This window comes from Micromonospora sp. NPDC023956 (genome assembly GCF_040639195.1).
Classification (GTDB): domain Bacteria; phylum Actinomycetota; class Actinomycetes; order Mycobacteriales; family Micromonosporaceae; genus Micromonospora.
This window is the reverse complement of sequence record NZ_JBEZZN010000006.1, coordinates 204,807-262,477: the sequence shown is the minus strand read 5'-3', so window position 1 is coordinate 262,477 and position 57,671 is coordinate 204,807. Positions and strand designations below refer to the sequence as shown.

The 57,671-nt window shown below is 72.3% G+C and carries 43 protein-coding genes and 1 riboswitch (1 of these 44 only partly in view); of the genes, 16 read left to right on the top strand and 27 right to left on the bottom strand.

All coding sequences use genetic code 11. The features are described 5' to 3' along the window. The 6 genes from AB0F58_RS15050 to AB0F58_RS15025 form a co-directional block, all read right to left on the bottom strand. On the bottom strand, window positions 1-3,565 hold the 5' portion of the coding sequence (locus AB0F58_RS15050; RefSeq protein ID WP_357142664.1) for a discoidin domain-containing protein. 716 nt of this gene lie to the left of the window's left edge; only the first 3,565 of its 4,281 coding nucleotides appear in the window; the start codon lies at window positions 3,563-3,565; its stop codon lies beyond the left edge, outside the window. A 91-nt stretch (window positions 3,566-3,656) separates the two neighbouring features. Next, complete coding sequence (locus tag AB0F58_RS15045) at window positions 3,657-6,521, bottom strand: discoidin domain-containing protein (RefSeq protein WP_357142663.1); 2,865 nt, start codon at window positions 6,519-6,521, stop codon at window positions 3,657-3,659. A 151-nt stretch (window positions 6,522-6,672) separates the two neighbouring features. Beyond that, window positions 6,673-8,283: a glycoside hydrolase family 13 protein gene (locus AB0F58_RS15040; protein WP_357142662.1), complete on the bottom strand. Its 1,611-nt coding sequence runs from the start codon at window positions 8,281-8,283 to the stop codon at window positions 6,673-6,675. 195 nt (window positions 8,284-8,478) lie between these two features. Further along, window positions 8,479-9,366: a carbohydrate ABC transporter permease gene (locus tag AB0F58_RS15035; protein ID WP_357142661.1), complete on the bottom strand. Its 888-nt coding sequence runs from the start codon at window positions 9,364-9,366 to the stop codon at window positions 8,479-8,481. A 13-nt stretch (window positions 9,367-9,379) separates the two neighbouring features. Then, window positions 9,380-10,336, bottom strand: a complete 957-nt coding sequence (locus AB0F58_RS15030) for a sugar ABC transporter permease (RefSeq protein WP_357142660.1) — start codon at window positions 10,334-10,336, stop codon at window positions 9,380-9,382. 84 nt (window positions 10,337-10,420) lie between these two features. After that, window positions 10,421-11,800, bottom strand: coding sequence for an extracellular solute-binding protein (locus tag AB0F58_RS15025; RefSeq protein ID WP_357142659.1), 1,380 nt, complete (start codon window positions 11,798-11,800; stop codon window positions 10,421-10,423). Window positions 11,801-12,116: 316 nt separating this feature from the next. On the opposite strand from AB0F58_RS15025, the gene AB0F58_RS15020 reads away from it, so the two are divergent. After that, window positions 12,117-13,061: an acyltransferase domain-containing protein gene (locus AB0F58_RS15020; protein ID WP_357142658.1), complete on the top strand. Its 945-nt coding sequence runs from the start codon at window positions 12,117-12,119 to the stop codon at window positions 13,059-13,061. Here AB0F58_RS15020 and AB0F58_RS15015 read toward each other — a convergent pair. Continuing rightward, a complete protein-coding gene (locus AB0F58_RS15015; protein WP_357142657.1) occupies window positions 13,058-14,071 on the bottom strand; it encodes a LacI family DNA-binding transcriptional regulator in 1,014 nt (337 codons plus the stop codon). The genes AB0F58_RS15020 and AB0F58_RS15015 overlap by 4 nt on opposite strands. A gap of 326 nt (window positions 14,072-14,397) precedes the next feature. Here AB0F58_RS15015 and AB0F58_RS15010 point away from each other — a divergent pair, with 326 nt between their 5' ends. The 3 genes from AB0F58_RS15010 to AB0F58_RS15000 all read left to right on the top strand — a co-directional run bounded on the left by AB0F58_RS15010 (window position 14,398) and on the right by AB0F58_RS15000 (window position 22,395). Beyond that, a complete protein-coding gene (locus AB0F58_RS15010; protein WP_357142656.1) occupies window positions 14,398-16,440 on the top strand; it encodes a glycosyl hydrolase family 28-related protein in 2,043 nt (680 codons plus the stop codon). Window positions 16,441-16,768: 328 nt separating this feature from the next. Beyond that, on the top strand, window positions 16,769-20,137 hold the full coding sequence (locus AB0F58_RS15005; RefSeq protein WP_357142655.1) for a CARDB domain-containing protein: 3,369 nt from the start codon (window positions 16,769-16,771) through the stop codon (window positions 20,135-20,137). Between the two features lie 143 nt (window positions 20,138-20,280). Next, the gene (locus tag AB0F58_RS15000; protein WP_357142654.1) at window positions 20,281-22,395 is read left to right on the top strand and encodes a discoidin domain-containing protein; all 2,115 of its coding nucleotides are present in this window, start codon (window positions 20,281-20,283) and stop codon (window positions 22,393-22,395) included. Window positions 22,396-22,486: 91 nt separating this feature from the next. Here AB0F58_RS15000 and AB0F58_RS14995 read toward each other — a convergent pair whose 3' ends face one another. The 11 genes from AB0F58_RS14995 to AB0F58_RS14945 all read right to left on the bottom strand — a co-directional run bounded on the left by AB0F58_RS14995 (window position 22,487) and on the right by AB0F58_RS14945 (window position 32,710). Then, window positions 22,487-23,404 (bottom strand): pentapeptide repeat-containing protein, encoded by a 918-nt coding sequence (locus tag AB0F58_RS14995; protein ID WP_357142653.1) that lies wholly within the window; start codon window positions 23,402-23,404, stop codon window positions 22,487-22,489. Between the two features lie 114 nt (window positions 23,405-23,518). Next, window positions 23,519-24,181 carry a DUF5701 family protein gene (locus tag AB0F58_RS14990; RefSeq protein WP_357142652.1) on the bottom strand — a complete coding sequence of 221 codons (663 nt, stop codon included), beginning with the start codon at window positions 24,179-24,181 and terminating at the stop codon, window positions 23,519-23,521. A gap of 59 nt (window positions 24,182-24,240) precedes the next feature. Further along, on the bottom strand, window positions 24,241-25,164 hold the full coding sequence (locus AB0F58_RS14985; protein ID WP_357142651.1) for a virginiamycin B lyase: 924 nt from the start codon (window positions 25,162-25,164) through the stop codon (window positions 24,241-24,243). A gap of 129 nt (window positions 25,165-25,293) precedes the next feature. Then, the gene (locus AB0F58_RS14980) at window positions 25,294-25,668 is read right to left on the bottom strand and encodes a hypothetical protein (RefSeq protein ID WP_357142650.1); all 375 of its coding nucleotides are present in this window, start codon (window positions 25,666-25,668) and stop codon (window positions 25,294-25,296) included. Then, the gene (locus AB0F58_RS14975; RefSeq protein ID WP_357142649.1) at window positions 25,665-26,375 is read right to left on the bottom strand and encodes a (2Fe-2S) ferredoxin domain-containing protein; all 711 of its coding nucleotides are present in this window, start codon (window positions 26,373-26,375) and stop codon (window positions 25,665-25,667) included. The genes AB0F58_RS14980 and AB0F58_RS14975 overlap by 4 nt, the downstream gene beginning before the upstream one ends. Continuing rightward, window positions 26,372-27,139 (bottom strand): ABC transporter ATP-binding protein, encoded by a 768-nt coding sequence (locus AB0F58_RS14970; RefSeq protein WP_357142648.1) that lies wholly within the window; start codon window positions 27,137-27,139, stop codon window positions 26,372-26,374. The genes AB0F58_RS14975 and AB0F58_RS14970 overlap by 4 nt, the downstream gene beginning before the upstream one ends. Then, a complete protein-coding gene (locus AB0F58_RS14965) occupies window positions 27,139-28,131 on the bottom strand; it encodes an iron chelate uptake ABC transporter family permease subunit (RefSeq protein WP_357142647.1) in 993 nt (330 codons plus the stop codon). Before AB0F58_RS14965 ends, AB0F58_RS14970 begins: the two co-directional genes overlap by 1 nt. Before the next feature lie 59 nt (window positions 28,132-28,190). Continuing rightward, a complete protein-coding gene (locus AB0F58_RS14960) occupies window positions 28,191-29,207 on the bottom strand; it encodes an ABC transporter substrate-binding protein (RefSeq protein ID WP_357142646.1) in 1,017 nt (338 codons plus the stop codon). Between the two features lie 28 nt (window positions 29,208-29,235). Next, window positions 29,236-29,416: riboswitch (cobalamin riboswitch) on the bottom strand. A gap of 155 nt (window positions 29,417-29,571) precedes the next feature. Beyond that, the gene (locus tag AB0F58_RS14955) at window positions 29,572-30,336 is read right to left on the bottom strand and encodes a sugar phosphate isomerase/epimerase family protein (protein ID WP_357142738.1); all 765 of its coding nucleotides are present in this window, start codon (window positions 30,334-30,336) and stop codon (window positions 29,572-29,574) included. Window positions 30,337-30,410: 74 nt separating this feature from the next. Continuing rightward, complete coding sequence (locus AB0F58_RS14950; RefSeq protein WP_357142645.1) at window positions 30,411-31,562, bottom strand: dihydrodipicolinate synthase family protein; 1,152 nt, start codon at window positions 31,560-31,562, stop codon at window positions 30,411-30,413. Next, window positions 31,559-32,710: a Gfo/Idh/MocA family oxidoreductase gene (locus AB0F58_RS14945; RefSeq protein ID WP_357142644.1), complete on the bottom strand. Its 1,152-nt coding sequence runs from the start codon at window positions 32,708-32,710 to the stop codon at window positions 31,559-31,561. The genes AB0F58_RS14950 and AB0F58_RS14945 overlap by 4 nt, the downstream gene beginning before the upstream one ends. Window positions 32,711-32,903: 193 nt before the next feature. Here AB0F58_RS14945 and AB0F58_RS14940 point away from each other — a divergent pair, with 193 nt between their 5' ends. Then, a complete protein-coding gene (locus AB0F58_RS14940; protein WP_357142643.1) occupies window positions 32,904-33,920 on the top strand; it encodes a LacI family DNA-binding transcriptional regulator in 1,017 nt (338 codons plus the stop codon). 121 nt (window positions 33,921-34,041) lie between these two features. Here AB0F58_RS14940 and AB0F58_RS14935 read toward each other — a convergent pair whose 3' ends face one another. The 8 genes from AB0F58_RS14935 to AB0F58_RS14900 all read right to left on the bottom strand — a co-directional run bounded on the left by AB0F58_RS14935 (window position 34,042) and on the right by AB0F58_RS14900 (window position 41,553). Further along, window positions 34,042-34,644: a bifunctional 4-hydroxy-2-oxoglutarate aldolase/2-dehydro-3-deoxy-phosphogluconate aldolase gene (locus tag AB0F58_RS14935; RefSeq protein ID WP_357142642.1), complete on the bottom strand. Its 603-nt coding sequence runs from the start codon at window positions 34,642-34,644 to the stop codon at window positions 34,042-34,044. Between the two features lie 2 nt (window positions 34,645-34,646). After that, window positions 34,647-35,642, bottom strand: a complete 996-nt coding sequence (locus AB0F58_RS14930) for a sugar kinase (RefSeq protein WP_357142641.1) — start codon at window positions 35,640-35,642, stop codon at window positions 34,647-34,649. Further along, window positions 35,639-36,574, bottom strand: a complete 936-nt coding sequence (locus tag AB0F58_RS14925; protein WP_357142640.1) for a PmoA family protein — start codon at window positions 36,572-36,574, stop codon at window positions 35,639-35,641. The genes AB0F58_RS14930 and AB0F58_RS14925 overlap by 4 nt, the downstream gene beginning before the upstream one ends. Further along, window positions 36,571-37,182, bottom strand: a complete 612-nt coding sequence (locus AB0F58_RS14920; RefSeq protein ID WP_357142639.1) for a hypothetical protein — start codon at window positions 37,180-37,182, stop codon at window positions 36,571-36,573. Before AB0F58_RS14920 ends, AB0F58_RS14925 begins: the two co-directional genes overlap by 4 nt. A 4-nt stretch (window positions 37,183-37,186) precedes the next feature. Beyond that, window positions 37,187-37,948 (bottom strand): carbohydrate ABC transporter permease, encoded by a 762-nt coding sequence (locus AB0F58_RS14915; protein WP_357142737.1) that lies wholly within the window; start codon window positions 37,946-37,948, stop codon window positions 37,187-37,189. Window positions 37,949-38,061: 113 nt separating this feature from the next. Further along, the gene (locus AB0F58_RS14910) at window positions 38,062-39,045 is read right to left on the bottom strand and encodes a sugar ABC transporter permease (RefSeq protein ID WP_357142638.1); all 984 of its coding nucleotides are present in this window, start codon (window positions 39,043-39,045) and stop codon (window positions 38,062-38,064) included. A 29-nt stretch (window positions 39,046-39,074) separates the two neighbouring features. Beyond that, window positions 39,075-40,415 (bottom strand): extracellular solute-binding protein, encoded by a 1,341-nt coding sequence (locus AB0F58_RS14905; RefSeq protein ID WP_357142637.1) that lies wholly within the window; start codon window positions 40,413-40,415, stop codon window positions 39,075-39,077. A 19-nt stretch (window positions 40,416-40,434) separates the two neighbouring features. Then, window positions 40,435-41,553, bottom strand: coding sequence for a LacI family DNA-binding transcriptional regulator (locus AB0F58_RS14900; RefSeq protein ID WP_357142636.1), 1,119 nt, complete (start codon window positions 41,551-41,553; stop codon window positions 40,435-40,437). A 239-nt stretch (window positions 41,554-41,792) separates the two neighbouring features. On the opposite strand from AB0F58_RS14900, the gene AB0F58_RS14895 reads away from it, so the two are divergent. The 10 genes from AB0F58_RS14895 to AB0F58_RS14850 all read left to right on the top strand — a co-directional run bounded on the left by AB0F58_RS14895 (window position 41,793) and on the right by AB0F58_RS14850 (window position 56,412). After that, on the top strand, window positions 41,793-43,121 hold the full coding sequence (locus AB0F58_RS14895; RefSeq protein WP_357142736.1) for a Gfo/Idh/MocA family oxidoreductase: 1,329 nt from the start codon (window positions 41,793-41,795) through the stop codon (window positions 43,119-43,121). A gap of 32 nt (window positions 43,122-43,153) precedes the next feature. Next, window positions 43,154-44,581 carry a glucuronate isomerase gene (gene uxaC, locus AB0F58_RS14890; protein WP_357142635.1) on the top strand — a complete coding sequence of 476 codons (1,428 nt, stop codon included), beginning with the start codon at window positions 43,154-43,156 and terminating at the stop codon, window positions 44,579-44,581. Further along, complete coding sequence (locus AB0F58_RS14885; protein ID WP_357142634.1) at window positions 44,578-45,882, top strand: enolase C-terminal domain-like protein; 1,305 nt, start codon at window positions 44,578-44,580, stop codon at window positions 45,880-45,882. Before uxaC ends, AB0F58_RS14885 begins: the two co-directional genes overlap by 4 nt. Next, window positions 45,873-47,363 carry a mannitol dehydrogenase family protein gene (locus AB0F58_RS14880; protein WP_357142633.1) on the top strand — a complete coding sequence of 497 codons (1,491 nt, stop codon included), beginning with the start codon at window positions 45,873-45,875 and terminating at the stop codon, window positions 47,361-47,363. The genes AB0F58_RS14885 and AB0F58_RS14880 overlap by 10 nt, the downstream gene beginning before the upstream one ends. Before the next feature lie 17 nt (window positions 47,364-47,380). After that, window positions 47,381-48,568 (top strand): Gfo/Idh/MocA family oxidoreductase, encoded by a 1,188-nt coding sequence (locus AB0F58_RS14875; protein ID WP_357142632.1) that lies wholly within the window; start codon window positions 47,381-47,383, stop codon window positions 48,566-48,568. A 253-nt stretch (window positions 48,569-48,821) separates the two neighbouring features. Then, a complete protein-coding gene (locus tag AB0F58_RS14870) occupies window positions 48,822-50,171 on the top strand; it encodes a pectate lyase (RefSeq protein WP_357142631.1) in 1,350 nt (449 codons plus the stop codon). A gap of 119 nt (window positions 50,172-50,290) precedes the next feature. Next, window positions 50,291-51,916 (top strand): family 16 glycoside hydrolase, encoded by a 1,626-nt coding sequence (locus AB0F58_RS14865; protein WP_357142630.1) that lies wholly within the window; start codon window positions 50,291-50,293, stop codon window positions 51,914-51,916. Between the two features lie 184 nt (window positions 51,917-52,100). Continuing rightward, on the top strand, window positions 52,101-54,629 hold the full coding sequence (locus AB0F58_RS14860) for a right-handed parallel beta-helix repeat-containing protein (protein WP_357142629.1): 2,529 nt from the start codon (window positions 52,101-52,103) through the stop codon (window positions 54,627-54,629). Window positions 54,630-54,850: 221 nt separating this feature from the next. Then, on the top strand, window positions 54,851-55,258 hold the full coding sequence (locus tag AB0F58_RS14855; protein WP_357142628.1) for a YciI family protein: 408 nt from the start codon (window positions 54,851-54,853) through the stop codon (window positions 55,256-55,258). An 8-nt stretch (window positions 55,259-55,266) separates the two neighbouring features. Continuing rightward, a complete protein-coding gene (locus AB0F58_RS14850; RefSeq protein ID WP_357142735.1) occupies window positions 55,267-56,412 on the top strand; it encodes a DUF6596 domain-containing protein in 1,146 nt (381 codons plus the stop codon). Window positions 56,413-56,549: 137 nt separating this feature from the next. Here AB0F58_RS14850 and AB0F58_RS14845 read toward each other — a convergent pair whose 3' ends face one another. Then, window positions 56,550-56,819 (bottom strand): hypothetical protein, encoded by a 270-nt coding sequence (locus AB0F58_RS14845; protein ID WP_357142627.1) that lies wholly within the window; start codon window positions 56,817-56,819, stop codon window positions 56,550-56,552. Window positions 56,820-56,908: 89 nt separating this feature from the next. Between AB0F58_RS14845 and AB0F58_RS14840 the strand changes: the two genes are divergently transcribed. Beyond that, complete coding sequence (locus AB0F58_RS14840) at window positions 56,909-57,640, top strand: HD domain-containing protein (protein WP_357142626.1); 732 nt, start codon at window positions 56,909-56,911, stop codon at window positions 57,638-57,640. Window positions 57,641-57,671: the final 31 nt, after the last annotated feature.

The following is a 57,671-nucleotide window of genomic DNA, read 5'->3' as shown; positions in this document are numbered from 1 at the left end:
CCGCGTCGGCGAAGGTGTTGCGGAACCGGCTGTTGGTGATGCTCAGGCCGCTGACGCTCACCCCCCAGTACGCGCAGACGGTGTGCTCGACCCAGACGTTGTCCAGGGTGAGGTTGTCGACGTCCTTCAGCTCACCCCACACCTTGCCCGGCCCGTCCTGCCGGACCGTGTAGTTGCCGAAGAACGACAGGTGGGCGAAGGTGGAGCCGCTGGCCGACGACTCGACCCGGAAGCCCGCGTCGGTGTTCTGCTGGTTGGTCGGGGTCTGGAAGCGGGTGTACCACATCCCCGCGCCGACCACCTGCACGGCCTTGCCGTACACCTGGAGCTTCTGCGCGGTGGTGTAGGTGCCGGCGGGCAGGTAGACGCCGACCAGGGTGCCGGTGGTGTCCATCCGGACCGCGTCCAGGGCGTTCTGCACGTCCGAGTGGCTGAACCCGGTGGGCACCCGGTACCGGGCCGGGTCCGGGTTGGCCCGCGGCGCCACCAGCTCGGTGTTGACGAAGTCGATGGCGTACGTGGTGGTGTTCGCCGGGTCCTTCTGGAGCCGGATCGTGCTGCCCGCCGGGATGGTGCCGTTGAGCATCACGTTCGCCTCGTCGTAGAGGTGCCGGGGCGGGCCGGCGCTCGGCGAGTCGCTCGGGCTGGCCTCGGCGCCGTAGAGCCAGATGTGCTTCGAGGTCAGGTTGATCGGCTTGTGCAGCGTCCCGTTGACGTAGACGTTCAACGTCGCGTCGATGCCGCCGCCGTTCGGGGCGTCCGGGATGGAGAAGCGGGTGACCAGGGTGTTGGTGGCCGCCCGGGTGGTCCACTCGACGTAGGCGCCGGTGCCGTTCAGGGTCACCGCCCGCCGTCCGGACGCCTCGCCGGCCAGGTCGCCGATGGTCCGGTTCGGCCCGACCAGCTGCGCGCCGCCGCCGATCCGGCCGTCCTCGGCCTCGTACATGTCGTACGGCAGGTTCGCGCCCCGGCCGACGAAGAGGGGCCGCTCGCTGGTGTTGTTCGGCTGCTTGACCGGCAGTTCGTTGGCGTCGGCGGCGAGCGCCACCCGCACCGTGTACCGGCCGTTGGCCGCCGTCCAGCTGCCCAGGTTCACCGCCGGGCTGGTCGCGCCGGCCGCGATGATGCCGCTGTACGAGCCGGTGAGGGTACGGACCACTCCCCCGGTGTCGTTGAGCAGGGTGAGCGTGATGCCGTGCGCCCCGCCGGCCGAGGCGACGCTGCCCTGGTTGCGGATGGACACCGAGAAGGTCACCGCCTGGCCGGCGGTGGGGGTGCCCGGCGACCAGGTGACCGCCCCGGCGACGAGGTCGGAGCTGGCCACCGGGGAGACGGTCAGCGCGGCGGTCCGGCTGTTGTTGGACTCGCTCTGCTCGATGACCGCGTTCGCGTCGTCGGCGACCGCGGTGACCTGGTAGCTGCCCGCGTTGCGGACCCCGATGTTCGCGGTCACCGTGGTCTGCGCTCCGGCGGCCAGCGCGCCGACCGCAGCGGTGCCGACCGTCGTGTCGCCCAGCTTGAAGGCGACCCGGGACGCGCCGGCGGCGGCCGGACCGGTGTTGCGCACGGTCGCCGACAGGGTGATCGGGTCGGTTTCCACCGGCGCGGACGGGCTGGCGGTCAGCGCGGTGACGGTGAGGTCCGGGTTCGGGGCCGGCGTGCCGATCACCTGGAACTCCGCGACCTGCCCGTTGGACGAGCCGGAGTTGGCGGTGAACTGCAACCGCACGTCGGCGGCGGTGGCGGTGACCGGGATGGTCACCGTGTTGCTGCTGCTCGGATTGAACGAGTAGGTCGCCGAGCCGGCCAGGGTGCCGAACGACGACGCGGACTGCTCCCGGCCAAGCACCTGGAAGGTCTGGGTGCGCGCGCCCCAGGCCGGGTCCGGGTTCAGCTTGACCACGATCGCGCTGACGCTGGCGTTCGCGCCGAGCGAGACGGTCAGCGTGCTCGGGTACGCCCCCGGCGCGCCCTCCCAGTAGGTGGCCACGTCGTTGTCGTTGGCGTTGGTGGCCTGGAAGACGTGCACGGTCGAGGAGGCGGTGATCGGCTTGCCGACCGCCAGGTTGCTGCCGCCCGGCGTGCTGCCGGTCCGGGTGACCGTGTTGCTGGTCGCGGAGGGGTTGCCGGCCGCGTCCCGGGCCCGGACGAAGTAGGAGACCGTGGCGCTGTCCGGCTGACTGTCGGTGTAGGTCAGGGTGGACCCGCCGACACTGGCCCGCAGCGCGTTGTTGGCGTAGACGTCGTAGCCGGTGACCCCGACGTTGTCGGTGGACGCGGTCCAGGTCAGCCGGATCTGCCCGGCGCCGGGCTGGGTGTACGCCAGGTTGCCCGGCGCGGTCGGCGCGGTGGTGTCACCGGTGCTGCCGGTCCGGGTGACCGTGTTGCTGTTCCCGGAGGCGTTGCCGGCCGCGTCCCGGGCCCGGACGTGGTAGGCGACGGTCGCGCTCGCCGGCTGGGTGTCGGTGTACGTCAGGGTGGACCCGCCGACACTGGTGCGCAGCACCCCGTTGGCGTAGACGTCGTAGCCGGTGACCCCGACGTTGTCGGTGGACGCGGTCCAGGTCAGCCGGATCTGGTCCGGGGCCGGCTGGGTGAAGGCGAGGTTGCCGGGAGCGCTGGGCGCCTGGGTGTCCCCGGTGGCCGGGCCGTACACCTCCAGCTCGGAGAGCTGCCCGGCCGGCCAGGCGGTGTTGGCGGTGACCAGCAGCCGCAGGTGACGGGTGCTGGCGGTCGGGAAGCTCAGGGTGACCGTGTTGCCGGTGGCCGGGTTGAAGGCGTGGCTGGCGGCGGCCAGGATGTCGGTGAAGGTCGACCCGGTGGTACTGCCCTGCACCGCCAGGGTCTGACTGCGGGCGCCCCAGCCGGGTGGCAGCTTGAGCACCACCCGGTTGACCCCGACCGTGGCGCCGAGGTCGACCCGGAGCCACTGCGGGAAGGCACTGTTGGCGCTCTCCCAGTAGCTGGCCGGGTTCCCGTCGTTGGCGTTGCCCGCGCCGTAGACGTCGGCGTGGCTGCTGGCGGTCATCGTCCGGCCGGCGGCCAGGTTGGTCGACGAGGCGGTCGCCCCGTGCACCGCCAGTTCGCCGAGCTGAGCGGCGGACCAGCCGGTGTTCGCGGTGACCACCACCCGCAGGTAGCGGACGGGGGTGGCCGGGAAGCCGACGGTCACCGTGTTGCCGCCACCGGGGCTGAAGGTCCGCCCGGCCGAGCCGGCCAGGGTGACGAAGCCGCTGCCGTCGGTGCCGCCCTGCACGGACAGGGTCTGGGTGCGGCTCTCCCAGCTCGTCGGCAGCCGCAGCACGACCTGGTCGATCGACTGGACGCTGCCCAGGTCGACCTGGGCCCACTGGGGCAGGGCCCCGCTGCTCTCCCAGTAGGTGTTCGGGTCGCCGTCGGTGAGGTTCGCGGCGGCGTAGGGGGCGTTGGTGCTGCTGGCCGTGGCGGTACGGCCGAGGGCGAGGTTGGGTCCGCCGGCCGCGACGGCCGGCGTCGGAGCCGGCCCGGTGAGGACCAGCCCGATCGCGGCGAACGCCGCGACCACTCTGGTACGGAGTCTGGACATGGGGGAACGACACCTTCTTCCGGGTGGAGAGGTGGATGGGGGTGGGGGGTGCGCGGTCGGCCCCCGCCGCGCGGGGCGGGGGCCGACCGGGTCAGGAGCGGTGCACCTCGAACTCGCCGATCTGGCCCGCCGGCCAGCCGGTGTTGCCGGTCACGGTCAGCCGCAGGTACCGCTGGCCGGTGGGGGCGAAGGTGATGGTCACCGCGTTGCCGGTGGCCGGGTCGAAGGTGTACCCGGCCGACGCCTTCACCGTCGTGTACGTCGACCCGTTCGTGGAGCCCGACACGCTCAGCGTCTGGGTCCGGCTCTGCCAGGTCCCCGACGGGGGCAGCCGCAGCACCACCCGGGAGACCTGCTGCGTGGCGCCCAGGTCGACGGTGAGCGACTGCGGGAAGGCGTTGTTCGCGCTCTCCCAGTAACTGCCGGCGTTGCCGTCCACCGCGTTCGGGGCCACGTACACGTCGGAGTGGCTGGTGGCGGTGGCCGGGCGACCGACGGCGAGGTTGCCCGACGGCGGTGCGGTGGTGGGCGGCGGGGTGGTCGGTGCCGGGGTGGTGGGCGGCGGGGTCGAGCCGCCGTACACCTCGAACTCGGCGAGCTGGGCGGCCGGCCAGCCGGTGTTGCCGGTGACGCTGAGCCGGACGAACCGGCGGTCCCCGGCGGGCAGCGGGATCGACACGGTGTTGCCCGACGCCGGGTCGAGGGTGTACCCGGCCGACGCCTTCAGCGTGGTGTACGTCGACCCGTCGGTGGAACCGAGCACCGCCACGGTCTGAGTGCGGCGCTCCCAGCCGGGGGGCAGGGTGAGCACCACCCGGTCGACCTGGCGCGCGGCCCCGAGGTCCACGGTGAGGGTCTGCGGGAAGGCGCTGTTCGCGCTCTCCCAGTAGCTGCCGGCGTTGCCGTCCACCGCGTTGCCCGCCGTGTAGGTCTGGTTGCTGCTGGACGCGGTCACCGGTCGGCCGCGGGCGAGGTTGCCGCCGGTGGGCGGCGGGTCGGTCGGCGACGCGGTCGGGGTCGGCGTCGGGCTGGTCGGGGGCGGGCTGGTCGGGCCGTTGCCCCACTGCGGCTGCGGCCACGGCCCGCAGTACGGGTTGGCCGTGTACCAGCCGGAGTTGCCGGCCCCCTGGGTGATCTGGAAACCGCTGCCCACGCAGTTGTGCATCGGGTTGGCCTGGGCGATCCGGGTGGCCCGTACGTTGGTGAACGAGACCCGGCTGGCGGCCTGCACCTGGAGGGCGTACGTCCCCGCCCCGTCGATGCGGACGTTGGTCAGGTTGATCCCGTTGGTCTGGCCCTCGATCCAGTGCAGCGCCGCGTAGGAGCTGTCCAGGATGTCGGTGTCGGTGATGTTGATGGTCGGGTTCTGGAACGCCTCGTTCAGCGCGGAGAACCAGATCGCGCCGACCCCGAACTGCCAGTTGTAGTCGGAGTTGCCGTTGCGGATCAGGGTGTTCCGGGCGACCGTCCAGGTGCCCAGGACGGCGGTCGGGCCCTGTACCCCGGGGTACCGGTTGGCGACGTGGATGCCACCACCGTTGGTGACCGAGTCCGCGGTCACGTTGTCGGTGATCTTGATGTCCCGGCCGCCGTAGCTGACCAGGTGGTTGGCGAGGATGGTCACGCCGATGGTGTTGAAGGTGAAGGAGTTGTTGACGTTCGGCACGTTCTGCGCCCACATGGCGAGGGCGTCGTCGCCGGTGTTGCGGACGAAGGTGTTGGTGACCGTGGAGTTGGTGACCCCGGTGTGGAAGTTCACCCCGTCGGCGGTCTGGTCGAGGATCCGGCTGTTGCGGATGGTGAAGTTGTCCATCGGGCCGTCCATCCAGGCCCCGACCTTGGTGTGCTGCATCCAGACGTTGTCGACCACGGAGTTCGACATCGCCCCGCCGATCGCGTTGACCTGGTCGTCGTCGATCCGCTCGCGGATGTCGCCGATGATGGCGAAGTCCCGCAGGGTGACGTTGCGGCTCGGCCCGCCGGCCTCGTGCGTCCGGACCTCACCGGTGTAGCCGCCACCCGGGACGTACTTGCCGTAGATGCCGGCGGCGCGCTTGCGGTCGGTGGGGTGCCGGCCGCCGAGCACCGAGTACCACGGTCCGGCACCGCGCAGGGTGACCCCGTCGACCACCACGTGGTCCCAGAGGGTGAAGGTGCCGGTGGGGATCCACACCGCCCGCCCCTGCGCCTTCCCGGCGTCGACCGCGGCCTGGAACTTCGCGGTCGAGTCCGTCGCGCCGGTCGGGTCGGCACCGAAGTCGGTCACCACGTCCAGGACCCCGGCGGGCTTGGCGATCGGCGCGCCGACCAGCTCGAAGTCGGCCAGGTCGATGGTGAAGGTCGGCGACTGCGCGGTCGAGGAGACCTGGAGACGGATCCTCGTGCCGGCCGGGTAGGTGGCACCGAGGAAGGTGCGGGTCTCGTCGTAGAAGTGGTGCGGGTTGGTGTCGCCGGGGTTGTTGTTGAACGGGTAGCCGCCGTAGTACCAGCCGTACCGGGAGGTCACCGGCACGGCCTTGACCAGGGTGCCGTTCGCCCGCAGGTCGATGCTGGCGTCCCGGCCGGTGCCGGCGGCGTTGTCCGGCAGGCTGTACCGGAAGGTCACGGCGTCGGCCGGCCGGGTCAGGGTGAACTCGACGTACTCGCCGACCGCGTCGAGGGTGACCGCCTCCCGACCGGACGCCTCCGAGGGAAGCGTGCCGTACCGCCGGTCCGGCCCGATCCGGGTGCCGGTGTGCGTCACCTCCTCCGCCTCGTGCTCGACGAACGGAACGGTCGCGCCCCGACCGGGGATGTCGAACGGCGACAGGCCGGCGGCGCGGGCCGGGGTCGCGGTGGAGGTCAGCGCGACGACGGTGATCGAGGTCGCGGCCAGCGCCGTCGCGGCGAGCGCCGCCAGGCCGGCGCGGAGGCGATGCCGGGGTGGACGGTGGTGCCCGGTGGTGTGGTCGGCCATGAGCGGTGCTCTCCCTTTCGTCAGGTGGCCAGGTCCCCCGTGTGTGGTGCGCGGTGTTCTCCTTCGTTCCTGTCCCCCGCCGACGGACGGTGCCGGCGGGGACGACGTGGTGCCGGCGGCAGGGACGGGAAAGCCGCCGGCAGCCGGGCGGTCAGGTCGGGTCGGACTCCTCCGGTACGGGCGCGGTGCGCAGCCAGACGGCGGTGTCCGGCGGCAGCACACCGTGCTCTAGCGGCCCGCTGGCCAGCAGCAGGTCCCCGTCGGCGGGGAGCGGGACCGGCGCCCCGGAGAGGTTGACCAGGCAACGGAAGCGCGCGCCGCGACGGAAGGCGAGCACCCCGTCCGGAGCGGGCAGCCAGCTCAACTCGCCGTCGCCGAGCGCCGGTTCGGCCCGCCGGGCCCGGATCGCCGCCCGGTACAGCTCCAGCATCGAGTTCGGGTCGCCGGTCTGCGCCTGGACCGTCCGGTCCTTCCAGTCGGCCGGTTGGGGCAGCCAGGGTGCCGCCGCGCCGTCGGGGCTGAACCCGAACGGCGGCTCGTCACCGGCCCACGGCAGCGGCACCCGACAACCGTCCCGACCGGGGTCGACCCGGCCGGACCGTTCCCACATCGGGTCCTGGCGCTGGGCGTACGGGATGTCCTCGACCTCGTAGAGGCCCAGTTCCTCGCCCTGGTAGACGTAGGCGGCGCCGGGCAGCGACAGCGAGAGCAGCGCGGCGGCCCGCGCCCGCCGGGTGCCCAGTTCCAGGTCGGTCGGGGTCCCCTCGCGCTTGGTGGCGAAGCTGAACCGGGTGTCCGCCCGGCCGTACCGGGTGACGTGCCGGGTGACGTCGTGGTTGGAGAGCACCCAGGTGGCCGGCGCGCCGACCGGCGCGTGCGCGCTCAGCGTGCCGTCGATGCTGTCCCGCAGCGCGGAGGCGTCCCAGGCGCAGCCGAGGAAGTCGAAGTTGAACGCCGCGTGCAGCTCGTCCGGGCGCAGGTAGTTGGCGAACCGCTGCCGGTCCGGCAGCCACACCTCGCCGATCAGGGCCCGGTCGCCGGGGTACTCGTCGGCGATCCGCCGCCAGGCGCGGTAGATGTCGTGCACCCCGTCGAGGTGCTGGAACGGGTGCGGCCGGTCCGGCAGGGCCTCCGGCAGCGTCGGGTCCTTGACCAGCAGCCCGGCCGAGTCGATCCGGATGCCGTCCACGCCCCGGTCGAACCAGAACCGGAGGATGTCCTCGAACTCCGCCCGCACCCGGGGGTGGTCCCAGTTGAAGTCCGGCTGCTGGGCGGTGAACAGGTGCAGGTACCAGTCACCGGGGGTGCCGTCCGGGTTGGTGGTCCGGGTCCAGGTCTCGCCGCCGAACTCGCCGACCCAGTCGGTGGGCCGCTGGTCGCCGTTGGGGCCCCGGCCGGGGCGGAACCAGAAGAGGTCCCGCTCGGGTGCGCCCGGTCCACCGGCGAGGGCCGCCTGGAACCAGGGGTGCGCGTCGGAGCAGTGGTTCGGCACCACGTCGACGATGACCCGGACGCCGAGCGCGTGTGCCTCCGCGATCAGCGCCTCCACCTCGGCGAGGGTACCGAACACCGGGTCGATGTCGCGGTAGTCGACCACGTCGTAGCCGGCGTCCGCCATCGGGGAGGGGTACCAGGGGCTGAACCAGATCGCGTCGACGCCGAGCGCGGACAGGTGGTCCAGCCGGGAGCGGATACCGGCGACGTCACCGATGCCGTCGCCGTCGCCGTCGGCGAAGCTCCGGGGGTACACCTGGTAGATCACCGCTCCACGCCACCACGGACTAGCGTCTGCTGTGGTCACGAGCACCCTGCTTTCTGCGTCGGTGTGTCGGCGTGATCGCCGGACCTTGGATGTGTCGGGCGAACGGTCGTTCGCCGAGCGTGGGTTGCGCCGGTGCGGCGGCGGGGTGGCCGGCCCACCCGACCGCGCCGCCGCTGCGCGGCCGGCGACCTCGGGCTACCCCTTCAGGCTGCCCGTGGTCAGGCCGGACATGATGTTCCGCTGGAAGATCAGGAAGACCACGACGGTCGGGATCGCGGCGATCACCGAGGCGGCGATCACCACGTTCATGGGCGTGCCGCCGGAGAAGGCGTAGATGCCGACACTGACCGTGCGGGTCTCCGGCGACGGCATGACCAGTTTCGGCCACAGGAAGTCCTTCCAGACCGCCGTCACGGCGAAGATCGACACCACCCCGAGGATGGGACGCGACATCGGCAGGATGATCGACCAGAGCGTGCGCAGTGGCGACGCGCCGTCCACCAGGGCCGCGGCCATCAGCTCCTCCGGGATGGAGTCGAAGAACCGTTTCAGCAGGAAGATGTTGAACGCGTTCGCGACCGCGGGCAGCCAGATGGCGAACGGCGAGTCGAGCAGGTTGACGTGCAGGACCGGCAGGTCGATCACGGTCACGTACTGCGGGACGATGAGGACCATCGCCGGGATCATCAGCGTGGCCAGCATCAGGCCGAGGATCAGGTTGCCGAAGACCGGGCGGAGCTTCGACAGCGCGTACGCCGCGGCGGTGTCCAGGACGACCTGGAAGACCAACGCGCCGGTCGCGTAGTAGAACGTGTTGAAGAGCAGCTTGGCGAGGTCCAGGTTGTGCCAGGCGTCGGCGTAGTTCTGGAGCTGGGGGTCCTTCGGGAACAGCGAGGGCGGGGTCTGCGCGATCTCCTGGCCGGACTTGAGCGCGCCGGTGACCATCCAGTAGAGCGGCCCGAGGAAGACCAGCGTGAATCCCACCACCACGACGGTGAGCAGCGTCCAGTAGATGATCCTGCCGCGCCCCCGCGTGAGCTGGGCGTGGGAGACGAGGGTCCGGGTTCCGGTGTCGTGTGCCATCGCGCGTCCCGTCCTAGTCCTGCTTCGCGTTCAGCCGCACGTAGGCGGCCGAGAAGCCGGCCAGCACCACGAGCATGATCACGCCGAGTGCGGCGGCACCGTTGAGGTCGTTCTGGAAGAACCCGTGCTGGTAGATGAGGTACGCCACCGAGGTCGCGGAGTCCTGGGTGCCGGTACCGTTGGCGAGGATCAGCGGCTCGACGAAGAACTGCATCGTCGCGACGATCTGCAGCATCGCCAGGAGCGCGAGGATCAGCCGGGTCTGCGGGATCGTCACGTGGCGGATCCGCCGCCAGATCCCGGCGCCGTCGAGTTCGGCCGCCTCGTAGAGCTCACCGGGAATGTTCTGGAGCGCGGCCAGGTAGATGAGCACCGCGCCGCCCATGTTCATCCAGGTCGACGCGATCACCATCGCCGGCATCGTCGTCTCGGCACTCTGCATCCACTGCGACGTGGGCAGGTTCAGCGCCTTGAGGATCGAGTTGAACAGCCCCGCGTCACCGGGGTCGTAGGCGTAGAACTTGAAGAGGAACAGCGCCGAGGCCGGCGGCAGCATCACCGGCAGGTAGACCAGGATCCGCAGGTACCCCTTGGCGTGGCGGAACTCGTTGAGCAGGATCGCCACGAAGAACGGCACCGCGTACCCGAGGACGAGCGCGAGGAAGGTGAAGTAGAAGGTGTTCTTCCAGGCCGTCCAGAAGCTGGGGTCGGCGAGGACGCGTTCGTAGTTCTCCCAGCCGACCCAGGTGGTGACGCCGCGCCGGGTGCGCTGGAAGCTCATCACGACGCCGCGGATCATCGGGTACCAGGAGAAGAACGCGAAGCAGATCACCGCGCCGATCAGGAACGCGTGGCCGGTGAGGTGGTCCCGTACCCTGCGGCCGAGGCTGGCCCGCCGTGGGCCGGGCGGGTACGACGACGCGGAGCGACCCGGTGATCCGACGGTCCGCGGGGCGGTGGTGATCGCCAAGGCAACTCCTGCCTGAGTCAGTGACGGCGACGAGGTGGTGCGGCGGGGTGTGGGAGCCGGTTCCCCGGCCCCCACACCGTCGGATCAGCCCTGGGCGGCGAGGAGCTTGTTGACCTTGTCTTCGGCGGTCTTGAGCAGCTCGTCGATGTTCGCCTTCGGGTTCGTCAGCACCCCGGACATCGCGGAGTCGAGGACCGCGTAGATCGCCTGCGCGTTGCGCGGCTCACCCTTGATCGGGACCGGGTTCGCCTCGAAGACCGCGAAGTTCGCGGTGTCCACGTTGGCGTTCGCCTTGCGCAGTTCGAGTTCCTGCTTCTGCGCCTCGCTGCCGTTGGCGAACAGCAGCGGCTGGGGCAGGCCCACCGGGTAGTTCTGCGGCTTGGCCCGGACGTAGTCGAACTGGCCCTTGCCCGGCGTCAGCTTCTGGTACGCGATCCACTTCAGACCGGCCCGCACCTGCTCGGGGGTCAGACCCTTCTTGAAGAAGTAGCCCTCGCCACCACCGAGCGTCCCCTTCGCCGCGCCGTCCTGGCCGGGCAGCGGACCCATCGCCCAGTCCTGGAACTTGCCCTGGAACTGGCTCACGATCGCCTGGGTGGCGTCCGGCGCGCCGACGAACATGCCGACCTTGCCCGCGCCGGCGTTGGTCAACAGGTCACCCCACTGCAACAACTGGCGGGCCCCCATGCTGTTGTCGCCGTACCGCATGTCCTTGAGGTTCTGCAGGACCTGCTTGCCCATCGCGTTGTTGAAGTCGGCCTTCTTGCCGTCCTCGGTCAGCACCCGGCCGCCCTGGGAGTAGAGCAGCGAGGTGAAGTGCCAGCCGCCGGTGTTGCCGGCGCTGTACTCGGCGTAGCCGGCGATGCCGTTGCCGAGGGCGGAGATCTTCTTGGCCGCGTCGCGGACCTCGCGCCAGGTCTTCGGCGGGTTGTTCACGTCCAGCCCGGCCTGCTGGAACAGGGCCTTGTTGTAGACCAGACCCATCGAGTAGTTCTTCACCGGTACGGCGTAGAGCTTGCCGCCGTCGGTGAACGCCTCCTTCAGCGCCGGGTCGACGCTGTCCCAGGTCGGGATGGTGTCCTTGGTGGCGTACTCGGTGATGTCCATCGCCTGACCGGAGTCGAGCACCTGCTGGAGGTCGGTCATGTACCCGTAGAACACGTCGGTCACGGTGCCGCCGGCGAGGCGGGCGGTGAAGTCCGGCGGGTTGTTGCACTGCTCGCCGACGCTGACGCTCTTGACGACGATGTCCGGATTCTGGCGCTGGAACTCGACGACGTCGTCGTTCCAGTTCTGCAACAGCTCCTTCTGCGAGCCGACCGGCTGGCAGTCGACCGTGATGGTGACCTTGCCGCCGGCGGCGCTGTCCGCGTCGTCGCTCTTGGTGGAGCACGCCGTGAGGCCGAGCCCCAGGCCGGCCACGAGCGTCAACGCCGCGACCTTCCGGTACTGCGGTACGGACATCTGTCCATCCCTTCGGGGAACGTGAGGCTCCGTGACCGTCGCCGGTTCGCCGGATCGCCGTCGGGGCGGGGGATCTGCTGCCTCCCCGTCCGCGATGACGGGCCCTGGAGCTGTGTGGTGTCAGGTGTGAGTGGGGCCACTGTAACGAAGCGGACTGATCTCGGCAAGGTACCGACTGAGATGTGAAAAGACACGACTTCACAGCAACAGATGCGGACATGATCGTGTTCGGCACCCGGCGGCGGGGCCGTGGGCGCGCGGGGCCGCGAGGGGTACGGGCCATGGCGGACGCCGGCCGGCCGGTAGGGTCCTCCGGGTGGACCTGGACGTCACCGCCGCCCGGCTCGGGGTACCCGTCGAGGACGTCGACCGCGTGCACCGGCTCGCCGGCGACCTGCCGTCGGCTCCGCTGCCCGCCAGGGCCGACGCGCCCGCGATCCTCGACCGGCTCGCGGTACGCCCGGACGACGCCGCCGAGATCATGGCGGGCTGGCCCGACCCCGACTCCCCCCGGTGGACGCCGGAGCTGCGCTGGCTGCTCGACCGCTCGACCGCCCTGGTCCGCGCCGATCTCGGCGGCCACGGCTGGCTGCCGCCCGGTCCGGCGCTACCGCGCGAGCGGGGCCCCGCCTGGCGGCACCTCTACGTGTACGCGTACCTGGCCCTGGTCGACGTCGTCCGGGCGTACCACCGTGATCACGGCATCGCCGACGCCGTCTCGTGGACGACCCTCGCGGACCTGGGCCGCAACCTCGCGATCGACCGGCGGATGCGCCGCCAGGGCTGGCCGGTCATGCAGAGCTGGCTGACCCTGCACACGCGCGGCGGCCTCTACGAACTGGGCCGGCTCCAGTACCAGCGCGGCGACAGCGCCATCGCCCTGCACATCCCCGAGTCGGGGCCGCTGACCCCGGACACGGTCACCGCGTCGCTCGACCAGGCCCGCGCGTTCTTCCCGCGCCACTTCCCCGACGAACGCCACACCACGTTCACCTGCGGCTCGTGGCTGCTCGACCCGCAACTGCGGGAGTACCTACCCGCCGACTCCAACATCGTCCGGTTCCAGCGCAGGTTCGAACTGGAGCCCTACGAGGCGCCGGAAGGGATCGACGCCGACGTCGAGGTGCTGCGGTTCGCCTTCCGCGACCTGACCACCCCGCTCGACCAGCTGCCGCGCCGTACCGTGCTCCAGCGCGCGATCGTCGACCACCTGACGGCCGGCCGCCACTGGCACTGGCGACGCGGCCGCTTCCCGAGCTAGCCGCGCTCCCGGCGGCCCGGGGCCGGCGCGGTGGAGCCCCGCACCACCAGCTCGGGCTCGAACAGCAACTCGTCGTGCAGCACACCGGCCCCCTCGATCTGGGTGACCAGCAGGTCCACCGCAGCCTGCCCCATCGTCTCGATCGGCTGCCGGACGGTGGTCAACGGCGGATCGGTGCAGGTCATGAAGGCGGAGTCGTCGAAGCCCACCACCGACACCTCGGCCGGTACCGCCCGACCCAACCGGCGGGCGGCCCGGATGGCCCCCAGGGCCAGCACGTCGCTGGCGCAGATGATGCCGGTCACGCCCCGCTCGATCAGGCGGGCCGCGGCGACCCGCGCCCCCTCCAGGGAGAAGCTGGACCGCTCGACGCACTCCCGGTCGTCGGCCCAGTTCGCGACCTGGACCATCGCGTCCAGCTTGCGGCGTGACGGGACGTGCCCCTCCGGTCCCAGCACCATGCCGATCCGGCTGTGGCCGAGGGACCGCAGGTGCCCGTACGCCTGCTCCACGGCGACCGCGTCGTCGGTGGAGACCCGGGGGAAGCTCAACTCGTCCACCCCCGCGTTGACCAGCACCACCGGCAGGCCCCGGTCGGTCAGCCGCCGGTAGTGCTCGTGCGGGGCGTCGGCCAGCGCGTACGACCCACCGGCGAAGATGACGCCGGAGACCTGGTGGTCCAGCAACATCTCGACGTAGTCGGCCTCGGAGACGCCACCGATCGTCCGGGCGCAGAGCGCCGGGGTGTAGCCGCGCTGGGCCAGCGACCCGGTCACCACCTCGGCCAGGGCCGGGAAGATCGGGTTCTGCAGCTCCGGGAGCACCAGGCCGACCAGCCGGGCCCGCTCCCCCCGCAGCTTGGTCGGCCGCTCGTAGCCCAGCACGTCCAGGGCGGTCAGCACGGCGGTGCGGGTCGCCTCGGAGACGCCACCACGACCGTTCAGCACCCGGCTGACGGTGGCCTCGCTGACGCCGGCCTTCCTCGCCACCTCGGTGAGTCGCTTCGTCACGCCGCGATGGTACTGCACCGGTTCTGCAAGAAATGAGCTGCCTGTTGACGTGTCACGTCATCGTCGGCGCAGCGGGAACCGCCGCCACCCTGCGGGCGGTTCCCCGGCCCCTCGGCTCGGCCGAACCGGCGTGCCCCCACCGGCGACCTGCGGTCCGGCGACCTGCCCTGCAATTGCCGCACAAGTTCATGCTTGAAGACTGACAGGACATAGAAATAACATCGCCGCAACCATCCCGCCTCGCTTCTGACATCCACCGCGGCACGACGGGGACCGCCTGCGGCGTCGATGACGGTCGCCGGGTCCTCAGCAGAACGGATAACGCGATGTCTCGAACCACCACAGGACGGCCGGGCGGACCGGCACGCTGGCGACCGGTCGGGGCGGTGGCCCTGGCGGCGATCATGGCCGCCACGGTGACCGGCGGAGCCGGAACCGCCCAGGCAGCGGAGCGGTCCACCGCGCGTCCCGCCCCGGTGATCACCCGGGCCGCTCTCGACCCGGCACTCGTCGCGGGCCGGGGCGCCGACGTCCGCTTCGTCGAACAGGAGGCGGAGCACGCCCGGACGAACGGCACGCCGATCGGCCCGGACCGCACGGCGTACACCCTGGCCTCGGAGGCCTCCGGCCGCCGGGCGGTCAGCCTGGCGCCCGGCCAGTTCGTCGAGTTCACCCTGCCGGCCGCCGCCAACGCGATCACCGTGCGGTACAGCATCCCGGACGCGCCCACCGGCGGCGGCATCACCGCGCCGCTGGACGTCTCGGTCGGCAAGCGGCCGGTCCGGACCATGACGCTGACCTCGGAGTACGCCTGGCTGTACAACCAGTACCCGTTCTCCAACGACCCCACCGCCGACCTGCTGCACCCCGACTGGTGGATCACCGAGTGCTCCTGTGTCCCGGCGGTCACCACCCCCGCCCCGACGATCACCAAACCGTTCCGCCCGCACCACTTCTACGACGAGCAGCGGCTACGGCTGGACCGGACCTACCCGGCGGGCAGCGTGCTGCGGCTCTCGGTGCCGGCGCGCAGCGTCGCGGCCTGGACGGTCATCGACCTGCTCGACTCGGAGCTGGTCGGCCCGCCCCGCATCCTGCCGATCGCGGCGAACGTCCTGCTCTTCGGGGCCGACCCCACCGGCCGACGGGACTCCGCCGACGCCATCGACCGGGCGATCGCCGTCGCCCGGCGGACGAAGCTCCCGGTCTACCTGCCGCCGGGGACCTACCAGGTGAACCGGCACATCATCGTCGACGACGTCACCATCGCCGGCGCCGGCAACTGGCACACGATCGTCCGCGGACGCCAGGTCACCCTGGACACCCCGGCCCCGGACGGCTCGGTGCACACCGGGGTCGGCTTCTACGGCCGGCCCGCGTCGGCGGGCGGCAGCCGCAACGTCCACCTCTCCGGCTTCGCGATCGAGGGCGACGTCCGCGAGCGGATCGACACCGACCAGGTCAACGGCGTCGGTGGCGCGATGAGCCACTCCAGCATCGACGGCCTCCACCTGCGCCACACGAAGGTGGGGCTGTGGTTCGACGGACCGATGACGAACCTGCGGGTCACCAACAACGTCATCGTCGACCAGATCGCCGACGGCCTGAACTTCCACACCGGCGTCACCGACTCCGTGGTACGGAACAACGTCGTCCGCAACACCGGTGACGACGCGATCGCCATGTGGTCCGAGAAGGTCGGCAACGCCAACAACACGATCGCCCGCAACACCGTCCAGTCTCCGGTGCTGGCCAACGGCATCGCCCTCTACGGCGGCACGGACAACACCGTCTCGGGCAACCTGATCGCCGACCCGGTCCGGGAGGGCAGCGCCATCCAGGTCGGTGCCCGCTTCGGCGCCGAGCCCTTCACCGGTCACCTCTGGATCAGGGACAACACCACCGTCCGGGCCGGCACCTACGAGCTGAACTGGAAGATCGGCCTCGGCGCGATCTGGCTCTACGCCCTGGACCGGAGCATCGACGCCGACATCCAGGTGACCGGCGACCACTACCTGGACAGCACCTACAACGCCGTGATGCTGGTCAGCGAGTGGGCGGTGAAGGACCGGTACGCCATCACGAACGTGCACTTCTCGGACATCCGGGTGGACGGCACCGGGACCTCGGTGGTGAGCGCCCGGACGGCGGGCTCGGCGTCGTTCCGCAACGTCGACGCCCGGAACGTGGGAGCGGTCGGCGTCAACAACTGCGGTTCCTTCCACTTCGGTCCCGGCGGGTCGGAGTTCGGCCTGACCGACCTCGGCGGCAACGACGGCGGCTGGCTCGCCCCGTGGCAGCTGCCCAACACCATCACCTGCGACGACCGGCCGCCGGTCGTGGCGCCGCCGCCGCCCGCGGCCTGGTGACCCACTGACGGCCCCCGGTGCCGGACGGTCGACCGTCCGGCACCGGGGGCCGTCGCCTGCGGTCGCCGCCCGCCGGACCCGTTGACGAACCGGTAGTACATCTGAAACATTGAGGGCCATCACGCTGCAAGAAGTCGACAGGGTGATGTAAATCTTCGTGTCGACCAGCGAAATAAGCGTGGGTCACGCCGTCCCGGTCCGTACTGGCAGCCACCGCGACTCCTCCCCCGGATCCGCACCCCATCGCACCGCACCCGTACCGCCCCGGCTCCGCCGGGCCACGGCCTCGGCACCACGCTCCCTGTCGTACCCCCTCAGGAAGGGCGTCATGAAACGGAAGAAGCACAGCCGACGGCTGGTCGGCGGGCTCCTCGCCGCCGGTCTGGTCGGCCTGATGGCGATCTCGCCCACCCCGGCGCTGGCCGCCGGCGGTCCCAACCTCTCCGCCGGCAAGGCGACCTCGGCGAGCGGCGCCAACGGTCCCTACGGCGCGTCCAACGTCACCGACGGCAACCCGCACACGTACTGGGAGAGCCCGTCCCACGCGTTCCCGCAGTGGGTGCAGGTCGACCTCGGCGGCGCCGTCGCCGTCGACCAGGTGAAGCTGAAGCTGCCACCGGTGGCCGACTGGGGCACCCGAACACAGACCCTCGCCGTGCAGGGCAGCACCAACGGCAGCACCTTCAGCACGCTCTCCGGGTCGGCCGGGCGGGTGTTCGACCCGGCCTCGGGCAACACCGTCACCATCGACTTCACCGCGGCGACCGTCCGGTACGTACGGCTGCACGTCACCGCCAACACGGGCTGGCCCGCCGCCCAGATCTCCGAGTTGGAGGTCTACGGCGTGGACGGCGGGGGCGGCGGTCCCGTCGATCCGCCGGTGGGCACGAACCTGGCCGGCGGCAAGCCGATCGAGGCGTCCTCGTCGACCTTCACCTTCGTCCCGACCAACGCCAACGACACCAGCCCCACCTCGTACTGGGAGTCCGCCGGGTTCCCGGCCACCCTGACGGTGAAGCTGGGTGCCGACGCCGACGTCACGGCGGTCGTGGTCAAACTCAACCCGGACCCGGTCTGGGGACCCCGGACCCAGAACGTCCAGGTGCTCGGCCGGGCCACGGCGGGCAGCGGCTTCACCTCGCTCAAGGCCGCAGCCGACTACGCCTTCAGCCCGTCGGGCAACCAGAACTCGGTGACCATCCCGGTCACCGGCCGGGTGGCCGACGTGCAGCTGAGGTTCCTCGGCAACACCGGCGCACCCGGTGGGCAGGTCGCCGACTTCCAGGTGCTGGGCGGGTGGGCGCCGAATCCGGACCTGGTGGTCACCTCGACGACCTGGAGCCCGACCTCGGTGACCGAGGCCACCCCGATCACCCTGTCGGCCACCGTCCGGAACGCGGGAACCGCCGTCGCCGGCGCGACCCGGGTGGACTTCCGGCTCGGCGGCACGGTGGTGGGCAGCGCCTCGGTCGGCGCGCTCGCCGCCGGTGCCTCGACCACCGTCTCGGCGAACGTCGGGACGCAGCCGATGGGCAGTCACCGCGTCTCGTCGGTGGTCGACCCGGCCAACACGGTCCCCGAGCAGAACAACGACAACAACACCTTCACCGCGGCGTCGTCCCTGGTGATCACCCAGGCACCCGGCCCCGACCTCCAGGTCGTCGACATCGCCACCAACCCGTCGAACCCGGCGGTCGGCGCGGCGGTCACCTTCACCGTGTCGGTGCGCAACCGTGGGATCACCGGGACCACCGCCGCCACGGTCACCCGGCTCGTGGTGGGCGGCACCACGCTGAACACCACCACCCCCACGGTCGGCGCGGGAGCGACGGTCAACGTGGCGATGAGCGGCCAGTGGACCGCCGCCGCCGGCGGGGCCACCGTCACCGCCACCGCCGACGCCACCAACGTCGTCGCCGAGACCAACGAGTCCAACAACGCGTTCTCCCGGTCGATCGTGGTCGGACGCGGTGCGGCGACGCCGTGGGTCGAGTACGAGGCCGAGGCCGCCCGCTACCAGGGAACCCTGGTCGAGGCCGACCCGCTGCGCACCTTCGGGCACACCAACTTCGGCACCGAGTCCTCGGGGCGCAGGTCGGTACGGCTGAACAGCACCGGTCAGTTCGTCGAATTCACCTCGACCAACGCGGCCAACTCGATCGTGGTGCGCAACTCCATCCCCGACGCGCCGAACGGCGGCGGCATCGACGCCACCATCAGCCTCTACGCCAACGACACCTTCGTGCAGAAGCTGACCCTCTCCTCGCGGCACAGCTGGCTCTACGGCACCACCGACGACACCGAGTCGTTGTCGAACACCCCGCAGGCCGACGCCCGCCGGCTGTTCGACGAGTCGCACGCGCTGCTGGCGCGCTCCTACCCGGCGGGGACCCGGTTCAAGCTCCAGCGGGACGCGACCGACACGGCGTCGTTCTACGTCATCGACCTGATCAACCTGGAGCAGGTGGCGCCGGCGGCCAGCAAGCCGGCCGAGTGCACCTCGATCACGAACTACGGCGCGGTGCCGAACGACGGCGTCGACGACTCGGCCGCCATCCAGCGGGCCGTCACCGACGACCAGAACGGGGTCATCAGCTGCGTCTGGATCCCGGCCGGGCAGTGGCGGCAGGAGCAGAAGATCCTCTCCCCCGACCCGACCCGTGGGCAGTACAACCAGCAGGGGATCCGGAACGTCACCATCCGCGGCGCGGGAATGTGGCACGCGCAGCTCTACACCCAGACCGAGCCGCAGAACGTGGTGGGCAACATCAACCACCCGCACGAGGGCAACGTCGGCTTCGACATCGACGACAACACCCAGATCTCCGACATCGCCATCTTCGGCAGGACGACCAACCGCGCCCACCGGGGACACGGTCTGAACGGGCGGTTCGGCACGAACACGAAGGTCAGCAACGTCTGGATCGAGCACGTCAACGTCGGGGCCTGGGTCGGCCGGGACTACTCGGACACCCCGGCGTACTGGAACCCCGGCGACGGGCTCGAGTTCACCGGCATGCGGATCCGCAACACCTACGCCGACGGCATCAACTTCTCCAACGGCACCCGCAACTCGCGGGTGTTCAACTCGACGTTCCGCACCACCGGCGACGACGCCCTGGCGGTCTGGGCCAACCCCCGCGTCAAGGACGCCACGGCCGACGTCGCCCGGAACAACCGCTTCGTCAACAACACCATCCAGCTCCCCTGGCGGGCCAACGGCATCGCGATCTACGGCGGCTCCGGCAACACGATCGAGAACAACCTGATCCACGACACGATGAACTACCCCGGCATCATGCTGGCGACCGACCACAGTCCACTGCCCTTCTCGGGCACGACACTGATCGCCAACAACGGGCTGTACCGGTGCGGCGGGGTGTTCTGGAACGAGGACCAGGAGTTCGGGGCGATCACGTTGTTCGCCGCCGGCAGTGACATCACCGGTGTCACGATCCGGGACACCGAGATCCACGACTCCACCTACGACGGCATCCAGTTCAAGACCGGCGGTGGCAACATGCCGAACGTCGCCATCACCAATGTGAAGATCGACAAGTCGAACAACGGCGCCGGCATCCTGGCGATGAGCGGTGCCCGGGGCAGCGCGACGCTGACCAACGTCACCATCACCAACTCGGCCGACGGTGACATCGTCCGGCAGCCGGGTTCGTCCTTCACCATCACCGGCGGCTGACCCCGCCACCCCGACGGGGACGTCACCGATCCGCGAGCGGCGGTGACGTCCCCCGTCGGGGCCGTCCGGGAGCGCCCTGGTCGCTCCACCCCCCGCACACCGCGACCGTCAGCTCTCGTCATCCCCCACGAGGAGGGGTTGCCATGGCACTGTCCCGCCGCAAGCTCATCGGAACCGTGGCGGCCGGCACCGCGCTCGCCGCCGTCTCCCCCCGCGACCTGGTGCCGGGCGGCACCCCGTCGGCCGCCGCCGCCAGCCCGCCCGGCGACGTGGTCGGCAAGATCACCGTCGGCTACCAGGGCTGGTTCAGTTGCCCGGGTGACGGCGCGCCGATCGGCGGCTGGTGGCACTGGAGCCGGGACCGCTTCCAGCCGCCGTCACCGAGCAACACGACCATCGTCTCCTGGCCCGACATGCGGGAGTACACCAACGGCTACCCCACCGCCTACCCCGCGCTCGGCAACGGCCAGCCGGCCCGGCTCTTCTCCTCCTACGACCAGCAGACCGTCGACACCCACTTCCGGTGGATGCGCGACCACGGCTGCGACACCGCCGCGTTGCAGCGGTTCAACCCGTTCGGCGACGAGGGGCCCACCCGCGACGCGATGGCGGTCAAGGTCCGCGACGCGGCCGAACGGCACGGGCGGAAGTTCTACGTCATGTACGACGTCACCGGCTGGACGGCGATGCAGTCGCAGATCAAGGAGGACTGGACGAACCGGATGTCCGCGCACACCGCCTCCCCGGCGTACGCCCGGCAGAACGGCAAGCCGGTCGTCTGCATCTGGGGATTCGGGTTCAACGACGACGGCCGTCCGTTCGCCCCGGCCGCCTGCCTCGACGTCGTGCAGTGGTTCAGGGCGCGAGGCTGCTACGTGATCGGTGGGGTGCCGACGTACTGGCGACAGGGCATCAACGACTCGCGGCCGGGCTTCTCCGAGGTCTACCACGCGTTCCACATGATCTCCCCGTGGATGGTCGGCCGCACCGGCACCCTGGACGGGCTGGACTGGTTCCACACCAACGTCAACACCCCCGACCTGGCCGACTGCGCCGCGCACGGCATCGACTACCAGCCCTGCGTGATGCCGGGCGACCTGTCGGCGGGGCACCGCCGGCACGGCGACTTCTACTGGCGGCACCTCTACAACATGATCCGGCTCGGCGCGCAGGGCCTCTACGTCTCGATGTTCGACGAGTACAACGAGGGCAACCAGATCGCCAAGACCACCGAGACGCAGGCGACCACGCCGGCCGGTGTCGGCATCCGTTCGCTCGACGAGGACGGCACCCTCTGCTCCGCCGACTACTACCTGCGGATCACCGCCGACGGCGGGCGGATGCTCAAGGGCCAGCTCGCCCTCACCCCGGTCCGGCCGACCCCACCCGTGGTCGGCGGCGGGCCACCGCCCGGCGGGAACCTGGCCGCCGGGCGACCGGCCAGCGCCAGCAGCCAGAACGGCCCGTTCGCCGCCGGCAACGCGGTCGACGGTGACCGGGGCAGCTACTGGGAGGGCACCAACGGCGTCTTCCCCCAGTGGTGGCAGGTCGACCTCGGCGCCGCCCACCCGGTGACCCGGGTCGTCCTCGCCCTGCCGGCCGGCTGGGAGGCGCGTACCCAGACCCTGTCGGTCCAGGGCAGCACGGACGGCACCACGTTCGGCACGCTCGCCGGGGCAGCCGGGGTGCGGTTCGACCCGGCGACCGGCAACACGGCGACCGTCACCGTGCCCACGACCTCCGTCCGGCACCTGCGGGTGACGGTCACCGGCAACACGGCCTGGCCGGCGGCGCAGCTCGCCCAGGTCGAGGTGTACGCGACCACCGCTCCCCCGCCCACGACCGACCTCGCCCGGGGCAGGACGACCGCGTCGAGCAGCCACACCCAGGGGCACGTCGGCGGCCACGTGGTCGACGGGGACGCCCACAGCTACTGGGAGAGCGCCGGTGGCGCGTTCCCGCAGTGGGTGCAGGTCGACCTCGGCAGCGTCACGTCGATCGGGCGGCTGGTGCTCGGCCTGCCCCCCTCGGCCGCCTGGGCGACGCGGACCCAGACCCTGTCCGTGCAGGGCAGCACCGACGGCACCACCTGGCGCACCCTCGTCGCGCCGGCCGGTCGGGTCTTCGACCCCGCCGCCGGCAACCAGGTGGGTGTCACCGTCGCCACGACCTCGACGCGGTACGTCCGGATCCAGGTCACCGGGAACACCGGCTGGTCCGCCGCCCAGCTCTCCCGACTGGAGGTCTACGCCACCTGACCGGTCGCCGGGCCCGCCGCCGACGTTCCTCCACCCCCGGCGGCGGGTTCGGCGGTCGTACCACGACGGGCCCCGACCGGCCCGTCCTCGGTCAGCCGCGCCGGCCCCGTCGCCGCGACGGGTCGCCGCGACGGTCGTCGTCGGGTCGCCGGGCGATGGTGACCGGGGTCGGTGTCCAGTGCGCCGGACGGCCGAGCGAGGCCGGCACCGCCGTCCGGACGTCCCCCCGGGCGGCGTCGAGCTGGGCCCGGGTGAGGAAGATGCTGCCGGCCAGGTCGGCCCCGCGCAGGTCCGCGCCGCGCAGGTCCGCGCCGGTCAGATCGGCCAGGCGCAGGTTCACGCCGCGCAGGTCCGCGCCGATCAGGTACGCCCCCCGCAGGTTGGCCGCCCGCAGGTCGACCCGGCGCAGGTCCGCCCCGACCAGGTCCGCGCCCCGGTGGTCGCGGCCCGGCCGGCCGCCCCGGGAGCGCACCCGCGTGCTGACCCGGGACAGCACCGGATTGACCTCGCCGCGCAGGGCGTCCACCGCCACCGCGCGCAGCTCGTCCGGGCCGAGTCGGGTGCGCGCGGTGAGCCGCCCGCCCACCTGTCGCAGCTCGCCGTCGAGCGGATCGCCGGGGCGCAGCGCGACCGCTTCGGTGACGTACCAGAGCAGCTCGTGCAGGGCCCGCAGCACCGGGAAGACGGCCCGCACCGGGCCGGCCAGCTCGGGATGGGTACGCCAGTCCCGGCCGCCGAAGGTGACCTGGGCGAGGTGCTGCCCCGCGCCGAAGCAGTCGAAGACCGTGCAGCCGGGGAAGCCCCGGTCCCGCAGCCGGTCGTGGATGCCGCAGCGGAAGTCGTCGGCCAGGTTCGGGCAGGGCGTACCGGCGGGCTTGTCCACGGCGAAGTCGGCGGACGCGGCGAACGCCGGCACGTAGCAGCAGAGGCCGAAACACCGCGCGCAGTCCGCCCGCAGGTCCGCCGCACGCGGCAGGGCGGTGGGCGTGGGGCTGCGGTCGGTGGGCACGGCAGGCAAGCCTAGTCGGCCGGGTGCGCGCGTTCGTGCCCAGCCGGGGTGGATCACCGCCACCCCGGTGCGGACGACGCCCCGGCCGGCACCGGTGGCGGCCCCGGGCGGGTGTCAGGCGGTGGCCCGGCGCGCGCCGGCGGAGGCCATGCCCAGCCAGGTGTGCGGGTTGCCCGCCCAGCACCAGCCGAGCTTGGGGGATCGCTGGCTGATCCAGATCGCCGGTACCCGGCGGTCGCCGGCACGGGAGCCGCCGAGCGAGAAGCACCTGTTCTTCACCAGCACCTGCGGGAAGTGGGTGACCAGGGCGATCCCCTCCTCGATGGTGAGCAGGGTCCGGCCCCGCCCGGCGATGGTGGCCATCGCGTCGTCGGGTACGACGCCACAGAACTCCTCGCCGCGCTCGACGTCGAGCAGGAGGTAGGCGTCCCGGTCGGGCAGGACCGTGGTGGCGGTGGCGACGAACCGTTCCAGGGCCCCCGGCTCGAAGGACCCGTCGACGAACCCCGGCTTACGTCCGCCGTGCAGCGTGGTGCGGGGCATCATCCGGTCGATCGGCGCGAGCTGACGGGTGAGCACGAGCAGGAACGGCACCCGACCGGCCACCGGGTCCGGCGGGGTGTCGCCGTGCCCGACGGCGACGTCCCGCAGCGGGGCGAGCGAGTCCGCGAACCGCTCCGGGTCGAGACCGGCCAGGGCCGGATAGTCGAGGTCGAGGAGGGTCCGGACCTGCCGGTCGAACTCGGTGGCCACGTCGTAGGAGGGCTGGGCGGTCATGGGGTCCTCTCGGGACGGGGCGGCCGGGGCCGGGGCTGCGGACCGTCGGGACGGGCCGGTCAGGTGTGGCCGGGGACGACCCGGGCCAGCGCGCCGCTCTCCAGCGCCACCCACAACGCCCCGTCCGGGCCGCAGGTGATGCCGTGCGGTTCGGAGCCCGGCGTGGGTAGGTCGTGGACGACGACGGTGCCGTCGCCGGTGACGGTGCCGACCCGGTTGGCGCCCCACTCGGTGAACCAGGGCGCACCGGTACGGTCGGTGGTGACGGCGTGCGGGCGGGCGGTCCGGTCGGGCAGCGGGAACTCCTCGACCTCGCCGCCGGGCCGGATCCGGCCGAGCTGGCCGGCGCCGATCTCGACGAACCAGAGGGCGCCGTCCGGGGCGGCGGTGATCCCGACCGGCGCGGCGGCGGCGGTCGGCACCGGATGCAGGGTGACCGCGCCGTCCAGGCCGACGCGTCCGACGGCGTTGGCCTGGTTGAGCGTGAACCACATGCCGCCGTCGCCACCGGCGACGATCGCGGAGGGGAAGGCGCCGGTGGTCGGGAGCGGGAACTCGGTGACCCGGCCGTCGGTGGTGATCCGGCCGATCCGGTCGGTGGCGGTCGCGGTGAACCAGAGCGCGCCGTCGGGCCCGGCGGCGATGCCGTACGGTCCGCAGCCCGGGGTGGCGAGCGGGAACTCGGTCACCACGCCGTCGGTGGTGATCCGCCCGATCCGGTCGGCCCGGTACTCGGTGAACCACAGGGCACCGTCCGGCCCCGAGGTGATCATCGTCGGACCGCGGTCCGGTTCGAGCCGATGGACGGTCGGCATCGCCCCGGGCACGAGGCGGCCGATCCCACTCTGGTGGACCAGGGTGAACCAGAGCGCGCCGTCCGGGCCGGTGACGAGCGCGTACGGCCCGGCGCCCGGCTCGGCCACCGGAAACTCCTCGATGGTCACACTGCTCAGCGGCTTCTCCAGTCCGTAGGCGTACCGCACGTCGCGGTGCTCGGGGTCGGTCGCCCGCTGCGGAGTGTGCGGGCGGGGTACGAACGCCGGTCGGCGCAACGATATGTCAGCGGCGGATCCGGCTCGACCTCATTCCGCCGGCCGGGACCGGGGACGGGGTCAGCGGCGGCGGCCCGGTTCGGGCAGGCCGGGGGTGACCACCGACAGTTCGAGCGCGGCGGACAGGGGTGCCACGCCCGGTCCGCCGGCCCGGATCCACCGGGTGATGTCGTCGACCACGGTGTCGTCCAGGACCAGGCCGAACCAGACCGGCCGGGCACCGGCGCGGCGGGCCGCCTTCGCGGGGTGGACGACGACCAGGTTGGACTGCGCGCACAGGTCGAGGCAGGCGCTGATCCGCAGCCGGTGCGGTGCGGGCAGGCCGGCGCGCAGGCGGCGTAGTTGCCCGTCGTGGTCGACCGACGGGTGCTTGCGGGCGCTGCCGCAGCAGCAGTCCCGGCAGACGGTGACCAGGCAGCCGGACGGGTCGGTCATGGTCGGCTCCTCGGGCGCTGGCCGTCGACGGGCTCTCCCCGCCGCAGGTGTTCGTCGGCGATCCGCCCGGCGAGTTCCGGATCCACGTGCTCGTACCAGACGTCGTCGGGGTAGACCACGACGAGCGGACCGAGGTTACAGGGGAAGAGGCACCCGGTGGGGGTGACCAGGGCGTCGTCGTCGCCCAGACCGTGCCGGGCGAGCCCCTGGGTGAGCCGGTCGACGACCTGGTTGGCCCCGTAGGCGGTGCAGCGGGGCCCCCGGCAGACCAGGACGTGATGGCGGTGCGGGGTCAGCCGGGACCAGGCGGGGCTGCGGAACGGGCCGGGACTGCCGACGAGCGGGTGGCGTGGCCCGGAGACCGCGTCGGTGATCGCGGTGACCAGGGCGGGTTGGCCGGCCAGGGGCTCGGTGACCGAGACCCGGGGCGGTCCCGGGTGGCCGGTCGCCCAGTGCGCGTGGGCGCGACGGATCCAGGTGTCCAGGTAGCGGTCCGGTGGCAGGTGCGTCGGGACCAGCAGGACCTCGGTGGCCCCGGCGGCGACGGCGTCGTCCAGCGCCTCGTGCAGCGACGGCGCGGCACCGTCGAGGAAGCACGCCGACACCGGGACGTCCAGCGCCGCGGCCACCTCGACGGCCAGCCGGCGTACGGTGTCCTGCCCGCCGACGTGGACGACCGCGCGGGCCACCAGCAGCACGTGGGTCATGACGCGGGCGGGTGGTAGGTGATGGTGGGCCGCCCGGTGACCGGATGCGCCACCACGTCGGCGTGGACGCCGTACACGTCGGCGAGCAGGCCCGGGGTGAGGACCTCGGCGGGTGCGCCGGTGGCGACGACCCGGCCGTCGGCCAGTACGACCACGGTGTCGCAGAACATGGCGGCGAGGTTGAGGTCGTGCAGCGCGGCGAGGGTGGTGATGCCGGCGCGCCGGACCAGGTGGAGCAGGTGCAGCTGGTGGCCGATGTCGAGGTGGTTGGTGGGTTCGTCGAGCAGCAGCAGTCGTGGTTGCTGGGCGAGGGCGCGGGCCAGTTGCACGCGCTGCCGTTCGCCGCCGGAGAGGGTGTGCCAGCGACGGTCCTCGTACCCGTCGAGGTCGACCCGGGCCAGCGCCTCGGTCGCCGCCGCCCGGTCGTCGGCGGTCTCCGACCACCAGGAGCGACGGTGCGGGATGCGGCCGAGCAGCACCACCTGGCCGACGGTGAGGTCGAGGTCGGTGTCGGCGTGCTGGGCGAGCAGGGCGGCCCGGCGGGCCAGCGTGGACCGGGAGAGGGCGGTGACGTCGTCGCCGTCGACGGTGACCCGCCCGCGTTCGGCATGGGTGAGCCGGGCGACGATCCGCAGCAGGGTGGTCTTGCCGCAGCCGTTGGGCCCGAGCAGCCCGACGAGGCTGCCCGTCGGCACCGCGCAGGTGACGTCGTCGAGGATCCGCCGGGCCGCGACGGACCAGGACACGCCGGTGACGTCGAGCATCAGTCGCGGACCCTCCGCCGGTGCAGGAGCACCACGAAGGCGGGCACGCCGAGCAGCGCGGTCAGCACGCCGACCGGCAGTTCCCGGGGCGCGAACAGGGTTCGCGCGGCGGTGTCCACCCAGACCAGGAAGATCGCGCCGGCCAGGACGACGGCGGGCAGCAGCCGCCGGTGGTCCGCCCCGGTGAGGAAGCGGACGGCGTGCGGCAGGATCAGCCCGACGAAGCCGATCGCCCCGCTGATCGCGACCAGCACGGCGGTGAGCAGGGCGGTCGCCACCAGCAGCAGCCAGCGGACCCGGCCGACCGGCACGCCGAGGGTGGCGGCGGCCTCCTCACCGAAGGCGAAGGCGTTGAGCAGCCGGGCGTACGCCGCCACCAGGGTGAGCACGGCGACCAGGACCGGGGTGGCCCAGGCCAGCGCAGACCAGTCGACCCGGGCCAGCGAGCCGGAGAGCCAGAAGGTGATGCTCTGGGTGGCGTGCGGATCGGCGACCCAGATGATGACGAACGAGGTCGCGGCGGCACAGAGTTGGGCGACCGCCACTCCGGCGAGCACCACCCGGGTCGGCTCCAGGGCACCGCGCGAACCGGCCACCGCGATCACCGCCACGAACGCGGCGAGCGCGCCGACCAGCGCACCGCCGGTCAGTGAGGCCATCCCGCCGCCCAGCCCGACGACGAGGACCGCGACCGCGCCGAGCGACGCCCCGGACGAGACCCCGAGCAGGTACGGGTCGGCAAGCGGGTTGCGGGTGACGGTCTGCATCACCGCGCCGACCGCCGCCAGTCCGGCCCCGACCGCCGCCGCGCCGAGCACCCGGGGCAGCCGCAGCCGCCAGACGATGTGCTCGCGCAGCAGGGGCACGTCGGAGTGGACCAGGCCCAGCCGGTCGCCGACCACCGTCCAGACGGTACGGACCGAGATGTCGGCCGGACCGATGGTGACCGCCACGCTGATCGAGGCCACCAGCGCCACCAGCAGCCCACCCATCAGCAGGGCCGCCCCGGCCGGGGGGCGGGACCGTACCCCGGCCGCAGCGGTGACGGTGGTCAGCGTCCGGTCCCCTCGGGGAGCCCGGCGACGCCCTCGGCGAGCGCCTCGACACCGAGCACGACCCGGACCCCGGCGGAGGTGGAGGAGAAGGGGATGACCACGAACCGCTTCCCCGCCACCGCCCCGAGGTGCCGCAGGGTGGCGTGCCCGGTCAGGAAGGTCCGCTTCGCGGCGGCGGTGTCCCAGCTCGCGTCGACCAGCACGATGACGTCGGGGTCGCGGTCGGCGACGGTCTCCCAGCCGCTGTCGGCCCACGACCCGGTCAGGTCGGCGAAGGCGTTGGTGACCCCGACCGCCGACATGATCATGCCCGGCCCGCCGCAGCAGGCCCCCACGCTCGGGGCGTCGGTGCCCGCGTCCCACCAGAGCACGGAGAGCTTCGCGGCGCCGTCGACCCGGCCGGCCGCGGCGGCGAGCCGGGTCCGCTGGTCGGTGATGAGCTTCTCGGCCCGCTCGGGTACGCCGAAGATGGCCGCGATCTCGCGGAGCTCGGTGAACACGTGGTCGGTGGTGAGCTTCGCCGGCCGGTGCGGCGCCGGGCAGCCGGCCGGGGAGAGGTACGAGCCGACGCCGAGTTTCGCCAGCTCGGCCCGGTCGCCGGCCCCCTCGTCGCCGAACGCGCTCTGGAAGGAGCCGTAGACGAAGTCCGGTTCCGCCTCCAGCAGCTTCTCCCGCGCCGGGTACTCCTTGGCCAGCACCGGCACCGAGGCGTACGCGGCGGCGTACTCGGGCAGGATCGCGTCGTCCAGGTACGCCGTGCCGGCCATCCGGTCGGCCAGGCCGAGGGCCAGCATGATCTCGGTGGCCGGCTGGTTCAGGGTCACCGCCCGTTCCGGCGGAGCCGCCACGGTGACCGGCGTACCACAGTTGGTCACGGTGACCGGGCCGGCGGACGCCGGAGTGGACCGCTGGGGATCGTCGTCGGTGGCGCACCCGCCGAGCAGGACGACCAGGGCGGTCAGGGGCGCGGCAACGCGCCGGGACAGGGTGGACCAGACAGCGCGCTCGCGCATCGGAATCGCCTTCCAGCACCTCGTGGACGGTTCGTCACAGTGCCGTGGCCGGTCTCCTGGCTGACGGGTGGTGCGTCGTTGACCGGCCTTCCCAGGCGTACGCCCAGTGGCCTCTTCGCAGACGAAGGTCGCGGACTTCCCGATAACAGTGGCGAGGGCCGCGCCGGTATCTCACCGGCTTCCCGAGCACCACGGCAGCGTCACCCTAGCCGCTGGTCCGTGGGAGTGTCACGGTGACGAACACCACGCGCATGATCGACGTATCCGCCGCACCGCCGACCGGGACGTCCGTCCCCTTCGGCCGGCAGGCCGGGCCCACCGGTCGACGCGTCGACGTACGCCGACCGGTGGGCCCGGGGGTCACTCAGAGCACGTGCCGCAGGTAGCCCTCCACCGAGGCGGCCAGCACCTCCCGGCCGGGGCGCTCCCAGACCTCGCCGTGGAAGACCTCCACCTCGATCGGGCCGGTGTACCCGGCGGCGTCCACCGCCCGGCGGAGCCCACGCAGGTCGATGCAGCCCTCGCCGGGCAGCCCCCGGCCGAGCAGCACCCCCGCCGGCAACGGGGTGATCCAGTCGCAGACCTGGAAGGCCGCGATCCGGTCGCCGGCCCGGGCGATCTGGTGGTGGACGGTGTCGTCCCACCAGACGTGGTAGGCGTCGACGACCACCCCGACCGCTCCCGGCTCGAACCGCTCGGCAATGTCGAGGGCCTGACCGAGGGTGGAGATCACGCACCGGTCCGCACAGAACATCGGGTGCAGCGGTTCGATGGCCAGGGTCACCCCGGCGGCGGTGGCGTGCGGTGCCAGCTCGGCGATGGCGTCGGCGACCCGCGACCGGGCCCCGTCGAGGTCCCGGCTGCCGGCGGGCAGACCACCGGAGACCAGCACCAGGACCGGGCAGTCCAGGGTGGCCGCCTCCTCGATGGCCCGCAGGTTCTCCGTCCGCCAGTCGTCGGCGGTGAAGAAGCCGCCCCGGCAGAGCGAGGTGACGGTGAGCCCGGCGGCGCGGACCAGCCGGGCGGCGCGGTCCAGGCCGTACGCCCCGACCGGCTCCCGCCACAGTCCGATGCCCGGCACGCCCGCGTCGGCGCAGGCCGCCACGGCCTCCTCCAGCGGCCAGTTCATCGAGGTGGCCTGGTTGAAGGAGAAGCGGGCCAGCCCGGCGGGCCGGTCGACCCCCGGCACGGCCTGCGGGGCGGTCACTGGGTCACCCCGGCGACGGTGAAGTAGGCCCGTGCCCGCGCGGCGGCCAGCTCGGCGTCGGGCAGCAGCCCGGCGGAGTCGGCGAGGACGAGCAGCCGGGCCAGGTGGGCCGGGGACCGGCCGGCCTGCTGACCGGCGACCATGGTGAAGTGCTCCTGGTGGCCGGTGAGCCAGGCCAGGAAGACGATCCCGGTCTTGTAGTGCCAGGTCGGCGCGGCGAAGAGGTGCCGGGCCAGCGGCACGGTCGGCGCCATGATCCGGTCGTACGCCGCCAGGTCGCCGGCGTCGAGGGCGGCCAGCGCCGCCCCGGCCGCCGGGGCGATGGCGGCGAAGATGCCGAGCAGCGCGTCGGAGTGGCCCTGCTCGTCGCCGCGGATCAGCTCCGGGTAGTGGAAGTCGTCCCCGGTGTAGAGGCGCACCCCGGCCGGCAGCCGGCGGCGCAGGGCGATCTCCCGGTCGGCGTCGAGCAGGGAGATCTTGATCCCGTCGACCCGGTCGGCGTGGTCCTTGACGAGCTGGACCACCGTGTCGGCGGCCAGGTCCAGGTCGGTCGAGCCCCAGTAGCCGCTCAGCGCCGGGTCGAACATGTCGCCGAGCCAGTGCAGGACGACAGGTTCGTCGCTGGCGGCGAGGAGTTCGGCGTAGACGGAGAGGTAGTCCTCCGGGCCGGAGGCGACCGCCGCGAGGTGGCGGCTGCACATCAGCACCGGGCGGGCGCCGCTGGTCAGCACCTCCTCCAGCTGGGTGCGGTAGGCGGCGGCGAGGTCGGCGACCGGGTACTCGCCGGGGGCGAGGTGGTCGGTGTTGACCCCGGCGACGATGCGCCCGCCGACGCTGCGGGCCTCGGCGGCGCTGCGGCGGATCAGCTCCCGGGTGGCGGTGTGGTCGAGTCCCATGCCCCGCTGGGCGGTGTCCATCGCCTCGGCGACGCCGAAGCCGTGGGCCCAGAGATGGTGGCGGAAGGCGAGGGTGGTGTCCCAGTCCAGGGTGGCCGGGGCGCCGGGGACGTTCTCCGCGCGCGGGTCGGCCACCACGTGCGCGGCGGCGTACGCGATCCGCGCGGTCGGCGGGCCGGCCGGTCGGTCGAAGCCGGCGCCGCCGGTCAGCCGGTGGGTCGCCCCGCCGGGCAGGCGGACCTCCGCGCTCACCGGTCCAGCTCCGGTACCTCGACGCGGCAGCCCTCCCGGGCGGAGAGCAGACCGAGTTCGGCGAGCTGCACGCCCCGGGCCCCGGCGAGGAAGTCCCAGGCGAACGGCTCCCCGGCGACCACGTGCCGCAGGAACGCCTCCCACTGCACCTTGAAGCCGTTGTCGAACTCCTCGTTGTCCGGCACCTCGGTCCACTGGGACCGGAAGTTCTCGGTGACCGGCAGGTCCGGGTTCCACACCGGCTTCGGGGTGGTGGCCCGGTGCTGGACCCGGCAGCCGCGCAGGCCGGCGACGGCGCTGCCCTCGGTGCCGTCGACCTGGAACTCGACGAGTTCGTCCCGGTTCACCCGGACGCACCAGGAGGAGTTGAGCTGGGCGACAATCCCGCCGGCCAGCTCGAAGATGCCGTAGGCGGCGTCGTCGGCGGTGGCCGGGTAGGTGGCGCCGGCCTCGTCGACGCGGTGCGGGATATGCGTGGCGGTGACGGCGGTGACCGCCCGGACCTGGCCGAAGAGTTCCTCCAGCACGTACTGCCAGTGCGGGAACATGTCGACGACGATGCCGCCGCCGTCCTCGAGGCGGTAGTTCCAGGAGGGACGCTGGGCCGGCTGCCAGTCGCCCTCGAAGACCCAGTAGCCGAACTCGCCCCGCACGGAGAGGATCCGCCCGAAGAAGCCGCCGTCGATGAGGCGCTTGAGCTTGCGCAGGCCCGGGAGGAAGAGCTTGTCCTGCACGACGCCGGTGCGCAGACCGGCCGCGGTGGCGGCGCGGGCCAGGTCGAGCGCGGCGGCGCTCGTCTCGGCCAGTGGCTTCTCCGTGTAGACGTGCTTGCCGGCCTCGATGGCCTGGCGGATGGCCTTCTCCCGCTGCTGGGTGACCTGGGAGTCGAAGTAGATCCGCACGTCGTCGCGGGCCAGGGCGGCGCTCAGGTCCGTGGTCCAGTCCGCCAGGCCGTGCCGCTCCGCGATGTCCCGCAGCCGGGTCTCGCTGCGGCCGACGAGCACGGGCTCCGGCCAGATGGTGGTGCCGTCGTCCAGCGGGACGCCGCCCTGCTCACGGATGGCGAGCAGGGACCGGACGAGATGCTGCCGGTACCCCATCCGGCCGGTGACGCCGTTCAGGATGATGCCGATCGGCCTGCGGGTCATGATCTTCCTTCCACCTCAGGCAAGCGCTTTCCCAAGCAGCGTATGGGCCCCCGACCCACCGGGCAAGGCCTTTCCCCCGCCCGTTCGCCCGGCGTGCCGGACCTCACGGCGGCTGGGACCGTCCTGCCTGCTGCGGTAGCCTGAGGCCGCGCCGACGGCGCGACCACATCAGCAGAGCAACTCGGGGGTGGCCATGGCGACGCTGGCCGACGTCGCCCGGCGGGCCGGGGTCTCCCCCGCGACCGCGTCGCGGGTTATCAACGGCAGCAGCAAGACCGTCACCGAGGAGCTGCGCGACCGGGTGCTGCGGGCGGTGGCCGACCTGCGCTACGTCCCGAACGCCCACGCTCAGCTGCTGGCCCGTCCCCAGCGCAGCGTGGTCGGCGTCATCGTGCACGACGTCTCCGACCCGTACTTCGCCGAGATCACCCGGGGCCTGCAACGGGTGGCGACCGACAGCGGCAAGCTGCTGATCATCTGCAACAGCTACCGCGACCCGGAACGGGAACTGGAGTACGTCGACCTGCTGCGCGGCCAGCAGGTCGCGGCGATGATCCTGGCCGGCTCCGGCTACCACGACGACAGCTTCACCACCCGGCTCAACGAACAGCTCGCCGCGTACGAGTCGACCGGGGGCCGGGTCGCGGTGATCGGGCGGCACGAGCACGCCGGCGACGCGGTGATGCCGGCCAACGAGAACGGCGCCTACCTGCTGACCCGCGAGCTGCTCGCCCTCGGTCACCGGCGGATCGGGGTGGTGGCCGGTCCCCGGCTGCTCACCACCACCACCGACCGGCTGGCCGGGCTGCGCCGCGCCCTCGCCGAGCGGGAGCTGACCCTGCCCGAGGAGCACGTCCGCTACGCCGAGTTCGACCGGGACAGCGGGGCGGACGCGACGGCCAGCCTTCTCGACGGGGTGCCCGGCATGACGGCGGTGATGGCGCTCAACGACTCCATGGCCGTCGGCGCGCTGTCCCTGCTGCGGGCCCGGAACGTGGCCGTGCCCGACCGGATCTCGGTCACCGGCTTCGACGACATGCCGATCGCCCGCGACGTCACGCCGACCCTGACCACCGTCCGCCTGCCTCTGGTCGAGATGGGCGCGCGGGCGATGACCCTGGCGCTGGAGCCGGGGATCGCCGGCGACCGGATCGAGGTGCTCGACGCCGGGGTGGTCCTGCGGGACAGCACCGGCCCCGCCCCCGCCTGACCGACCGCCACGCCCGGTCGGCTCCGGACGGAGCGGGTCCTGCCGGACAGGCACCGGCCCGGCTCCGGACGGGGCGGGCCGGGCCACACCGCCGCCGTCCGGTCCGCTGACGCGGGCCGGCTCAGCCCCGGGCCAGCTCGGCGAGCCGGTCGATCTGCGCCGGATCCGCCAACGCGGAGCCGACCGCCACCACCCGCACCCCGGCGGCGAGGAAGTCACCGGCGTTGCCGGCGTCGATCCCACCGGTGGCCACGAAGCGCAGTTCGGGCAGGGGGCCGGCGACCGCCCGGAACCACTGCGGACCGAGGCTGGTGGCGGGGAACGCCTTGAGCCACCGCAGCCCGTGGTCCCGGGCACGCTGCGCCTCGGTGGGCGTGGCCACCCCCGGCAGGTGCGGCAGGCCGCAGTCGGCGGCGGCGTCGACCACCGCCGGGTCGAAGCCCGGCGCGACGGTGAACGCCGCCCCGGCGTCGGCGGCCCGGCGTACCTGCTCGACGGTGTAGACGGTGCCCGCACCCACCCGGCGGTCCCGCTCCGCGCCGGCCCGCACCGCGGCCCGCAGGGCGGGCAGCGCGTCCGGGGTGCGCACCGGTACCTCCACCACCTCGATGCCCAGGTCCCAGGCCCGGCCGGCGAGCCGGACGGTCTCCTCCGCCGGCAGGTCGCGAAGGATCACCATCACCCGGGCGCGGCCGAAGACCGGGGCGAAGTCGTGCGGAGACATGGTCAGGTCCCTTCGGGGCGGGGTTCGGGCAGGCGCACCGTCGGCCAGCGGTCGGCCGGCACGCTCGCCAGGTCGTCGAGGTGTGCCCGCCCGGTCAGCGGGGCGTGGTCGCCGGGCACCCGCAGGGCGTGCGCGGCGACCAGGTGGCCCCAGCGCAGGGCGGCCACCGGGTCGAGATCGCGCAGCAGCGCGGAGAGACAGCCGGCGGCGAAGGCGTCACCCGCGCCGACCGGCTCGACCACCGGGACACGCAGCGCCGGTACGAAACTCACCCGGCCGTCGCGGGCCAGCGCGGTCGCGCCCACCGCCCCGTCCTTGACCACCACCACGGACGGTCCGGGCAGCAGCCGGCGCACCGCCGCCGGGTCGGGGGTGCCCCACAGCGTCTGCGCCTCGTCCAGTCCCACGAAGACCACGTCGGCGTGGTCGGCGAGGTCCCGCAGGACCGGCGCGGCCCGCTCGACGGGCCACAGTGCGGGCCGGTAGTTGACGTCGAAGCTGACCGTGACGCCGGGCAGCGGTCGACTGACCAGCGCCGCCTCGACCAGCGCCCGGCACGATTCGGAGAGCACCGGGGTGATGCCGCTGAGGTGCAGCAGCCGGGCGCCGGCGGCACCGGGGTGGTCGAGCAGCGTCGGATCGAGCCGGGACGCCGCCGAGCCGGCCCGGTAGTAGTGGACGCGGGTCCCCTCCGGGGTCGGGTCCTTCACGTAGACGCCGGTCGGCGCGTCCGGGTCGACGGTGACCCCGGTGACGTCGACCCCGGCGTCGGCGACGTGCCGCAGCACCATCCGGCCGAACGGGTCGTCCCCGACCCGGCTGGCCCAGGCCACCCGGTGCCCGAGCGCGGCGAGGTACCTGGCGACGTTGGACTCCGCGCCGCCGACGTGCACCGTCATCCGCTCGGCCGCCTCCAGCGGGACCGACCCGTCGGGACTGAACACCACCATGGTCTCCCCGATGGTGACCACCTCGGGACCCGGCGGGCCGCCGGTCACGGCCGGTCCAGCCGGGCGGCCAGCGCGGTCGCGGCGTCCCGGTCGAGGTGCCCGTCGAGCACCGCGACCCGGTGCCGGCCCGACCGGGACGTGCCGGCCGGGATCACCCGGGGGGTGTCGAAGGCGAACGCCGCGCACACCCCCGGGTACATGCTGCTGCGCACGAACCACCGGTCGCCGTCGGCCAGGCCGGCGAAGAGCAGGGTGTACGCCGCCCCCTCCGCCGTGGTGCCGGCCAGCGCGACCCAGGGCTCGGCACTGCCGTTGACCCGTTCCTCCCCCTCCGCACCTACGGTGCGGACCCGCGGTGGGGTGGCGGCGGCGGCCCGCCAGAAGAACCCGCCGTACCCGGCCCCACCGGGGCGACCGTTGGTGGCCGGGCTGCCGAGGGCGACGTCGGTGTCGTCCGGGGCGGTGAGCGTGTAGTCGAGGTCGAGCACCCAGCCGTCGTCGCCGAGGGCCCGCGCGGCCAGCCGGCGTCGCTCGGTGAGCAGGATCCCGCCGTCGCGGTCGCACCAGTGCAGCCGGTGCTCCAGCCGGTCGGGGTCGCGCCGGTCCCAGTCGACGTGGCGGATCCGGCCGTGGTCGTCGCGCCAGGTGTAGCCGGTGCCCCGGACGTAGGTGCGCCCGCCCCACAGGTTGGTGCCGTTGACGTCCTGCACGGTCAGGGAGGCGCCGAGGTGCCAGACGTGGTCGGCCGGGAGCGCGTCGGTGACCGTCGTGCCGGCCAGGGTCCGCACCGGGTGCAGGTAGGGACGGGGGCCGTGGGTGGGGTCCAGGGCCGGGTCGAGGACGTAGCGGGCCACCTCCCGCTCCCCCACCCGCAGGCGGGGATCGTCCGGGTGCCCCGGATCGACGCCGGGCTGGGCGGTCCGGGTCGGCTGCCGCGCACCGGACGGGTGGCCGCTGACCGGCGTGGTCGGTTCGGTCACGGGTGCTCCCATCGGGTCGCCGGAAGACGACGGTTCACGGCGTGCAGGGCGGCCACGGCGTACCCGGCGAGGACCGGCACCGCGACCGGGTGGACCAGGGCGGTGAGCAGCGCGACGATCGCGGCCACCGCCCCGGTGCCGGCCCACAGCGCCGGCCGGTCGAGGCAGGACCGGGCGGCGGTCCGGGCCGCCGCCCGCCAGTCCCGGCCGCCGGCACGGCCGACCTCGACCACGGCCACCGCGGCGTACCCGAGGGCTGCCGCCACCACCACGGCGGTGACCAGCACCATCGGCGTGCCGCCGGGCACCGCGCCCCGGGCCAGGGCGGCGAGGTCCACCGCCACCAGCGCGGCGACGGCCAGGACCAGCAGGGTCACCGGTACGCCGGGCAGGAGCGCCCGGCCGTACCGGCGCAGGTTGTCGCGCGCCGACGGCCACGTCCCGGTGGTCAGCCAGTCGTGCACCGCCGCACTGGCGGTGGCCACGGCCGCCCCGGCGGTCAGCACCGGCAGCGCGGCCAGGACCAGGGTGAAACCGAGTACGGCCAGGTCGCTGGCGTCGCGGGCGGTGTCCCGCCAGTCCCGCCGGACGGGCGCGTCGACGCTCATCACCTCACCCCTTCAGGCCGCTGGTGTTGATGCCCTCGACCAGCATCCGCTGGAAGGCGACGAAGAACAGGAACACCGGCAGCAGGGAGAGCACCGACATGGCGAACATCGGTCCGACCGCGCTCTGGCTGGTCGAGTCGATGAACAGGGTCAGCGCCACCGGGACGGTGTAGTCCTCGAGGTCGGAGAGGAACACCAACTGCCGGAAGAAGTCGTTCCAGGTCCAGATGAACGAGAAGATCGCCGTGGTGACCAGCGCCGGGCGGCTCAGCGGCAGGATGACGTGCCGGAAGATGCCGAACGGACTGGCTCCGTCGATCTTGGCAGCCTCGTCCAGTTCCCGGGGGATCCCCCGCATGAACTGCACCATGAGGAAGACGAAGAACGCCTCGGTGGCCAGGAACTGCGGGACCAGCAGGGGCAGGTACGGCCAGTCGCCGCCGACCATGCCCATGCTCCGGAAGAGGATGTACTGCGGAACGATCAGCACGTGGCCGGGGAGCAGCAGCGTCCCGATCATCACGGCGAACCAGACGCCCCGCAGCTTGAACCGCAACCGCGCGAAGGCGTACGCGGCCAGCAGGCAGGAGACCGCGTTGCCGACCACCGACAGCAGGCTGACCATGGCGCTGTTCAGGAAGAACCGGCCGAAGCTGATGTCGAAGTTGGTCCATCCGTCCCGGTAGTTGCCCGGGGTGAAGACCTCCGGCAGCAGACCGATGTTGTTGACGATCTCCTGCTGGGACTTCACCGACGTGCCGAGCATCCAGAACAGCGGGTAGAGCACCACTCCCAGGATCGCGACCAGCACGAGCAGGCGTACCGTCTGCCGGCCGACGCCACCGCGCCGCCGGGCGGCCGCCGGGGATGCGATCGCCGTCACCGGTCCTCCCCGTCCGAATAGTGCACCCAGAACCGCCCGGTGCTGAAGAAGATCGCGGTGATGATGGCGATGGCGATGAGGAAGACCCAGGCCATCGCCGAGGCGTAGCCCATGTTCAGGTCGGTGAAGCCGGCGATGTACAGGTTGAGCGTGTACATCAGGGTCGAGTCGACCGGACCGCCGGTGCCGTTGCTGAGCACGAACGCGGCGGTGAAGCCCTGGAAGCCGTTGATCGTCTCCAGCACCAGGTTGAAGAAGATCACCGGGGAGAGCATCGGCAGGGTGACGGCGCGGAACTGCCGCCACTTGTTGGCCCCGTCGACCGAGGCGGCCTCGTACAGTTCGGTCGGGACCTGCTTGAGCCCGGCCAGGAAGATCACCATGGGCGCGCCGAACTGCCAGATCGCCAGGACCATCAGGGTCTCCAGCGCCCAGTCCGGGTCGTTCACCCAGGGCTTGCCCTCGATGCCGAAGAAAGCGAGCAGCGAGTTGAACGCACCGTCCCGGTTGAACATGTTCACCCAGACGATGGCGAGCGCGACGCTGCCGCCGAGCAGGGACGGCAGGTAGAACAGTCCCCGGAACAGCCCGACCCCGCGCCAGGCGTGGTTGAGCAGCAGGGCCACCCCGAGCGCGGCGGCCAGCTTGAGCGGCACCGCGATCAGGGCGAACTTCAGCGTCACCTGGACGGCGTGCCAGTAGGACGGGTCGCTGGTGAACATCCGCTCGTAGTTGGCGAATCCCACCCACCCGACCTCCGACCAGGGGGTCAGGATGTCGTAGTTGGTGAAGCTGAGGTAGAGCGACAGGAGCATGGGGATCGCCGTGACGGCCATCAGGCCGATGAGCCAGGGCGACAGGAAGACGTAACCCGCCAGACCTTCGCTGTTCCGGAGTCCGCCGGCCCCGCGCCGGTTGGCGCGGGGCCGGACGGATCCGGTGCCGCGGCGGGTCGGGTCGGGCGCGGTGGTCAGGGCCACGGGCCGACTCCTCTCCGAGCCTTGGCGGGTCAGGCGATGGCGGACTTGCAGGCGTCGACGAACTGCTTCGCCGCCTCGGCCGGGGTGGCCCGTCCGTACTGCGCGTTCTCGGCGGCCTTGGTCAGCTCGGAGCGGACCTTGCTGTGGCCCTTGATCGGCACCTGGGGTGCCGCCCCGAACTTCTGCGCCAGCTCCGACTCGACCTGGATGGACTGCTTCATGGCCGGGTCGGAGACCGCGTCGCTGACCTGCTTGCGCAGGTCCAGGTTGGAGGGCAGTCCCCGGTCGGTGCCGAGGATCTTGACCGCCTCCGGGTCGTTGGCGAGGAAGTTCAGCACGTCGACCGCGACGTCCCGGTGCTTGCTGCCCCGGAAGACCGACCAGTACATCGAGGCGCGGGCCCACTGGGCGCTCGGGTCACCCGGGTAGGCGATCACGCCGAGTTCGTCCTTGGTGTTCTTCTTCAGCTCGGGCATCTGGTTGACCCAGACCCAGGAGGTCGCCGACTTGCCGGTCACCACGAGCTGCTTGGTGATGTCGGTGGCGTTGCCCTCGTGGATGACGTCCGCGGTCGGGGTGGCCTTGCGGTCCCGGGCGCCCTTCCACAGCTCGAACCACTTGGTCACGTCCTCGACGGTGAAGCCGAGGTCGGAGCCGTTGTACAGGTCCTTGCCCTGCTGGCGCAGCCACACCCAGAACGCCTTGTAGTCGGCGCTCGGGTCCTGGGTGCCGAGCTTGGTCTTCTTCGCCACCTGCTCGGCCCAGGCGATGTGCTCCTCCCAGCTCATCCCCGTGGTCGGCTCGGGCAGACCGTTCTTCTGCAGGAGGGTCTTGTTGTAGACCAGGCCCTGGGTGTTCTCCCCGGCGGCCATGCCGGCCAGCTTGCCGTTGACCACGCCGTACTGCCAGAGGCTCTCCGGGAACTTCGACACGTCGAGGTCCCCGTCGTCCTTGTACTTCGTCAGGTCGAGCGTGGTGTTGCGGGAGGCGTACTCGGACAGGTAGTTGTCGTCGATCTGGAAGATGTCCGGCGGGTTGCCGCCGGCGGTGAGGGTGGCCAGCTTGTCGAAGTAGCCCTGGTTGGCCTGCCAGGTCTTCTCGAAGGTGACGTTCGGGTGCTTCTTGGTGTAGAGGGCCAGCGCCTCCTCGGTCAGCTTCGCGCGGGCCTCACCGCCCCACCAGAAGATGGAGAGCTTCACCGGGGCGTTCGGGTCGGAGCTGGCCGCGTCGTCGTCCCCGCAGGCCGCGGCGCCGAGCACCAGCGGTACGGCGACGACCGCCGCGAGCAGGCCGCGGAGCAACCGACGGCGGGGAGTACGGTGAGAAGGCCCGGTGGGCGGGCCGGCGGTGGGGGTGGTTGCGGGGTGCATGTGCGCTCACTCCTTGGCGTTAGGAGGCGACGACGCCACCGGTGGTCGCCACCGGGTGACCCGGGCCCGCAGGACAGTGCGGGTCCGGGTCGGCGACGGCACCGGAACGGCATCGACCGTCCGGCGTTGCGGGTGCGGTCGAGTCGCGGATGACCAGTTCGGTCTGGAGCATTACCTGTGCGGTGGTGCGACGGTCGTCGGACGTGCCGCTGCGGACACCGCGCGGGCGAACGCCGGCGTCGTGTTGCAGGAGCATGTCGACGGCCGTCCGGCCGGCGGCCGAGGTAGGCGTGGCCACCGTCGTCAACTTGGGTCGGGTGAGCCGGCTCAGCGCGATGTCGTCGATCCCGACGACGCTGACGTCCTGCGGCACCCGGATCCCGTACGCGTCGAGCCCGTCGATGAGCCCGATCGCCATCAGGTCGTTGTAGGCGAGCACGGCCGAGACCCCGCTCCGGCGGACCTGGTCGGCCAGTCCGGCGCCGCCGGTCTCGGTGGGCGGGTTGGGGCCGAGCACGGTCAGCTCCGCGCCCCCGCTACGGGCCGCCGCCACGGCGGACCGGCGGATCTCCCGGCTGGTCCACGAGCCGCGGGGGCCGCTGAGCAGGGCCAGTTTCCGGTGGCCGAGGGCGAGCAGGTGCTCGATCGCGGCCCGCGCCCCCTGGCCCACGTCCATCATCACGCAGGGCAGGCCGGCGACCTGGCGGTTTATCACCACCAGGGGCACCTCCCGGCTGAGCTGCTCGATCAGGCTGTTGCTCATCCGGGGGCTACAGAGCAGGACCCCGTCCACCTGCTTGGCCAGCGCGTGGACCAGTTCCTCCTCGGCGACCGGGTCCTCGTTGGTGTCGGCGACGAAGACGTGGTAGTCGCGGTGCCGGGCCTGGCTCTCCGCCGCCTTGATCAGCGGAGGGAAGAACGGGTTGGCGATGTCGGCGATGATCAGGCCGATGTTGTGGGTCCGCCCGGTGATCAGGGCGCGGGCGGCCCGGTTCGGCCGGTAGCCGAGCTCCTCGGCGCAGGCGAGGACCCGGACCCGGGTCTCCGGGTTGACCAGGTGCGGGGCCGAGAACGTGCGGGAGACCGTGGAGATGTGCACGCCGGAGGCCCGCGCGACGTCTCGGATGGTGGCTGGCACGGCGGCCCCTTGATTGCGGGTGTGGCTGCGGTCACGTGGGTGTCGCCAATTAATGCAAACGGTTGTGTTGCTGTCAACGGGTTCCTCGATGTCGGTTCCATTTCGGCTGCGCTCCCACCGCAGGGATTAAACGGGCAAAGGAGGATTTAAACCACCGCTTTGACATCGACCGTTGACGCAGGCGTAACCGACATGGTTACTTCGCTGCAAACCTTTGCAGCCGCCGGGAGGCGATCGTGATGTCATCCGGAACCGGACCGCGGACCCGGCACGCCCTGGTGGGCGCCGGGGCACGGGCCGAGATGTTCGTCCGGGCGCTGGTGCTCGACCACGCCGACAGCGCCGAACTGGTCGCCTTCGCCGACGTCAACCAGGCCAGGATGGACGCGCACAACCGCTGGCTGGTCGAGCTCGGCCACCCCGCCGTGCCGACCTACCACGCCGACGAGTTCGCCGCGATGCTCGCCAAGGAGCGAGTCGACGTGGTGCTGGTGACCAGCGTCGACGTCACCCACGACGAGTACATCGTGGCCGCGCTGGACGCCGGTTGCGACGTGGTGACCGAGAAGCCCATGACCGTCGACGCCCCCCGCTGCCAGCGGATCCTCGACGCGGTGGCGCGGACCGGTCGACAGGTGCGGGTGGCGTTCAACTATCGCTACAACCCTTTGCACGAGAAGGTCCGGCGCCTGCTCGCGGACGGGGCGGTCGGCGAGATCGGCTCGGTGCACTTCGAGTGGTTGCTCGACGTCCGGCACGGGGCCGACTACTTCCGCCGCTGGCACCGCGACCGCGCCAACTCCGGCGGGCTGATGGTGCACAAGGCCAGCCACCACTTCGACCTGGTCAACTGGTGGCTGGACGCCGTCCCGGTCGAGGTCTACGCCGCCGGCCGGTTGTTCTTCTACGGCGAGCACGGCCGGCGACACGGCTACGCCCGCGACTACGACCGGGTGCACGGCTCCGCCGCCGCCGGCGACGACCCGTTCGCCCTGCACCTGGCCGCACACCCCCGGCTGCGGGAGCTGTACCTCGACGCCGAGGGCGAGGACGGGTACCACCGCGACCGCAACGTTTTCGCTCCCGGGGTGACGATCGAGGACGACATGGCGGTGCTGGCCCGCTACTCCACCGGCGCGACCATGACCTACCACCTCACCGCGTACGCCCCGTGGGAGGGCTACCGGGTGATGGTCAACGGCAGCCGGGGCCGGCTGGAGCTGGAGGTCGTGGAGAGCCACTTCGTCAGCCCGCAGGCCGCCGGAGCGCTCAAGGGCGCCGCGTTGCACGGCACCGAGGCGGCGGTCGAGGCCGGCTCGGCGACCATCACCCTGCGGCCGTTCTGGTCCCCGCCGGAGACGGTGCCGATCGAGGGGTACACCCGGGAGGGGCACGGCGGCGCGGACGCCCGGATGAACCGGGTGCTGTTCGGCGGTGAGCCGGACCCGATGGGCCGCGCGGCGACCGCCCAGGACGGCGCGATGGCACTGCTCACCGGCCTGGCCGCCAACCGATCCTTCGACACGGGGCAGCCGGTCCGGGTCGCCGACCTGCTGACCCTGCCCTGACCCGCCCCGCCGATCGCCGAGGAGCGACACCCGTGCCGACGAACCGCACCGACCTGCTCTTCCCCGCCGAACCGGGGCAACGCGCCCTGGCCCGGGAGCTGTACGCCCTGGCGGCGCGCCAGCCGATCATCTCGCCGCACGGGCACGTCGACCCGGCGCTGCTCGCCGACGACCAGCCCTTCCCCGACCCGGCGCGGCTGCTGATCGTCCCGGACCACTACCTCACCCGGATGCTGCTCAGCCAGGGGGTCCGCCCGGCCGAGCTGGGCGTCCCGACGGTCGACGGCAGCCCGGTGGAGAGCGACGGTCGACGGATCTGGCGGCGCTTCGTCGACCACTGGCACCTGTTCCGGGGCACGCCGTCGCGGCTGTGGCTGGAGCAGACCCTGCGCGAGGTGTTCGACGTGCACACGAGGCTCTCCCCGGCCACCGCCGACGAGGTCTACGACGCGATCGCGGCCCGACTGACCGAGCCGGCGTTCCGGCCCCGGGCGTTGTTCGAGCGGTTCGGCATCGAGGTGCTCGCCACCACCGAGTCCCCCCTCGACGACCTGGGCCGGCACGCCAAGCTCGCCGCGGACGGGTGGGGCGGTCCGGGCGGGCGGGTGATCACCACGTTCCGCCCGGACAACGTGGTGGACATGGAGTTCGACAACTGGTCGGCCAACGTCGACCAGCTCGCCGAGATCTCCGGCGAGGACACCGGCTCCTACGCGGGGTTCCTGCGCGCCCTGCGGCAACGGCGGGCGGCCTTCGTCGCGGCCGGGGCCACCTCCTCCGACCACGGCCACCCCACCGCCCTGACGCTGGACCTCAGCGCCTCGGAGGCGGCGGCGCTCTACGACCGGGGCCGACGCGGGGAGGCCGACGCGGGCGACGCGGAGGCGTTCCGGGCACACATGCTGGTGGAGTTCGCCCGGATGTCACTCGACGACGGCCTGGTGATGCAGCTGCACCCGGGCTCGGTGCGCAACCACAACAGGTGGCTGTACGCCACCCACGGGCGGGACGTCGGCGGCGACATCCCCCAGGCCACCGAGTACCTGCACGCGCTGACCCCGCTGCTGGACGCGTACGGCAACGACCCCCGGCTGACCGTGGTGGTCTACACCCTGGACGAGTACACCTTCAGCCGGGAACTCGCCCCGCTCGCCGGCGGGTACGCCGCCCTCTACCTCGGCGCGCCCTGGTGGTTCCTGGACTCCCCCGAGGTGCTGCGCCGCTTCCGCGAGTCGGTGACCGAGTCGGCCGGCTTCTACAACACCGCCGGGTTCGTCGACGACACCCGCGCGTTCTGTTCCATCCCGGTACGCCACGACGTAGCCCGTCGGGTCGACGCGGCCTTCCTGGCCCGACTGGTCGCCGAGCACCGGCTGGCCGAGGACGAGGCAGCCGAGACCATCGTCGACCTGGCGTACCGGCTGCCGAAGAAGGTCTTCAAGATCGGGGTCAACTCATGACGGTCACCATCACCGGCGTCGACGTGCACGACGTGCGGTTCCCCACCGCGCGCACCGGCGACGGCTCGGACGCGATCAACAAGGGCGACTACTCGGCCACGTACGTGGAGCTGCGCACCGACGCCGGCGTCACCGGGGCCGGGTTCACCTTCACCAACGGCCGGGGCAACGAGATCACCTGTGCGGCGGTGCGGGCCCTCGCGCACCACGTCGAGGGCAGGACGGTCGAGGAGATCGCCGCCGACCAGGTGACGTTCTGGCGGTCGCTCAGCGCCGACGTGCAGCTGCGCTGGCTCGGCCCGGAGAAGGGCGTGATCCACATGGCCACCGGCGCGGTGGTCAACGCGGTGTGGGACCTGCGGGCCAAACTCGCCGGCAAGCCGATGTGGCAGTTCCTCGCCGAGATGTCCACCGAGGAACTGGTCGGCAGCATCGACTTCCACCACATCACCGACGCGCTCACCCCGGACGAGGCGGCCGCCATCCTGGACAAGGGCCGCGACGGGATGGCCGACCGGCTCGCCCTGCTGGAGCGGGACGGCTTCCCGTCGTACACCACCTCGGTCGGCTGGCTGGGCTACCCGGACGACAAGGTGCGGGCGCTGACCCGCGAGGCGTACGCGGCCGGCTGGCGGGCGATGAAGATGAAGGTCGGTGGTCCGCCCGCCGACGACCTGCGCCGGGCCCGCATCATCCGGGCGGAGATCGGCCCGGACGCGCTGCTGATGATGGACGCCAACCAGGTCTGGGACGTCGACGAGGCGATCACCAACATGGCCGCACTGGCCGAGGTGGACCCGTACTGGATCGAGGAGCCGACGCACGCCGACGACATCCTCGGACACGCCCGGATCGCCCGCGCGGTGACCGAGCTGACCGGCGGCCGGTGCCGGGTCGCCACCGGTGAGGTCGCGGCCAACCGGGTGATCTTCAAGCAGCTCCTCCAGGCCGAGGCGATCGGCGTGATGCAGATCGACTCCTGCCGGGTCGGCGGGGTCAACGAGGTGCTCGCCGAGATCGTGATGGCCGCCAAGTTCGGTGTGCCGATCTGCCCGCACTCCGGCGGGGTCGGGCTCTGCGAGTACGTCCAGCACCTGGCGATCTTCGACTACCTGCGGGCCGGCACGAGCCTGGACGGCCGGATGGTCGAGTACGTCGACCACCTGCACGAACACTTCGTCGACCCGGTCCGCACCCGCGAGGGACGCTATCTGCTGCCCACCGAGCCCGGCTACAGCGCCACGATGAAGGCGGAGTCGATCGCCGAGTTCCGCTTCCCGGACGGGCCGGTGTGGCGATGACCCCGGGCACGGCCCAGCTCGGGTTGGGCACCCTGCGCCGGCTGCCCGAGGCGAGCCGACCGCTGGTGCGGCCGGGCACGGTCGGCGTCGGCATCGTCCACCTGGGACTCGGCGCGTTCCACCGGGCCCACCAGGCGGTCTACACCGAGGCGGCGATGGCGTACTCCGGTGGCGACTGGGGCATCATCGGCGTCGCCCCGCGCAGCACCGGGCTGGTCACCACGCTGGCCGCGCAGGACGGGCTGTTCAGCGTGACCACCAGCTCCGCCGAGGGCAGCCACACCCAGGTGGTCGGCGCGCTCGCCGGGGTGCGACACGCGGCCAGCGACCCGGGGGCGGTGGTCGCCCTGCTCGCCGACCCGCGCGTCCGGGTGGTCACCCTCACCGTGACGGAGAAGGCGTACCAGCTCGACCCGGTCAGCGGACGGCTGCGCCCGGACCCGGAGGTGGTCGCCGACCTGACCACCGACCGGTCACCGCGCACGGTGCCGGGGCTGCTGGTGCGCGGCCTGCTCGCCCGTGCCGCCACCGACGCCGGGCCGATCGCCCTGGTCAGCTGTGACAACCTGCCCGCCAACGGCCACCGGTTGCGCGGCCTGGTCGAGCAGTCGCTGGCGTACGCCCGGGTGCCGGACCGGGTGACCGCCTGGGTCGCGGCCTGCGTCACCTTCCCGGGCACGATGGTGGACCGGATCGTGCCGGCCAGCACCGAGGAGACCCTCGCCGAGGCGCGCCGGGCGCTGGGCGTGGCCGACCTCGCAGCGGTCGCGGCCGAGCCGTACCGGCAGTGGGTGGTCGAGGACGTCTTCCCGGGCGGTCGGCCGGACTGGGCCGCTGCCGGGGCGGTGCTCACCGACGACGCCGGGTCGTGGGAGCGGCTGAAGCTGCGCGCCCTCAACGGGGTGCACTCGGCCGCCGCCTACCTCGGCGCGCTGGCCGGGCGGGAGACCATCGCCGACGCGCTGGCCCTGCCGCACCTGGAGACGGTGCTGCGGCGGCTGGTCGCCGAGGACGTCGCGGCGAGCTTCACCCCGCCGGACGGCGTCTCCGTGGTCGACTACGGTGACCAGGTGATCGCCCGGTTCACCAACCCGGCGATCCGGCACCGCACCCTTCAGGTGGCGATGGACGGGTCGCAGAAGCTGCCGCAGCGGGTCCTGCACACCATCGCCGACCTGCGCGCGGACGGTCGGGACGCCCGCTGGGCGACGCTCGTGGTGGCCGCCTGGATGCGGTTCGTCCGGGGCCGGGCCGACGACGGTACGGCGCTGCCGCTGGACGACCCGCTGGCCGACCGGATCCGGGCCGCCCTCGCCGGGCACCCGGACACCCCCGCCGGGGTGGCCGGGGCGCTGCTCGGCCTGACCGAGGTGTTCCCGGCCGAGGTGGGCGCCGACGAGGGGGTCCGTACGGCGGTGACCGGGTGGCTGACCGACCTGGACCGGCACGGCGTCGCGGCGACGCTGGCGGGCGCGGCATGACCGGTACGGGCCGGCCGGTGTCCACGACGGGCCGCCCGGTCCCCCGGGTGGCGGTGATCGGGGCGAACGGGCACGGCCGGTGGCACCGGCGGGTGATCGCGCCGCTGCACGCGGCGGGGCGGCTGCGGTTGGTCGCCCTGGTCGACGTCCGACCGGTGGAGCCGGACCCGGACGCGCCGGTGCCGGATGGCACCGGCGTCTTCACCGACCACCGGGAGATGCTGCGCGCGAGCCGGCCGGACGTGGTGGTGGTCTGCACACCCCCGCACACCCACCTGCCGATCGCCCGGGACGCGCTGACCGCCGGGGCCGACGTCCTGCTGGAGAAGCCGCCGGTACTCTCCCTGGCCGAGCACGACGCGTTGACCGGCGTGCTCGCCGAGACCGGCCGGTCCTGCCAGGTCGGGTTCCAGGCGCTCGGGTCGGCCGCGCTGGCCGAGCTGGTCACGGCGGTGGCCGAGGGGCGGCTGGGCACCGTCCTCGGCATCTCCACCGTGGCGGCCTGGCAGCGTCCGGACGGCTACTACGCCCGTGCGCCCTGGGCCGGCCGGCGGTTCCTGGCCGGCCGGCCGGTGCTGGACGGGGTGCTGGCGAACCCGATCGCCCACGCGTGGATGCAGTGCCTGGCGATCGCCGAGGCGATCGCCGGGCGGCCGGTGACGCCGACGGCGGTGGAGCTGGAACGCTACCGGGTGCGCCCGATCGAGGTGGACGACACCGCCGCGATGCGGGTGGAGTCCCGGGGCGCACCGCCCGTCCTGGCGGCGGTGACGCTGGCCGGGGAGGACTTCGTCCGGGGCGAGGTGCTGGTGGAGGGGACCGCCGGCCGGGCGGTGCTGGAGTACCCCACCGACCGGCTGCTGCTGCCCGGGGACACCGCGCCGCGCACCGTGCCCGGCCGGATCGGGTTGCTGGAGAACCTGCTCGACCACCGGGCGACCGGCGCACCGCTGATCGCGCCACTGGCCCGGACCGCCCCGTTCACCGCCGTGCTGGAGGTGATCCAGCACGCGCCCGAACCGACGTTGCTCGACGGCGACCTGGTCACCGCCACCGGGACGGGACCGGACCGGGTGGTCACCATCCGTGGGGTGAACGGGGTGCTCCGGAAGGCGGCCGAGACGGGGGCGCTCCTGTCGGAGCTGGCGGTGCCGTGGGCGGTCCCGCCGGCGCGGACCACGCTGACGGAGAGGGGGGACGGCTGACGCGAACGGCCCGGACCGGGACCATCGGCAGACCACTGCAAACGAGCAGTGCCGGCATTCCCCGGAAAATGGGCGTGACCGGCACGTTCCCGACGACGAACGGTCGGGCGAATAACGCCTGCCACAATTAACTGCAAAATAGCTGCATATTGTATTCATTGACTCTCTTTAGTGATTTTCCTTACTGTCGAATCATCGGCATTCCGCTTCCGACGCGGAGTCCGCCGCACGACAGACCACTTCGGAGAGTCCCATGCGTCTTCGCATAACCGGGGCGGCCCTGGTCGCCCTCGCCCTTCTTCTCCCCGGCAGCGCGGTCGCCGCCGCCCCGGGGACCGCCGACGGATCCGTCTCCCGGCACGTCGAACGGTTCGCCCGGCAGTCCCTGCCCGCCGGGGACGGCTGGGCCGCCGCCGGCCCCGGCACCACCGGCGGGTCGGCCGCCACCGCGGACCAGGTCCATTTGGTCCGCAGCCGGGCCGACCTGATCCGCGCGCTCGGCGGGGACAACGCCACCAACCGTGCCAACGCCACCCCCAAGGTGCTCGTGGTCGACGGCATCGTCGACGGCTTCGAGGGCCCCGACGGCAGCCTGCTCGACTGCACCGACCTGGCCGACCCGGACTACTCGCTGCCGGCGTACCTGGCCGCGTACGACCCGGCGGTGTGGGGCATGGTCGCGCCGAGCGGGCCGCTGGAGGCCGCCCGGGTGCGCTCGGTGACCAACCAGACGCGGCACACGCAGATCAACGTCGGCCCGAACACCACCATCGTCGGCCTGCGCGGGGCCCGGCTGACCGGGCTGACCCTGATGATCGACACCGCCAGCAACGTCATCGTCCGGAACCTGACCTTCGACGACGCGCGGGACTGCTTCCCGGCCTGGTCGCCGACGGACGGCGCGGCCGGCAACTGGAACTCCCAGTACGACCAGATCTCGGTGCGGCGCAGCGAGAACGTGTGGATCGACCACAACACGTTCACCGACGGCGACAACCCGGACAGCGCCCAGCCGGTGCACTTCGGCCGGCCCTACCAGGTGCACGACGGATCGTTGGACGTCACCCACACCGCCAGCCTGGTCACCGCCTCGTACAACCGGTTCACCGGTCGGGACAAGCTGATGCTGATCGGCTCGTCGAACACGGTCGGTCCGGACGTCGGCCGGCTCAAGGTGACCCTGCACCACAACCTCTTCGACCAGGTGGTCCAGCGGCTGCCCCGGGTCCGCTTCGGCCAGGTCGACATCTACAACAACTGGTACCGCCTCGGCGCGGGCTTCGACTACGCCATCGGCGTGGGCGTGCAGTCCGCGGTGTACGCGGAGAACAACCACTTCACCCTCGGCGCCGGAATCGCCGTCGAGGACCTGCTGTACGACTGGGGCGGCACCGCGATCACCGCGCGCGGCAACTGGGTGCACGCCCACCGGTCGCTGCCCGGCCCGGTCGACCTGGTGGCCGCGTACAACGCCACCCACGACCCCGACCTGGGCACCGACGCGGGCTGGACGCCGACGCTGCGCACCGCACGCCCGCTGCCGGCCCCGGCGGTCCCGCTCGTGGTCGGTCTGCTGGCCGGGGCGGACCGGCTGCCGCTGTAGAAGCCACGGGCGGTGGGTGACCGTCCCCGCACACCGCCCGAGGAGGGTGGGTCGCCACGTCCGCGCTCACGCGGCGACCCACCGCAACCCGCACCCCCTACCACCACAGGAGGTACCCGATGAACCGACTCCCGATCCGGGGCCGCCCGGCCGGACGCCTCGCCGCCGCGCTGGCGGCCGGCGCCCTGGTCGCCGGCACCGTGCTGGTCACCACCTCGTCGGCGTGGGCCGACACACTGCTCACCGACACCTTCGAGGACGGCGACGCCAACGGCTGGTCCCGGTCGGGCGGCAGCTGGTCGGTGGTCACCGACGGCTCGCTGGCGTTCCGGCAGTCCGGCACCAGCAGCGACGCCCGGGTGCTGACCGGTCAGACCAGCTGGGCCGACTACGGCGTCCAGGCCCGGGTCAAGCCCACCGCGTTCGCCAGCGGCGCCCGGCACGCCGGGGTGATCGCGCGGGCGCAGAGCAGCAGCAACTACTACGCCCTGGTGGCCACCGCCAGCGGCGGGGTGCAGCTGGTCAAGCGCGCCGGCGGTGACCCGGTGGTGCTCGGCTCGGCCACCGCCGGCGTCACGGTCGGTTCCTGGTCGACGCTGCGGCTGGAGGCGGTCGGCAGCTCGCTGCGCGGTTACGTCGACGGCGCGCTGGTGGTGCAGGCCACCGACGGCGCGTTCACCGCCGGCCGGGCCGGGCTGGCCACCTCGTACGCCAGCGCGACCTTCGACGACGTGCTGGTGGCCACCGCCACCGGGGCCCCGCCGACCGGCACCCCGACCGGCGGGCCGACGCCGACCCTGCCGCCGACCGAGCCGCCGACCGACCCGGGCGCGCCGCCGATCGGCTTCGCGTCGGTGAACGCCCTCGGGCAGAACGGCACCACCGGCGGGGCGGGCGGTCCGACCGTCACCGTGGACACCGCCGGCGAGCTGCTCAGCGCGATCGCCACACCCGGACCGTTGACCGTCAAGATCAGCGGGATGATCGCCCTGCCCGGTCCGATGCACGACGTCACCTCGGACAAGACCATCGTCGGGGTCGGCGCGAACTCGGGGATCACCGGCGGCGGCCTCAACATCGGCCTGCCGGTGAGCAACGTGACCACCCCGCCGGCCAACGCCGTGCACAACGTGATCATCCGGAACCTGAACTTCCGGAACACCGTCGACGACGCGATCAACGTGCAGATGTTCTCCCACCACGTCTGGATCGACCACAACGACCTGTCGAACGGATACGACGGGCTGATCGACATCAAGCGCGGGTCGTCGTACGTGACCGTGTCGTGGAACCACACCCACCACCACACCAAGAACATGCTGCTCGGCCACGACGACAACAACGGCGCGCAGGACACCGGCCACCTCCGGGTCACCTACCACCACAACTGGTACGACCGGACCCCGCAGCGCAATCCGCGGGTGCGGTTCGGCGACCCGGTGCACGTCTTCAACAACTACTTCGTCTACAACACCGACGTCGGGGTGGCCTGCCAGCTGAACTCGGGCTGCGTGGTCGAGGGCAACCACTTCGAGGACGTCGAGGTGCCCTGGTCGATCAGCTACTCGGGATCCCGGGGTCGCCTGGTGGCCCGGGACAACGTCCTGTCCGGCACCAGCGAGCCGGGTGACTCCGGAGGCACGGTGACCGAGCCGCGCACCTTCTACCCGTACCAGCTCACCGACCCGGCCAGCGTGAAGTCGGTGGTCATGGCCGGCGCCGGCACCGGGAAGATCGGCTTCTGAGGGTCGGCTTTCCACCCGTTCCACCCGTTCCACCCGTTCCACCGGGTCGGCCCCGGCGCACCCGTCCCACCGCGACACCCCCCCGAAGATCCACCGCACCGGGGCCGACCCGTCCCCAAGACATCGATCTTGATCGATGAATAGCCCGATCCGGGCATCCCACCACCCCTCACCAGGAGGTTCCGTGAACCGGACCGACACGCGGCGCAGACGACGCCGCGGTCTCCTGATCGCGATCGGTTCCGCGCTCGGCGCGGTCACCCTCGCCCTCGGCATGGGCGCCACCGCCTACGCCGACACCCTCTTCTCCGACGACTTCGCCGACGGCAACTCCTCCGGCTGGACCCCCTCCGGCGGGAGCTGGTCGGTGGCCTCGCAGACCTACCGGCAGACCGGCACCAGCAGTGACGCCCGGTCGGTGGCCGGCACGTCGAGCTGGACCGACTACTCGGTGCAGGCCACGGTGAAGCCGACCGCGTTCAACGGCAGCAACCGCTTCGTCGCGCTGCTGGCCCGCGCGCAGAGCAGCACCAGCTACTACTACCTGGCGCTGCGCAGCAACAACACCGTCGAGCTGAAGAGCCTGGCCGGCGGCTCGTCCACCACCCTGGACACCGCCAGCGTGCCGGTCTCCGCCGGCACCACCTACACCCTGCGGCTCGACGTGGCCGGCAGCTCCCTCAAGGGGTACGTCAACGGCACCCTGCTCACCGAGGCGTCGGACAGCCGGTACGCCACCGGCCGGATCGGCCTGGCCACCTTCTACTCCAGCGCCGAGTTCGACAACGTGCAGGTCAGCTCGGGCGGTGTCACCCCGACGCCGACGCCGACCACGCCGACCCCCGACCCGACCGGCAACCCGGGCACGAACGTCGCCGACGGTTGGGCGTCGGTGGACGCCTGGGGGCAGAACGGCACCACCGGCGGGGCCGGCGGGCCGACCGTCACGGTGACCAGTGCGGCGCAGTTCGTCGCGGAGGCCGCCTCGACCGGTCCGAAGATCATCCAGGTCAACGGGATGATCGCCCTGCCCGGTCCGATGCACGAGGTCACCTCGGACAAGACGATCGTCGGTGTCGGGGCGAACTCCGGCTTCACCGGCGGCGGTCTCAACATCGGCCTGCCGATCGACAACGCGATCACCTCACCGCCGGCCAACGCCGTGCACAACGTGATCGTCCGGAACCTGAACTTCCGGAACTGGGCGGACGACGCGATCAACGTGCAGATGTTCTCCCACCACATCTGGATCGACCACAACACCTGGACCACCGGCGCCGACGGAGGCGTCGACGTCAAGCGGGGCTCGTCGTACGTGACGATCTCCTACAACCACGCCGACGGCACCGACAAGAACATGCTCCTCGGCCACGACGACGGCAACGCCGCCCAGGACGTCGGCCGGCTCAAGGTCACCTACCACCACAACTGGTTCGACAACACCAACCAGCGCAACCCCCGGGTCCGCTTCGGCGACCAGGTGCACGTCTACAACAACTACTACCTGAACACCGGCAACTACGGGGTCGCCTCCACCGAGGACGCCGGGGTCATCGTCGAGGGCAACTACTTCGAGAACGTCGACGACCCGTACCACCTGGGCGAGGGCTCCTCCGGTGACGGGCGACTGGTCGCCCGGAACAACTGCCTGGTCAACTCCGGCGCCGGGCAGACCGGCGGCAGCGTCGGCAACCCGTCGTACGCCTACACCGTCGGCACCGCCTGCGACCAGAAGGCCGTGGTCACCGCCCAGGCCGGGGTGGGCCGGGTCGGGCTCCCCGGCACCCCGCCCACCAGCACGCCGCCGACCACCACCCCGCCCACCACGCCCCCGGCCACCACTCCCCCGCCGACCAACCCGCCCACCGGCGACCTGGTCGGCTGGGCCACCCAGAACGGTGGCACCACCGGCGGCGCCGGCGGTCAGACGGTGACGGTCACCAGCGGTCAGGCCCTGGCCGACGCGCTGGAGTCGTCGTCCCCGCTGATCATCCGGGTGCAGGGCTCGCTCACCATGCCGGACACGATGAACGACGTCCGGTCGAACAAGACCGTGCTCGGGGTCGGTAACGCCGTGGTCGACAACGGGTTCAACGTCAGCGGGGCCCGTAACGTCATCATCCGCAACCTCACCTTCCGGGGCTGGGACGACGACGCGATCAACGTCCAGGGCTCGACGAACGTCTGGGTCGACCACAACACCTTCGACGGCGGCTACGACGGCGCGGTCGACGTGAAGCGGGAGTCCGACTTCGTCACCGTCTCGTGGAACCGGGTCATGAACCACACCAAGAGCATGCTGCTCGGGCACGACGACGGGCACACCGCCGACCGGGGCCACCTGCGGGTGACCTACCACCACAACTGGTTCGACGGGAGCAAGGAGCGGCACCCCCGGGTGCGCTTCGGTGACCCGGTGCACGTGTTCAACAACTACTACAACGGCGCGGACTACGGCGTCGCCTCCACCATGGGGGCGGGCGTGCTGGTCGAGGGGAACTACTTCGAGAACGTGACCCGCCCGACCGCCGTGGGCTACGCCGACTCGGGCCCGGGTGACCTGGTCCAGCGGAACAACCACTTCGTCAACTCCGGTACGCCGGAGAGCGCCGGGGACGTCGCGGCCATCCCGTACCCGTACGCGGTGGAGAACGCCACCGGGGTCAAGGCGTCGGTCACGGCCGGCGCGGGTGCCGGACGGATCACCGTCTGACCACGGCGGTGGGGTGGTGTCTCCCGTCCCCCACCCCACCCCCGCACCATCGGCCGGGGTCGCGGGCGAACTGTTCGCCGGCGACCCCGGCCGCCGGTCTGCCCCGCTCCGCCACGAGAGCGGGAAATTCCTCGGACGACGATGTCGAGAAACCGTGGCGGGCTCCGTCCCTGCGGTGAACGTGACCAGAATGGGTCGCAATCGCACCGAGGAGAACCACGATGGCCAAGTACCTGCTGCTCAAGCACTACCGCGGCGCTCCGGCCGCGGTCAACGACGTGCCCATGGACCAGTGGACGCCGGAGGAGATCTCGGCGCACATGCAGTACATGAGCGACTTCGCGGCCCGGCTCGAGGGGACCGGTGAGTTCGTCGACGGTCAGGCGCTCGCCCCCGAAGGGACGTTCGTCCGGTACGACGGTGAGGGGCGCCCGCCGGTCACCGACGGCCCGTTCGCCGAGACCAAGGACCTCATCGCCGGCTGGATGGTGATCGACGTCGACAGCTACGAGCGCGCCGTCGAGCTGGCCGGCGAGCTGTCTGCCGCCCCCGGGGCGGGCGGAAAGCCGATCCACGAATGGCTCGAGCTGCGCCCGTTCCTGACCGCACCGCCCACCATCACGGAGTGAGTTCTCCGATGAACGAGGCTCTGCTCCGGAGCCTCACGCCGAACGTGCTCGGCATCCTCGTCCGCCGCGGAGCCGACTTCGCGGCGGCCGAGGACGCCGTGCAGGACGCGCTGGTCGAGGCGGTCCGCGTCTGGCCGGCCGACCCGCCGCGGGACCCGAAGGGCTGGCTGGTCACCGTGGCCTGGCGCCGCTTCCTCGACGCGACCCGGTCCGACGCCGCCCGCCGCCGCCGTGAGGACCTCGTCGACGAGGAGCCGACCCCCGGCCCCGTGCCCGCGGTGGACGACACGCTCCAGCTCTACTTCCTGTGCGCCCACCCGTCGCTGACGCCGTCGTCCGCGGTCGCGCTCACCCTGCGCGCCGTCGGCGGGCTGACCACCCGCCAGATCGCCCAGGCCTACCTGGTCCCCGAGGCCACCATGGCGCAGCGCATCAGCCGGGCCAAGCGCACCGTCTCCGGTGTGCGGTTCGACCAGCCCGGCGACGTCGCCACCGTGCTGCGCGTCCTCTACCTGGTCTTCAACGAGGGCTACTCGGGCGACGTCGACCTCGCCGCCGAGGCCATCCGGCTCACCCGGCAGCTCGCCGCCACGATCGACCATCCCGAGGTGGCCGGGCTGCTCGCTCTCATGCTGCTCCACCACGCCCGGCGCGCCACCCGGACCGCTCCCGACGGCGCTCTGGTGCCCCTCGCCGAGCAGGACCGCGGCCGGTGGGACAGGACGTCGATCGCCGAGGGCGTCGAGATCCTCCAGGCGGCCCTCGCCCGCGACCGGCTGGGCGAGTTCCAGGCCCAGGCCGCCATCGCGGCCCTGCACGCCGACGCGCCCACCGCCGAGGAGACCGACTGGGTGCAGATCGTCGAGTGGTACGACGAGCTCGCGCGCCTGACCGACAGCCCGGTCGTCCGGCTCAACCGCGCGGTGGCCGTCGGCGAGGCCGACGGACCGCGCGCCGGGCTGGCGGCGCTCGCGGAGCTGGACGCGGCACTGCCCCGTCACGCCGCGGTGGCGGCGTACCTCCACGAACGCGACGGCGACCCGGAGACGGCGGCGCGGTTGTACGCCGAGGCGGCCCACCGGGCCCCCAACCTCGCCGAACGTGACCACCTGACCCGACAGGCCGCCCGGCTCAACGCCCGCCGGTGCCGCTGACGGCTCGCGCCCGGACCCCGCTCCGGCCGGGAACGCGTGGGGCCCGGCGCGGGGAGAGCGCCGGGCCCGGTTCGCTTCCGGAGACCGTTCGGGTCGACGGGCGCGGCCACCGTCCCCGGTGCCGGCCCGCCGTGCGGTCACTTGCTCAGTGGCTCGACGTACCGTCCGTCGAAGTGCAGGGCGCTACGCGTCGCGAATCCGCCGTAGGCGTACTCGACGGTCACCCGCGCGCTGTGCGTACCGACCGGGAACTCCATCTGTTCCTTGCTGAACCAGAGCCGCTCCTCGTCCACGACCTGACCGTCGAGCCGCACCACGATCTTTCCCGTCATGGTGCTGTGCTCGACCTCGATGTCGTGCTGCCCGCCGTCGACGTCGACCCGCCAGACGTTGTTCGCTTCGCTCATGGCCACTCCCGTGTCGTTCCGTGATCGTCTGCTACCCACGGCCGGTGCCGGCCACACGTCACACCGGCCCCATCGGCTATAAGTGACGGATGGATTTCCCCTCGTACCTGGGCACGATGCCGATGCACGCGATCACGGAGATCCATGGTGAGCCCGGCCTGCTGGAGCGGTTCCGGCTGGAGATCGGCACCTTCGACGACGACGCGCGGGCACGGCTCAGCGAGGCCCTCGACCTCGCCGCCGACCTGCACCGCGACGACCGGCGGGTGCGCGAGCCGTACCTGAACCACCTGCTGCGGGTGGCGATCCGGATGATGCACCACTACCAGGTCCGCGACGTCGACGTGATCGTCGCGGGTCTGCTGCACGACGCCGTGGAGGACCATCCGGCCGCGCTGGCCGGCCCGGTCGCCGAGGGCGTCGATCCGGTCCCGGCCGCCCTCGCCGTGCTGGCCGACCGGTTCGGTCACCGGGTCGCCCGGTTGGTCGCGGCGGTCACCAACCCGTCCTGGGACCCGGACCGGGACCGGCACGTCCAGTACCGGGAGCACGTCGCGGCCAGCCTGGAGCGGGACCCGTGGGCGCGGGTCATCAAGATCTCCGACTTCACCGACAACGGCGTCGGGGTGATCCACACGACCGGGCCGAAGGTGCTCTCGCTGGCCCGCAAGTACCGACCACTGGTCCCGATCCTGCGGGAACTGGTCGCCCGACCGGACACGCCGCTCGCGCCCGCCGTCAAGGAGCACATCTCCGCCCAGCTCGACCTGGCCGAGGAGCGCTTCCGGGCGATCCTCGACAACCCGGTCCGAGCCCACTGACCGCGCCCCGGGCGGGCAGGGCGCCGGCCCA

Excerpts from the sequence above, each read along its gene's own strand:
- AB0F58_RS15045 (WP_357142663.1), bottom strand. The coding sequence starts at position 6,521 with ATGGCCGACCACACCACCGGGCACCACCGTCCACCCCGGCATCGCCTC.
- AB0F58_RS15035 (WP_357142661.1), bottom strand. The coding sequence starts at position 9,366 with ATGGCACACGACACCGGAACCCGGACCCTCGTCTCCCACGCCCAGCTC.
- AB0F58_RS15025 (WP_357142659.1), bottom strand. The coding sequence starts at position 11,800 with ATGTCCGTACCGCAGTACCGGAAGGTCGCGGCGTTGACGCTCGTGGCC.
- AB0F58_RS15010 (WP_357142656.1), top strand. The coding sequence starts at position 14,398 with ATGTCTCGAACCACCACAGGACGGCCGGGCGGACCGGCACGCTGGCGA.
- AB0F58_RS15005 (WP_357142655.1), top strand. The coding sequence starts at position 16,769 with ATGAAACGGAAGAAGCACAGCCGACGGCTGGTCGGCGGGCTCCTCGCC.
- AB0F58_RS15000 (WP_357142654.1), top strand. The coding sequence starts at position 20,281 with ATGGCACTGTCCCGCCGCAAGCTCATCGGAACCGTGGCGGCCGGCACC.
- AB0F58_RS14990 (WP_357142652.1), bottom strand. The coding sequence starts at position 24,181 with ATGACCGCCCAGCCCTCCTACGACGTGGCCACCGAGTTCGACCGGCAG.
- AB0F58_RS14980 (WP_357142650.1), bottom strand. The coding sequence starts at position 25,668 with ATGACCGACCCGTCCGGCTGCCTGGTCACCGTCTGCCGGGACTGCTGC.
- AB0F58_RS14975 (WP_357142649.1), bottom strand. The coding sequence starts at position 26,375 with ATGACCCACGTGCTGCTGGTGGCCCGCGCGGTCGTCCACGTCGGCGGG.
- AB0F58_RS14970 (WP_357142648.1), bottom strand. The coding sequence starts at position 27,139 with ATGCTCGACGTCACCGGCGTGTCCTGGTCCGTCGCGGCCCGGCGGATC.
- AB0F58_RS14965 (WP_357142647.1), bottom strand. The coding sequence starts at position 28,131 with ATGGGTGGGCTGCTGGTGGCGCTGGTGGCCTCGATCAGCGTGGCGGTC.
- AB0F58_RS14960 (WP_357142646.1), bottom strand. The coding sequence starts at position 29,207 with ATGCGCGAGCGCGCTGTCTGGTCCACCCTGTCCCGGCGCGTTGCCGCG.
- AB0F58_RS14955 (WP_357142738.1), bottom strand. The coding sequence starts at position 30,336 with ATGAACTGGCCGCTGGAGGAGGCCGTGGCGGCCTGCGCCGACGCGGGC.
- AB0F58_RS14945 (WP_357142644.1), bottom strand. The coding sequence starts at position 32,710 with ATGACCCGCAGGCCGATCGGCATCATCCTGAACGGCGTCACCGGCCGG.
- AB0F58_RS14940 (WP_357142643.1), top strand. The coding sequence starts at position 32,904 with ATGGCGACGCTGGCCGACGTCGCCCGGCGGGCCGGGGTCTCCCCCGCG.
- AB0F58_RS14935 (WP_357142642.1), bottom strand. The coding sequence starts at position 34,644 with ATGTCTCCGCACGACTTCGCCCCGGTCTTCGGCCGCGCCCGGGTGATG.
- AB0F58_RS14920 (WP_357142639.1), bottom strand. The coding sequence starts at position 37,182 with ATGAGCGTCGACGCGCCCGTCCGGCGGGACTGGCGGGACACCGCCCGC.
- AB0F58_RS14915 (WP_357142737.1), bottom strand. The coding sequence starts at position 37,948 with ATGCTCGGCACGTCGGTGAAGTCCCAGCAGGAGATCGTCAACAACATC.
- AB0F58_RS14905 (WP_357142637.1), bottom strand. The coding sequence starts at position 40,415 with ATGCACCCCGCAACCACCCCCACCGCCGGCCCGCCCACCGGGCCTTCT.
- AB0F58_RS14895 (WP_357142736.1), top strand. The coding sequence starts at position 41,793 with ATGTCATCCGGAACCGGACCGCGGACCCGGCACGCCCTGGTGGGCGCC.
- AB0F58_RS14885 (WP_357142634.1), top strand. The coding sequence starts at position 44,578 with ATGACGGTCACCATCACCGGCGTCGACGTGCACGACGTGCGGTTCCCC.
- AB0F58_RS14870 (WP_357142631.1), top strand. The coding sequence starts at position 48,822 with ATGCGTCTTCGCATAACCGGGGCGGCCCTGGTCGCCCTCGCCCTTCTT.
- AB0F58_RS14865 (WP_357142630.1), top strand. The coding sequence starts at position 50,291 with ATGAACCGACTCCCGATCCGGGGCCGCCCGGCCGGACGCCTCGCCGCC.
- AB0F58_RS14855 (WP_357142628.1), top strand. The coding sequence starts at position 54,851 with ATGGCCAAGTACCTGCTGCTCAAGCACTACCGCGGCGCTCCGGCCGCG.
- AB0F58_RS14850 (WP_357142735.1), top strand. The coding sequence starts at position 55,267 with ATGAACGAGGCTCTGCTCCGGAGCCTCACGCCGAACGTGCTCGGCATC.
- AB0F58_RS14845 (WP_357142627.1), bottom strand. The coding sequence starts at position 56,819 with ATGAGCGAAGCGAACAACGTCTGGCGGGTCGACGTCGACGGCGGGCAG.
- AB0F58_RS14840 (WP_357142626.1), top strand. The coding sequence starts at position 56,909 with ATGGATTTCCCCTCGTACCTGGGCACGATGCCGATGCACGCGATCACG.